This is a genomic window from Streptomyces eurythermus (genome assembly GCF_014649115.1).
GTDB lineage: Bacteria > Actinomycetota > Actinomycetes > Streptomycetales > Streptomycetaceae > Streptomyces > Streptomyces eurythermus.
The window spans coordinates 114,038-167,573 of record NZ_BMSK01000020.1; the positions used below are offsets into that span (position 1 = coordinate 114,038).

Annotated in this window: 42 protein-coding genes, 2 tRNA genes and 1 pseudogene (1 of these 45 only partly in view); 11 read left to right on the forward strand and 34 right to left on the reverse strand. The window is 72.0% G+C overall.

Annotated elements, in window-relative coordinates; genetic code table 11:
- The 3 genes from IE251_RS32225 to lepA all read right to left on the reverse strand — a co-directional run.
- On the reverse strand, positions 1 to 951 hold the 5' portion of the coding sequence (locus IE251_RS32225) for a SpoIIE family protein phosphatase (RefSeq protein ID WP_189756519.1). 867 nt of this gene lie to the left of the window's left edge; 951 of the gene's 1,818 nt are visible here — the first part of the coding sequence; the start codon lies at positions 949 to 951; its stop codon lies beyond the left edge, outside the window.
- Positions 952 to 1,147: 196 nt separating this feature from the next.
- A complete protein-coding gene (locus tag IE251_RS32230) occupies positions 1,148 to 3,022 on the reverse strand; it encodes an AMP-dependent synthetase/ligase (protein ID WP_189756487.1) in 1,875 nt (624 codons plus the stop codon).
- A 264-nt stretch (positions 3,023 to 3,286) separates the two neighbouring features.
- Positions 3,287 to 5,161, reverse strand: a complete 1,875-nt coding sequence (lepA, locus tag IE251_RS32235; protein WP_189756488.1) for a translation elongation factor 4 — start codon at positions 5,159 to 5,161, stop codon at positions 3,287 to 3,289.
- Positions 5,162 to 5,387: 226 nt separating this feature from the next.
- On the opposite strand from lepA, the gene rpsT reads away from it, so the two are divergent.
- Positions 5,388 to 5,654, forward strand: coding sequence for a 30S ribosomal protein S20 (gene rpsT / locus IE251_RS32240; RefSeq protein ID WP_030777267.1), 267 nt, complete (start codon positions 5,388 to 5,390; stop codon positions 5,652 to 5,654).
- 304 nt (positions 5,655 to 5,958) lie between these two features.
- Here the strand turns inward: rpsT and holA are convergent, their stop codons facing one another.
- The 8 genes from holA to leuS all read right to left on the reverse strand — a co-directional run bounded on the left by holA (position 5,959) and on the right by leuS (position 17,540).
- Complete coding sequence (holA, locus tag IE251_RS32245) at positions 5,959 to 6,948, reverse strand: DNA polymerase III subunit delta (protein WP_030777269.1); 990 nt, start codon at positions 6,946 to 6,948, stop codon at positions 5,959 to 5,961.
- Between the two features lie 87 nt (positions 6,949 to 7,035).
- The gene (locus tag IE251_RS32250; RefSeq protein ID WP_030777274.1) at positions 7,036 to 7,281 is read right to left on the reverse strand and encodes a hypothetical protein; all 246 of its coding nucleotides are present in this window, start codon (positions 7,279 to 7,281) and stop codon (positions 7,036 to 7,038) included.
- A gap of 283 nt (positions 7,282 to 7,564) precedes the next feature.
- Positions 7,565 to 8,446: a YceI family protein gene (locus IE251_RS32255; protein WP_189756489.1), complete on the reverse strand. Its 882-nt coding sequence runs from the start codon at positions 8,444 to 8,446 to the stop codon at positions 7,565 to 7,567.
- Positions 8,447 to 8,633: 187 nt separating this feature from the next.
- Complete coding sequence (locus IE251_RS32260; protein WP_189756490.1) at positions 8,634 to 11,396, reverse strand: ComEC/Rec2 family competence protein; 2,763 nt, start codon at positions 11,394 to 11,396, stop codon at positions 8,634 to 8,636.
- The gene (locus IE251_RS42340; protein ID WP_434095167.1) at positions 11,393 to 12,106 is read right to left on the reverse strand and encodes a ComEA family DNA-binding protein; all 714 of its coding nucleotides are present in this window, start codon (positions 12,104 to 12,106) and stop codon (positions 11,393 to 11,395) included. Before IE251_RS42340 ends, IE251_RS32260 begins: the two co-directional genes overlap by 4 nt.
- Positions 12,107 to 12,828: 722 nt before the next feature.
- The gene (locus tag IE251_RS32270; protein WP_189756492.1) at positions 12,829 to 13,674 is read right to left on the reverse strand and encodes a DegV family protein; all 846 of its coding nucleotides are present in this window, start codon (positions 13,672 to 13,674) and stop codon (positions 12,829 to 12,831) included.
- Between the two features lie 72 nt (positions 13,675 to 13,746).
- Positions 13,747 to 14,487, reverse strand: coding sequence for a hypothetical protein (locus IE251_RS32275; protein ID WP_189756493.1), 741 nt, complete (start codon positions 14,485 to 14,487; stop codon positions 13,747 to 13,749).
- A 173-nt stretch (positions 14,488 to 14,660) separates the two neighbouring features.
- Entirely contained in the window at positions 14,661 to 17,540 is a 2,880-nt protein-coding gene (gene leuS / locus IE251_RS32280; protein WP_189756494.1) for a leucine--tRNA ligase, read from the reverse strand.
- A 403-nt stretch (positions 17,541 to 17,943) separates the two neighbouring features.
- Here leuS and IE251_RS32285 point away from each other — a divergent pair, with 403 nt between their 5' ends.
- Together IE251_RS32285 and IE251_RS32290 are read left to right on the forward strand one after the other, a co-directional pair.
- The gene (locus tag IE251_RS32285; protein ID WP_189756495.1) at positions 17,944 to 19,206 is read left to right on the forward strand and encodes a ferric reductase-like transmembrane domain-containing protein; all 1,263 of its coding nucleotides are present in this window, start codon (positions 17,944 to 17,946) and stop codon (positions 19,204 to 19,206) included.
- Entirely contained in the window at positions 19,203 to 20,804 is a 1,602-nt protein-coding gene (locus IE251_RS32290) for an NADH-quinone oxidoreductase subunit NuoF family protein (protein ID WP_189756496.1), read from the forward strand. The genes IE251_RS32285 and IE251_RS32290 overlap by 4 nt, the downstream gene beginning before the upstream one ends.
- Before the next feature lie 133 nt (positions 20,805 to 20,937).
- On the opposite strand, the gene IE251_RS32295 is transcribed toward IE251_RS32290, so the two are convergent.
- A tRNA-Ala gene (locus tag IE251_RS32295) sits at positions 20,938 to 21,010 on the reverse strand.
- A gap of 115 nt (positions 21,011 to 21,125) precedes the next feature.
- On the opposite strand from IE251_RS32295, the gene IE251_RS32300 reads away from it, so the two are divergent.
- Positions 21,126 to 22,337 (forward strand): glycosyltransferase 87 family protein, encoded by a 1,212-nt coding sequence (locus IE251_RS32300; RefSeq protein WP_189756497.1) that lies wholly within the window; start codon positions 21,126 to 21,128, stop codon positions 22,335 to 22,337.
- Here the strand turns inward: IE251_RS32300 and IE251_RS32305 are convergent.
- The 9 genes from IE251_RS32305 to IE251_RS32345 form a co-directional block, all read right to left on the reverse strand.
- Entirely contained in the window at positions 22,327 to 22,560 is a 234-nt protein-coding gene (locus IE251_RS32305; RefSeq protein WP_030605004.1) for a hypothetical protein, read from the reverse strand. The genes IE251_RS32300 and IE251_RS32305 overlap by 11 nt on opposite strands.
- Before the next feature lie 3 nt (positions 22,561 to 22,563).
- On the reverse strand, positions 22,564 to 22,737 hold the full coding sequence (locus tag IE251_RS32310) for a hypothetical protein (protein WP_106980580.1): 174 nt from the start codon (positions 22,735 to 22,737) through the stop codon (positions 22,564 to 22,566).
- Positions 22,738 to 23,003: 266 nt separating this feature from the next.
- A tRNA-Ala gene (locus IE251_RS32315) sits at positions 23,004 to 23,076 on the reverse strand.
- Between the two features lie 93 nt (positions 23,077 to 23,169).
- On the reverse strand, positions 23,170 to 23,838 hold the full coding sequence (locus IE251_RS32320; protein ID WP_189756498.1) for a histidine phosphatase family protein: 669 nt from the start codon (positions 23,836 to 23,838) through the stop codon (positions 23,170 to 23,172).
- Complete coding sequence (gene rsfS, locus IE251_RS32325; protein ID WP_030777295.1) at positions 23,838 to 24,281, reverse strand: ribosome silencing factor; 444 nt, start codon at positions 24,279 to 24,281, stop codon at positions 23,838 to 23,840. Before rsfS ends, IE251_RS32320 begins: the two co-directional genes overlap by 1 nt.
- A 128-nt stretch (positions 24,282 to 24,409) precedes the next feature.
- Positions 24,410 to 26,221 carry an LCP family protein gene (locus IE251_RS32330; RefSeq protein WP_189756499.1) on the reverse strand — a complete coding sequence of 604 codons (1,812 nt, stop codon included), beginning with the start codon at positions 26,219 to 26,221 and terminating at the stop codon, positions 24,410 to 24,412.
- Between the two features lie 16 nt (positions 26,222 to 26,237).
- Entirely contained in the window at positions 26,238 to 26,924 is a 687-nt protein-coding gene (gene nadD, locus IE251_RS32335; protein ID WP_189756500.1) for a nicotinate-nucleotide adenylyltransferase, read from the reverse strand.
- Between the two features lie 56 nt (positions 26,925 to 26,980).
- The gene (locus tag IE251_RS32340; protein WP_094221154.1) at positions 26,981 to 27,145 is read right to left on the reverse strand and encodes a hypothetical protein; all 165 of its coding nucleotides are present in this window, start codon (positions 27,143 to 27,145) and stop codon (positions 26,981 to 26,983) included.
- Positions 27,146 to 27,311: 166 nt separating this feature from the next.
- A complete protein-coding gene (locus IE251_RS32345; RefSeq protein WP_189756501.1) occupies positions 27,312 to 27,476 on the reverse strand; it encodes a hypothetical protein in 165 nt (54 codons plus the stop codon).
- Positions 27,477 to 27,579: 103 nt separating this feature from the next.
- Here IE251_RS32345 and IE251_RS32350 point away from each other — a divergent pair, with 103 nt between their 5' ends.
- Positions 27,580 to 28,662, forward strand: a complete 1,083-nt coding sequence (locus IE251_RS32350) for a M48 family metallopeptidase (protein WP_189756502.1) — start codon at positions 27,580 to 27,582, stop codon at positions 28,660 to 28,662.
- Positions 28,663 to 29,010: 348 nt separating this feature from the next.
- On the opposite strand, the gene IE251_RS32355 is transcribed toward IE251_RS32350, so the two are convergent.
- The 5 genes from IE251_RS32355 to proB form a co-directional block, all read right to left on the reverse strand.
- The gene (locus tag IE251_RS32355) at positions 29,011 to 30,081 is read right to left on the reverse strand and encodes an SCO2583 family membrane protein (protein WP_189756503.1); all 1,071 of its coding nucleotides are present in this window, start codon (positions 30,079 to 30,081) and stop codon (positions 29,011 to 29,013) included.
- A gap of 97 nt (positions 30,082 to 30,178) precedes the next feature.
- Positions 30,179 to 30,745: an SCO2584 family spore wall biosynthesis protein gene (locus IE251_RS32360; RefSeq protein ID WP_444545177.1), complete on the reverse strand. Its 567-nt coding sequence runs from the start codon at positions 30,743 to 30,745 to the stop codon at positions 30,179 to 30,181.
- A gap of 120 nt (positions 30,746 to 30,865) precedes the next feature.
- Positions 30,866 to 32,152 (reverse strand): glutamate-5-semialdehyde dehydrogenase, encoded by a 1,287-nt coding sequence (locus IE251_RS32365; protein WP_189756505.1) that lies wholly within the window; start codon positions 32,150 to 32,152, stop codon positions 30,866 to 30,868.
- A gap of 105 nt (positions 32,153 to 32,257) precedes the next feature.
- Entirely contained in the window at positions 32,258 to 32,683 is a 426-nt protein-coding gene (locus IE251_RS32370) for a DUF8830 family protein (protein WP_030777314.1), read from the reverse strand.
- Between the two features lie 187 nt (positions 32,684 to 32,870).
- Entirely contained in the window at positions 32,871 to 33,977 is a 1,107-nt protein-coding gene (proB, locus tag IE251_RS32375) for a glutamate 5-kinase (protein WP_189756520.1), read from the reverse strand.
- A gap of 266 nt (positions 33,978 to 34,243) precedes the next feature.
- Between proB and IE251_RS32380 the strand changes: the two genes are divergently transcribed.
- From IE251_RS32380 to IE251_RS32400, 5 genes are all read left to right on the forward strand, one after another.
- Positions 34,244 to 34,972 (forward strand): hypothetical protein, encoded by a 729-nt coding sequence (locus IE251_RS32380; RefSeq protein WP_189756506.1) that lies wholly within the window; start codon positions 34,244 to 34,246, stop codon positions 34,970 to 34,972.
- 634 nt (positions 34,973 to 35,606) lie between these two features.
- A complete protein-coding gene (locus tag IE251_RS32385) occupies positions 35,607 to 38,969 on the forward strand; it encodes an ALF repeat-containing protein (protein ID WP_189756507.1) in 3,363 nt (1,120 codons plus the stop codon).
- A gap of 63 nt (positions 38,970 to 39,032) precedes the next feature.
- Entirely contained in the window at positions 39,033 to 39,422 is a 390-nt protein-coding gene (locus IE251_RS32390) for a hypothetical protein (RefSeq protein ID WP_189756508.1), read from the forward strand.
- A gap of 32 nt (positions 39,423 to 39,454) precedes the next feature.
- Positions 39,455 to 39,994 (forward strand): hypothetical protein, encoded by a 540-nt coding sequence (locus IE251_RS32395; protein ID WP_189756509.1) that lies wholly within the window; start codon positions 39,455 to 39,457, stop codon positions 39,992 to 39,994.
- A gap of 78 nt (positions 39,995 to 40,072) precedes the next feature.
- Positions 40,073 to 42,277 carry a trypsin-like serine protease gene (locus IE251_RS32400; RefSeq protein WP_189756510.1) on the forward strand — a complete coding sequence of 735 codons (2,205 nt, stop codon included), beginning with the start codon at positions 40,073 to 40,075 and terminating at the stop codon, positions 42,275 to 42,277.
- Between the two features lie 79 nt (positions 42,278 to 42,356).
- Here the strand turns inward: IE251_RS32400 and IE251_RS32405 are convergent, their stop codons facing one another.
- The 3 genes from IE251_RS32405 to IE251_RS32415 are packed head-to-tail and all read right to left on the reverse strand — an operon-like array spanning position 42,357 to position 48,639.
- Positions 42,357 to 43,502 (reverse strand): glycosyltransferase family 4 protein, encoded by a 1,146-nt coding sequence (locus IE251_RS32405; RefSeq protein WP_189756511.1) that lies wholly within the window; start codon positions 43,500 to 43,502, stop codon positions 42,357 to 42,359.
- Positions 43,499 to 46,372 (reverse strand): bifunctional glycosyltransferase/CDP-glycerol:glycerophosphate glycerophosphotransferase, encoded by a 2,874-nt coding sequence (locus IE251_RS32410; protein ID WP_189756512.1) that lies wholly within the window; start codon positions 46,370 to 46,372, stop codon positions 43,499 to 43,501. The genes IE251_RS32405 and IE251_RS32410 overlap by 4 nt, the downstream gene beginning before the upstream one ends.
- 8 nt (positions 46,373 to 46,380) lie before the next feature.
- Complete coding sequence (locus tag IE251_RS32415) at positions 46,381 to 48,639, reverse strand: bifunctional glycosyltransferase/CDP-glycerol:glycerophosphate glycerophosphotransferase (protein WP_189756513.1); 2,259 nt, start codon at positions 48,637 to 48,639, stop codon at positions 46,381 to 46,383.
- 258 nt (positions 48,640 to 48,897) lie between these two features.
- Between IE251_RS32415 and galE the strand changes: the two genes are divergently transcribed.
- Entirely contained in the window at positions 48,898 to 49,869 is a 972-nt protein-coding gene (gene galE / locus IE251_RS32420; RefSeq protein WP_189756514.1) for a UDP-glucose 4-epimerase GalE, read from the forward strand.
- A 146-nt stretch (positions 49,870 to 50,015) separates the two neighbouring features.
- On the opposite strand, the gene obgE is transcribed toward galE, so the two are convergent.
- The 5 genes and pseudogenes from obgE to IE251_RS32445 all read right to left on the reverse strand — a co-directional run.
- Positions 50,016 to 51,461: a GTPase ObgE gene (obgE, locus tag IE251_RS32425; RefSeq protein ID WP_189756515.1), complete on the reverse strand. Its 1,446-nt coding sequence runs from the start codon at positions 51,459 to 51,461 to the stop codon at positions 50,016 to 50,018.
- Between the two features lie 139 nt (positions 51,462 to 51,600).
- On the reverse strand, positions 51,601 to 51,855 hold the full coding sequence (gene rpmA / locus IE251_RS32430) for a 50S ribosomal protein L27 (protein WP_030605064.1): 255 nt from the start codon (positions 51,853 to 51,855) through the stop codon (positions 51,601 to 51,603).
- Between the two features lie 14 nt (positions 51,856 to 51,869).
- Positions 51,870 to 52,190: a 50S ribosomal protein L21 gene (gene rplU, locus IE251_RS32435; RefSeq protein WP_028422127.1), complete on the reverse strand. Its 321-nt coding sequence runs from the start codon at positions 52,188 to 52,190 to the stop codon at positions 51,870 to 51,872.
- A 193-nt stretch (positions 52,191 to 52,383) separates the two neighbouring features.
- Positions 52,384 to 53,445, reverse strand: coding sequence for an iron-containing alcohol dehydrogenase family protein (locus IE251_RS32440; RefSeq protein ID WP_189756516.1), 1,062 nt, complete (start codon positions 53,443 to 53,445; stop codon positions 52,384 to 52,386).
- A pseudogene (locus tag IE251_RS32445) lies at positions 53,433 to 53,536 on the reverse strand (phosphocholine cytidylyltransferase family protein); the annotation flags it as partial. The pseudogene IE251_RS32445 and the gene IE251_RS32440, both read right to left, overlap by 13 nt.

Here is a 53,536-nt window from a genome sequence, read left to right on the forward strand (position 1 = left end):
CTCGTCGGGGAAGCCGGCCGGCCCGCACCGGCCGATGACCAGCGTGCCGAGCGGCCGGCCGCCCGCGACCAGCCGGTAGGCCAGCGCCGTGCCGTCGGTGCCGTGCGGGCCGAGCGCGTGGCCGGGCCAGGGGTGGGGCTCGGGACCGGAGCGCGTCGCGTCCGGCGGGCGCGGCGGCTCCTTCTCCAGCGCGGCGCGCAGCTCCTCGATGCGGGCCTCGCTGGTGTGCCAGACCCGGGCGGGGCCGTCGCGGGCGCCGCCGCGGACGGTCGCCTCGTCCTCCAGCCAGATCGCGCACCAGTCGGCGAGCCGGGGCACGATCAGCTGGCCGGTGAGCGCGGCGACCAGGTTCTCGTCGAGCTGTCCGGCGAGCAGGTCGGATGCCTCGGCGAGGAAGGACAGGGCGCCCCGGCCCAGCCAGTCCCGGTCGCCGTCGGCGCGCCGCGGCCGCGGGGCGAGGTCCTCGGCGGCCTCCAGGGCGGGCCCGGGGGCGGGGTCGTCCGGGGCGTCGCTGCCGCCCGGGGGCAGCCGGGCCCAGACGGTCTTGGCGCCGGCGCGGTAGGTGACGCCCCAGGATTCGGCGAGCGTGGCGACGAGCCGCAGCCCGCGCCCGTACTCGGGGGTGTCGTACGGCGCCTCGCCGCCGGTTTCCCGTGGGGCGCGGGAGGGGTGCCGGTCGCACACCTCGATCACGAACGCGCCGCTCTCCTCCAGCCGCCACTCGACGTGCACGTCCGTGCCGGCGTGTACGACGGCGTTGGTGACCAGCTCGCTGACGACCGCCATCGCGTCGTCGGCGAGCCGCGCCGGGACGCCGGGCGCCTCGGCCAGCGCGGTCCGCACCAGCGCGCGGGCCGACCCCGGGGCGAGGGGGCTGCCGGGCAGCGTGGCCCGCCCCCGTGCCGCCTCTGGCTGGGACTCGCTGTCCCGCTGTGCGGGTATGGCCGCCATGTCCATGCGGCCAGGGTGACAGACCGGACCCGCCTATAAGCGCCGAGTCACGGAACTGACCGGAAGACGGAACCTTTCGAGCGCCGGTGAGCGTTAAATTCGGGCGTCGGTGAGCGTGAGGGGCGTGGGGCCGCGCCGGCACGCGGGTGCGCCGCGTGGCGCGAAACCGTGGGCGGCCCGCGGACGCCCCCGCCGTCTACGCCTCCCTGGTGCCGGCGTACATCTCGTCGATCAGGCCCTTGTACGCCCGCTCCACCACCGGCCGCTTCAGCTTCAGGCTCGGCGTGATCTCGCCGTGCTCCACATCGAGGTCGCGCGGCAGCAGCCGGAACTTCTTGACGGTCTGCCAGCGCTGGAGCCCGGCGTTGAGCTGCCGCACGTACCCGTCGATCAGCTCCACCGTCTGGGGCGCGGCGACGACCTCGGCGTACGACCTGCCCTCCAGGCCGTTCTCCTTCGCCCACTGCAGGATCGCGGGCTCGTCCAGGGCGATCAGGGCGGTGCAGTAGTTCCGGTCGGCGCCGTGCACGAGGATGTTGGACACGTACGGGCACACCGCCTTGAACTGGCCCTCGATCTCGGCCGGCGCGACGTACTTGCCGCCGGAGGTCTTGATGAGGTCCTTCTTGCGGTCGGTGATGCGCAGATAGCCGTCGGGCGACAGCTCGCCGATGTCGCCGGTGTGGAACCAGCCGTCGGACTCCAGCACCTCGGCGGTCTTCTCGGGCTGCTGGTGGTAGCCCTGCATGATGCCGGGGCCGCGCAGCAGGACCTCGCCGTCGTCGGCGATGCGGACCTCGGTGCCGGGCAGCGGCTTGCCGACCGTGCCGGTGCGGTAGGCCTCGCCGGGGTTGACGAAGGAGGCGGCGGAGGTCTCGGTCAGGCCGTAGCCCTCCAGGATGTGGATGCCGGCGCCGGCGAAGAAGTAGCCGATCTCCGGCGCGAGCGCGGAGGCGCCGGAGACACAGGCGCGCAGCCGGCCGCCGAAGGCCTCGCGGAGCTTGGCGTAGACGAGGGTGTCGGCCACCTTGTGCTTCGCGGCCAGCCCGAACGGTGCCGAGGCGACACCGGTGCGGCGGAAGTTGTCCTGCGTGACCTTGGCGTACTCGCGGGCGACCTCGGCGGCCCACTGGAAGACCTTGTACTTGGCCGCGCCGCCCTCGCGGGCCCTGGCCGCCACGCCGTTGTACACCTTCTCGAAGATGCGGGGCACGGCGGCCATGTACGTCGGCCGCACCACCGGAAGGTTCTCGATGATCTTGTCGGCGCGGCCGTCGACCGCGGTGACGTGCCCGACCTCGATCTGGCCGGAGGTGAGCACCTTGCCGAAGACGTGCGCGAGCGGCAGCCACAGGTACTGGATGTCGTCGATGGTGACCAGGCCGGTCGCGGCGATCGCCTTGGCCATGTACGCCCAGTTGTCGTGCGGCAGGCGCACGCCCTTGGGGCGGCCGGTGGTGCCGGAGGTGTAGATGAGGGTGGCGAGCTGCTCTCTGGTGATCGCGCCGACCCGCTCCTTGATCAGCTGCGGATGCTGCTCCAGGTAGGCGGCGCCGCGTTCCTCCAGCTCGGCGAGGCTGATCACCCAGTCGCCGGTCTCCACGCCGGCCGGGTCGATCACCACGACCTTGGCGAGCGCGGGCAGCTCGGGGCGCTTCGCCACGGCCTTGGCCAGCTGTGCCGCGTCCTCGGCGACCAGCACGCGGCTCTCGGAGTCGGAGAGGATGAACGCGGACTCGTCGGCGTTGGTCTGCGGGTAGATGGTCGTGGTGGCACCGCCGGCGCACATGATGCCGAGGTCGGTGAGGATCCACTCGACACGGGTGGAGGAGGCGAGCGCCACCCGCTGCTCGGGCTCGATGCCCAGCTCGATGAGCCCGGCCGCGATCGCGTACACCCGTTCGGCCGCCTCCGCCCAGCTGAGCGACTCCCAGTCGTCGGGGCCCTCGCCCGCGGCCGGCGGAACGGGGTAACGGTAGGCCTCGGCGTCCGGTGTGGCCGCCACGCGCTCCAGGAAGAGGGCCGCCACGGACGGCGGACGGTTCTCGATCAGGGTCTGTGTGTCGCTCACGACATCCTCCGGGGGCCCGCGACGGTGCGGCTGGCTCGGTGCGGCTTGGGTTGACTCACGGTGGGGGTAGCGGACTGTTGTTTAACTCGCGAGTAACTAACGAGCAGGGATCAGGGTAAGGGGCGGCCGCCCGCCGCGTAAGGGGCATCGGCCCGACACTTTCCGACACGCGGTCACGTCCGCTACGCACGGGGGCCCGCCGCGCTTTCGCACGACGGGCCCCCGCATGCCCGCTTTGCGGGCGTAACCGGCCGTAACCGGTGATTACTTCTTGCCCTTGGCCGACCCCGCAGCGTCATCGCTGGACAGCACGGCGATGAATGCCTCCTGCGGAACCTCCACGGAACCCACCATCTTCATCCGCTTCTTACCTTCCTTCTGCTTCTCCAGCAGCTTCCGCTTACGGGAGATGTCACCGCCGTAACACTTGGCGAGGACGTCCTTGCGGATGGCGCGGATGGTCTCGCGGGCGATGACCCGGGAGCCGATGGCGGCCTGCACCGGCACCTCGAAGGCCTGCCGGGGGATCAGCTCCTTGAGTTTGGCGACGAGCCGCACGCCGTACGCGTACGCCTGGTCCTTGTGGGTGATCGCCGAGAAGGCGTCCACCTTGTCGCCGTGCAGCAGGATGTCGACCTTGACCAGGGAGCTGGTCTGCTCGCCGGTGGGCTCGTAGTCCAGCGAGGCGTAGCCGCGGGTCTTGGACTTCAGCTGGTCGAAGAAGTCGAAGACGATCTCCGCGAGCGGCAGCGTGTAGCGGATCTCGACGCGGTCCTCGGAGAGGTAGTCCATGCCCAGCAGCGTGCCGCGCCGGGTCTGGCACAGCTCCATGATCGAGCCGATGAACTCGGTCGGCGCGAGGATCGTGGCCCGCACGACCGGCTCGAAGACCTCGTTGATCTTGCCCTCGGGGAACTCGCTCGGGTTGGTGACCGTGTGCTCGCTGCCGTCCTCCATGACCACGCGGTAGACCACGTTGGGGGCGGTGGCGATCAGGTCGAGACCGAACTCGCGCTCCAGCCGCTCCCGGATCACGTCCAGGTGCAGCAGGCCGAGGAAGCCGACGCGGAAACCGAAGCCGAGGGCGGCGGAGGTCTCCGGCTCGTAGACCAGCGCGGCATCGTTGAGCTGGAGCTTGTCCAGGGCCTCGCGCAGCTCCGGGTAGTCGGAGCCGTCCAGCGGGTACAGACCGGAGAAGACCATCGGCTTCGGGTCCTTGTAACCGCCGAGCGCCTCGGTGGCGCCCTTGTGCTGGCTGGTGACCGTGTCACCGACCTTGGACTGCCGGACGTCCTTCACGCCGGTGATGAGGTACCCCACCTCGCCGACGCCGAGACCGTCGGCCGGCAGCATCTCCGGCGAGTTGACACCGATCTCCAGCAGCTCGTGCGTGGCGCCGGTCGACATCATCTTGATGCGCTCGCGCTTGTTGAGCTGGCCGTCGATGACACGGACGTACGTCACGACACCGCGGTAGGAGTCGTAGACCGAGTCGAAGATCATCGCGCGGGCGGGCGCGTCGGCGACACCGACCGGCGCCGGGATCTCCTTGACGACCTTGTTCAGCAGCGCGTCCACACCGAGACCGGTCTTCGCCGAGACCTTGAGCACGTCGTCCGGTTCGCAGCCGACCAGGTTCGCCAGCTCCTCGGCGAACTTCTCCGGCTGCGCGGCCGGCAGGTCGATCTTGTTCAGCACCGGGATGATCGTGAGGTCGTTCTCCATCGCCAGGTACAGGTTGGCGAGGGTCTGCGCCTCGATGCCCTGGGCGGCGTCGACCAGGAGGATGGTCCCCTCGCAGGCGGCGAGCGACCGCGAGACCTCGTAGGTGAAGTCGACGTGCCCCGGGGTGTCGATCATGTTGAGGATGTGGGTCGTGCCCTGGTCGGGGCCCTCGGTCGGGGCCCAGGGCAGACGCACCGCCTGGGACTTGATCGTGATGCCGCGCTCGCGCTCGATGTCCATCCGGTCGAGGTACTGAGCACGCATCTGCCGCTGCTCGACCACACCGGTCAGCTGGAGCATCCGGTCGGCGAGCGTGGACTTGCCGTGGTCGATGTGCGCGATGATGCAGAAATTGCGGATCAGAGCCGGGTCGGTACGGCTCGGCTCGGGCACATGGTTAGGGGTCGCGGGCACGCAGGGTCCTGTCTCTTGAGGCGCCTTATGCCTCGGGTCGGATCGTTACGTAGTCTCCATGGTCCCACGGAGAGGGACCATGGAGCCGTTTTGGGCTGCCCGGAGGGCCACTGGTACTGTAGATGGCTGTGCCTCATGCCCTCTCAGCGCGAGGCGCGACAGAAAATTTTGGATCACCGGTTCGGGACCCGAGCGGCCCCGCGCCTGAACCTGAAAAGGCTCCTTCGTGGCGAACATCAAGTCCCAGATCAAGCGGAACAAGACCAACGAGAAGGCCCGGCTGCGCAACAAGGCCGTCAAGTCCTCTCTGAAGACCGCGATCCGCAAGGCTCGCGAGGCCGCTGCCGCGGGTGACGTGGAGAAGGCCACCGAGCTGCAGCGCGCTGCCGCGCGTGCGCTCGACAAGGCCGTCTCGAAGGGCGTCATCCACAAGAACCAGGCCGCCAACAAGAAGTCGGCGCTTGCTTCCAAGGTCTCGTCCCTCAAGGGCTGAACCTCCTTTCTGATCTGATCGCCGGAAGGACCCAGAGCGGGCCCTCTCTCATCCGCTCCCGACCGGCACCCCAGGACCCACGCGCGGCCTGCGTTCGCCACGCGGGCGTGGATCCACAAGCTTGATCCGGCGGCCCCGGCGCCTTCGCCTTTCCCCAAGGCGGGCACCGGGGTCTTTGGCATGCTCGGGGTGCTGGGGGTGCTCGGGTGCTTGCCGTCGGCGTGCCTGAGGAGCTTTTGGCATGCCTGGGGAACCTTTGGCGTGCGCGGGAGGGGCGGGGCGCCAGGAGGCGGAGCCGGTTCGGTCAGGCCCGGCCTCTGGAGCGGGCGGCTCGGGCGATCACCACGACCGCCTTCTCCAGGGCGTACTCGGGGTCGTCGCCGCCGCCCTTCACACCCGCGTCCGCCTCCGCGACCGCCCTGAGGGCCACCGCGACCCCGTCCGGCGTCCAGCCCCGCATCTGCTGGCGCACCCGGTCGATCTTCCACGGCGGCATGCCCAGCTCACGCGCCAGATCGGCCGGGCGGCCGCCCCGGGCCGAGGACAGCTTGCCGATGGCCCGAACGCCCTGCGCCAGCGCGCTGGTGATCATCACCGGCGCCACCCCTGTCGCCAGCGACCATCTCAGGGCCTCCAGCGCCTCCGCCGTACGCCCCTCCACGGCCCGGTCGGCGACCGTGAAGCTGGAGGCCTCGGCGCGCCCCGTGTAGTACCGTCCGACGATCGCCTCGTCGATCGTCCCCTCCACGTCGGCGACCAGCTGCGAGACCGCCGAGGCCAGCTCCCGCAGGTCGCTCCCGATGGCGTCGCAGAGCGCCTGGCAGGCTTCGGGGGTGGCCGACCGCCCGAGGGAGCGGAACTCGCCCCGCACGAAGGCCAGCCGGTCCGCCGGCTTGGTCATCTTCGGGCACGCCACCTCCCGTGCGCCCGCCTTGCGCGCCGCGTCCAGCAGCCCCTTTCCCTTGGCGCCGCCGGCGTGCAGCAGCACCAGTGTGATCTCCTCGGCGGGCGAACCGAGATACGCCTTCACGTCCTTGACCGTGTCGGCGGACAGGTCCTGCGCGTTGCGTACGACCACGACCTTGCGCTCCGCGAAGAGCGACGGGCTGGTCAGCTCGGCGAGTGTGCCGGGCTGCAGCTGGTCCGGGGTCAGGTCACGTACGTCCGTGTCGGCGTCGGCGGCCCTGGCGGCGGCCACCACCTCCCGCACGGCACGGTCGAGCAGGAGGTCCTCCTGGCCCACGGCAACGGTCACCGGGGCGAGAGGGTCGTCATTCGCAGTCTTCCTGGCCATCGCTTACAGCATCCCACGCGGCACTGACAGCCAACCGGCCCCGCCACCCCGACCGGTCCCGGAGCGGACCCTGAGGGCGGCTCGGGGTCACGGTTCCTCGCGCCAGCCGTCCCACTCCCCCGCGAACGCGTCCAGCTCGGCGGGGTCGAGCCGCTCGCCCTCGTCCCGCAGGACCACCAGCCACTGGGCGTCCTCGGCGTCGTCCTCACCGGCCAGCGCGTCCCGGACGAGCCGGGGCTCCTCGTCGATCCCGAACCGCTCCCCGAGCGCCTCGGCCGCTTCCTCGGCGGCGTCGCGGTCGGGCAGCACCAGCACGTGTCTCACATCGCTCACGGGCCCATTCTCCGGCACCCGACGGGGGGCCTCCGGCCCGGGCCCGGCAGCCCTCTGCCCCAGGTCGGCCCAGGTCAGCCGGTACGCGCGGCCCGAGCCGCCAGTACGCCCGGTCTCCGCCGCCAGCACGCCCGGTCGATGCCGTCGGCAGGCCCGATCGCCGCCACCCGGTACGCACGGTCTCCGCCGCCGGGACGCGATCGCCGGCCTTCCCCTCGATGTGCTCCCGATCCCGTCCGGCCCCTGCGGGCAGGCTCTCCCCCGGCGGGACGGTTCCGCGCGGTCAGCTCTTCGGCACGATCTGCACGTCCAGGTCGACGCGGATGCTCGGTCCGACCGCCGCGATGCCCCGGGCCAGCATCGACTGCCAGCTGATCGTGAAGTCGTCCCGGTGCAGCTCGGTGGTGGCCCGGCAGGCCGCCCGCGTCTCGCCCTCCATGCCGTTGCCGACACCGAGGTAGTCGGTGTCGAGCGTGACCGTGCGGGTCACGCCGTGCAACGACAGCGCCCCGGTGACCGTCCAGCGGGTGCCGCCCTTGTGCACGAACCGGTCGCTGTAGAACTCCAGCGTCGGGAACCGCTGTACGTCCAGGAAATCCGCCGACCGCAAGTGGTCGTCACGCATCCGGATCCCGGTGTCGATGGAGGCCGCGTCGATCACCACGTGCATCGCCGACTGCTCCATCCGCTCGGCGATCCGCACCACCCCGGCGAAGGAGTTGAACCGCCCGTGGATCCGGGCCAGTCCGATGTGCCGTGCGGTGAAGCCGATCGAGGAGTGCGCGGGCTCTATGTCCCAGTCGCCCGGCGCCGGCGGTTCCGGCGGCTGGGCCACCTGAAGCGTCACATCGCCCAGCGAGGCAAGGGAATTCTCCCCGACCAGCGCGGTGGCCCGGTACGGCGCGTAGCCCTCGGCCGCCACCGCGAGCCGGTACTCCCCGGCCGGCACCATGGCCAGGAACAGGCCGTAGGGGTCCGTGCCCCCGGTCACCACCCGGCGGCCCATGGCGTCCGTGACCGTCAACTCCGCGCCTGCCACGGGCTCGTTGACGGGGTCGACCACCCGGCAGCTGAGCACTCCCGCGTGCGGCGGTGTACGGACCCCCGCCAGAGGATTCGACCGTTGCACGCGGTCTCTCCGGTTACCCAACAAGCGACCGAACATCCACGACACCCCTGTACCCCTCGACATGATCGACTGCCGAAGGTTCATTCGATCACCGATGCGGCTTTCGAGGCAACACAGACCCACATCACAGCAATCCACTGCATGCGCCGGGACTGATCCGAATTAGTCGTTCAGGTCAAGATTTCACACAGCCGCCACACAACTCGTCCCATGCGGCACCGGGTCAGCGCGCACTCGTCACCCGCAGCTCCCCTTCCCTCCCTCCGGTCCCGGTCAGCGCGAGCGCCCCGTCCCGGTCGGTGCGCAGGACCGCCGCCCCGCCGCCGCGCAGGGCGGCCACGGTCGACGGCGCCGGGTGGCCGTAGGGGTTGTCGGCACCGGCGGAGACCAGTGCCACCCGGGGCGCGGCGCGGCGCAACAGCCCGGGATCCTGGTAGGCCGAGCCGTGGTGGGCCACCTTCAGGGCGTCCACCCCGGCCAGGCCGGCCGCCGCCGGGGACCGCAGCAGGGCCTGCTGGGCCGGGGGTTCCAGGTCCCCGAGCAGCAGCAGGCGCAGTCCGCCCGTGCGTACGAGCAGCGTGACACTGGCGTCGTTCGGCCCTTCCGGCCGGAAGGCCGGGCCGGGTACGGAGGCCGGGCCGGGTACGGAGGCGTGGGTTCGCGTTCCGAAAGGCGTGCTGGCTCCGAAGGGCGTCCTGGCTTCCTGGGGCGGGGGCCACAGGACCCGCCAGGTCAGCGGTCCGACGCGCCGTTCCTCTCCCGCGGCGGCCGTCACGACCGGGATGTGCCGCGCGGCCGCCTCCCTGCGGACGAACCGCGCCTGGTCCGCCGGTTCCGCGAGTCCGGTGGTCTCGATCGCGGCCACCGAGCGGCCCCGCAGGACACCGGGCAGGCCCGCTACATGGTCGGCGTGGAAGTGGGTCAGGACGACCAGGGGGACCCGGGTGATGCCGAGCCGCCGCAGACAGTCGTCGACCAGCGCGGGATCGGGTCCGGCGTCCACGACGACCCCCGTTCCTCCGCCCGCAGCCAGCACCGTCGCGTCGCCCTGCCCGACGTCGCACACCGCGAATCTCCAGCCGGGCGGCGGCCAGCCCGTGATCACCCGGGTCAGCGGCGCCGGCCGGGTCACGGCCAGCACGAGCAGCATTCCGAGCAGTCCGCACCACACGGGGTGCCGCGGCAGTCTCCGGCCGACCGCCACGACGGCCACGGTGACCGCCGCGAGCGCCAGTGCCCCCGGCCAGCTCCCCGGCCAGTCCACACCCGCGCCGGGCAGCGCCGCCCCCGCCCGGGCGACCCCGGCGATCCACCCGGCAGGCCAACTCGCGCACCAGGCCAGCGCCTTGGCCACCGGCATCAGCAAGGGCGCCGTCGCGAGTGCCGTGAACCCCAGCACCGTGGCCGGTGCGACCGCCGCCTCGGCCAGCAGATTGCACGGCACCGCCACCAGGCTCACCCGGGCCGACAGCACCGCCACGACCGGCGCGCACACGGCCTGGGCCGCGGCGGCCGCCGCCAGCGCCTCGGCGAGCCTCGGGGGCACCCGGCGCCGCCGCAACGCCTCGCTCCAGCCCGGCGCCAGCACCAGCAGCGCGCCGGTGGCCAGCACCGACAGCAGGAAGCCGTAACTGCGGGCCAGCCACGGGTCGTACAGCACCAGCAGCAGGACGGCCGTGGCGAGCGCCGGGATCAGCGATCTGCGGCGCCCGGTGGCCAGGGCGAGCAGTGCGACGGCGCCGCAGACCGCGGCCCGCAGGACGCTGGGGTCGGGCCGGCAGACGACCACGAAGGCCAGCGTCAGCACCCCCGCGAGCACGGCCGTCATCCTCAGCGAGAGGCCCAGGCGTGGGGCCAGGCCCCTGCGTTCGGCCCGTTGGGCCAGGCCCGGCGGCCCGATGAGCAACGCGAGCAGGACGGTGAGGTTGCTGCCGGAGACGGCGAGGACGTGTGCCAGGTCCGTCTCGTCGAAGGCGTGGTCCAGCTCGGGCGTGATCCGCGAGGTGTCCCCGACGACCAGCCCGGGAAGCAGCGCCCGCGCGTCCCCCGGCAGGTCCTCGGTCGCCTCCCGCAGGCCCGCCCTGAGCCGGCCCGCGAGCCGTTGCGGTCCGCTCGGCCCCGCCACGATCCGGGGTACCGGCCGGTCGCGCACCCGTAGCACGGCCGCCGTCCGGTCGCCGCCCGTGAGCGCGGGTGCCAGCCGGCCGCCGACCCGGAGCCGCGTGGACGGCAGCAGCGCGAGCCAGGCGGCTCGCCCACCCGGCCGGAGCCGGCCGGCTCCGGCCGGCGGCCCGGGACTCCGGCTTCTCCCGGCGCTTCCCTCCGGTGCCGGGACATCCGCGTCGACGACCAGCAGCACGGGCGTCCGCACCCGCATCCGCCGTCCGTCGGCCGCCTCCACGCTGCGCACCTCGGCCCGCACCAGCACCGCCACCGGTGCCATGTGATCGCCGCTCACCCGTGGGCTGCTCAGCCAGGGATCGCCGCTCAGTTCGACCTCGGCGGTGACGGTCGCGAACCGCCGGGCCAGTTCGGGTACCGGCCCGCGCCGCACGTCGGCCCCGTGCAGTCCGGCGGAGACGGCCGCCGCGGCGGCACAGAGCAGCACGGCGGCGACGGCGGCCCGCGCCCAGCGAAACCGGCCCCGCACCCACCCGGCCCGTCCGTCCTGCCCGGTGGGTCCAGGCTGCCCGGTCTGCGCGGGCCGCCATGTCTGCCCTGTCTGCCCTGCCCGCCTCGTCCTCCCCGCCGGCCCCGCCCGGCCCGTTCGCCGCACCGTCAGCAGCAGGACACCGCCGAGCAGGCAGCAGGTGACGATCCCGGCGGTCCAGGCCACCGGAGCGTCCAGGGTCAGGGCGGCCGTGCCCCAGGCCGTGAGCGCGGGCGGGACCAGGCGCAGGTCCAGCGGGCCGTCCCGGCTGGTCCGCGCGGCCCCGCTCCCCTCGTGCCCGGCCTCCGGGCCGGCCGTGTCGAGCGCGCGGTTCATGGCCGTACCAGGTCGCGCAGATCGGTGAACCGGCTGTCGCCGATGCCGTTGACCTCGCGCAGTTCGTCCACCGAGCGGAAACCGCCGTGCTGGGTACGGTAGTCGATGATGTGCCGGGCCAGTACCGGGCCGACTCCGGGCAGGGTGTCGAGCTGGTCCGCGGTGGCGGTGTTCAGGGAGACCGGCGCGGCCGGGCCCGGGCCGGCGGCACCGGTGAGCTGCCCGGCCGCCGAGCCGGCCGGAGCGGCGGCTCCCGCGGGGACACCGACGAGGACCTGCTCGCCGTCGACCAGGAAACGGGCCCGGTTGAGCCCCTCCGTGCTCACCCCCGGCCGGACCCCGCCCGCGGCTCGCAACGCGTCGGCCACCCGGGCACCAGAAGGCAGCCGCAGGATTCCCGGTTTGCGGACCTTCCCGCCGACGTCCACGACGATCTCCGCGCCGGGTGTCGCCGAGGCGGACCCGGCCGTGGTCGCCGTCTCCTCCTTCTTGGGGAACGACGCCTGGGCGCGGACCACTTGCGGGGCACTCACGGACTGGGTCCGGCCCGACCAGAAGTGCTGCCCGGCGATGACGGCCGCGGCCACGAGCACCACGGCCAGCGCCACGACCGCTCGCCGCTCCACCCCGTACCGCGCCTGGAGCCACACCGGCATCCGCTCCCGCAGGGCAAGCCCGGCGCGTTCCCGCCGGCCCAAAGCCGCGGACACCTCCGCCCCTCCCGGTCCCTCCGGTTCCGGCGACCGCGCACCACCGGCCTGTTCGTCATCGGCCGAGGCGGCGGACGGCGAGGGCCGTGGGGACAGTGGGGCCAGGTCGGCCGGTGAGCGCGGGCGATCCGTGCCCCGATCCGGCACAGCCGTGGTGCCTGCCCTCGCCGGCGCCGTCGGCCGTACAGCCTCCCGCACCACCGACCGCACCGACCCCGGCGCCGTCCCCGTCCGCCCCGCCGATGCCGACGCACCCGCGGAGCCGACCGGATCAGGCGGCGCGTTCCCGGACTCCCGCCACCGCACCGCCCGTTCACCGAAGAGGAGTTCCGCCCGGCGGCGTAGTTCTTCCGCCGGCGCGGGCGCCCGACGGCGGCCGCGCCGCTGTTCGCCGGGTCGGGACTCGGCGGATCGAGGCACGGCGGCCCGGTGTTCGGCGGAGCGTGGCCCGGTGACACGAGGGCGCGGTGGCCGGTGCCCGACGGCCCGGCGGTGCCGGACGCGGCCGTCCGAAGCCGGGCCACGGCCGGGGCCGCTGGTCGGGACCGCGATGCGGGAACGAGATCGAAGTGCCATGCGACGAGGATGGAGCACTTCGCCGCATCACGATGATCTTGGTGAATTCCCGTGCATTACCGCCTGGTTGTGGATAACTCCGCCACCCACACGAGTGAAGACGAGTGAAACCGACGGGCCGACGGGCCGACGGCCCCGCCCCGGCCTCAGCGGGGCGAGACGACCGCCCCCAGCAGACCAGGCCCGGTGTGCGCCCCGATCACCGCTCCGACCTCGCTGACATGCAGGTCGGCCAGGCCCGGGACGCGTGCCCGCAGCCGGTCGGCGAGCGCGGCGGCACCGTCGGCGGCGGCGAGATGGTGAACGGCGATGTCGACCTCCGCGTTGCCCGCCCGCTCCACGGTGAGCTCCTCCAGACGCGCGATCGCCTTGGACGCCGTACGCACCTTCTCGAGCAGCTCGATACGGCCGTCCTCCAGCTGGAGCAGGGGTTTGACGGCGAGCGCGGAACCCAGCAGCTTCTGCGCGGCACCGATGCGGCCGCCCCGGCGCAGATAGTCGAGGGTGTCGACGTAGAACACGGCGGATGTGCCGGCGGCCCGCTTCTCGGCGGCCGTGACGGCCTCGTCCACCGTGCCGCCCGCCTCAGCGGCCTCGGCCGCGGTGAGCGCGCAGAAGCCGAGCGCCATCGCGACCACTCCGGTGTCCACCACGCGCACGGGCACCGGCGCCTCACGCGCCGCGAGGACCGCCGCGTCGTAGGTGCCGGACAGCTCGGCGGACAGGTGCAGGGAGACGATGCCGCTCGCGCCGGACTCGGCGAGTCTGCGGTAGGTCTCGGCGAACACCTGGGGGCTGGGGCGGGAGGTGGTCACGGAGCGCCGCTTCTGCAGCGCCTGGGCGAGGGAGCGGGTGGAGATCTCGGTGCCCTCTTCGAGCGCCCGGTCGCCGAGGACCACGGTCAGCGGGACCGTGGTGATGCCGTGACGCTCCATCGCCCGGGGCGGCAGGTAGGCCGTTGAATCGGTGACGATCGCGACATGGCGGGACATGAGCTGGAGGTTACCTGGCGTAGTGCCCGCTCGGCAGCCCGGCCCCTGTCGTGTGACCGGGGAGCGGTCCGCTCATGTGGTGCTCTCGGGGCGGGGCTTCTTCTGCCACGGGACGGTGGGGCGCCACGAGGTCCCGGTGATCGCGTCGGGAGCGGGCCGAGCGGTGGCGTGGGCACCGGCCGCCTCCGAGCGCGCCCGTCCTGTGGCCGGGCCGTCGGCGGGGGTGGCGGGGTCGTCGGGCCAGTGCGAGGACGCCTGGCCGGGTTCGGTTCTCGTCCAGTGGCGCAGGGCGTCGGCCTCGATGTCGATCTGGGCGCTGAGGTGGTCCAGATCGTCGTCGGAGAAGCGGCGGGCGCGGTCGCGGACGGCCCAGCGCAGGGAGTCGGCGGACTGGGTGATGCGCTCGGTGCGCTCGCGCAGTCCGGGCAGGCGCGCGGCGAGTGTGGCCCGGTCGGGCTCGGTCTCCAGGCGCTTGAGGTCGGCGTCCAGGTCGTGCCCGTGCACGCTGAGCCGTTCGAAGAGGCCGAGGGACTCCTTCAGCGACTCGTCCTCGGCCACGCCCGCGTGCAGCGCGTCCTGTGTGGCGCGCATGGAGGTGCGCAGTGCGAGCCGCAGCCGGGCGATCTCGCCGGCCGGCCCGGGCTGGGCGACGGACTTGGCGCGCAGGGTGTGGTCCTCGACCGTGCGACGGGCCTGCGCGATGGTCCGGTCCACCCCGCGCTTGGTGGCACGGACGGCCTTGACCGTGGCGTAGGCGCCCATGCCCACGAAGATCAGGAAGAGCAGGGCGAACACGGTGAGCACTACGTCCATGGCGCTCCTCCTCCGGTCGGTGCGGTACGGCCCGCTGCGCTTCTAACGGTAAACGCAGCGGGCAGGCCCGGAGTTCCGTCCGAACCCCGAACCTGCCCGTAGGGGACTACCCCGAGTCGACGAAAACGTCCCTTTTCGCGACCCGGTACACGCCGGTGTTCACGCGGGAACGATTACGCGGGAACGATGTTGACCAGCTTGGGCGCCCGCACGATCACCTTGCGGATGCCCGCGCCGCCCAGCGCCGCGATCACCTTCTCGTCGGCCAGCGCGACCTTCTCCAGCTCCTCCTCGGAGATGGCGGGCGGCACCTCCAGCCGGGCCTTGACCTTGCCCTTGATCTGCACGACGCAGGTCACGGTCTCGTCGACGACGTAGGCCGGGTCGGCGACCGGGAAGTCCCGGTGGACGACGGAGTCGGTGTGGCCCAGCTTGCGCCACAGCTCCTCGGCGATGTGCGGGGCCAGCGGGGCGACCATCAGCACCAGCGGCTCGGCCACGGACCGCGGCACCGCGCCACCGGTCTTGGTCAGGTGGTTGTTCAGCTCGGTGACCTTGGCGATGGCGGTGTTGAAGCGCAGGCCCTCCAGGTCCTGGCGCACGCCGTCGATGGCCTTGTGCAGGGCGCGCAGGGTCTCCTCGTCGGGCTCCGCGTCGGTGACGGTGACCTCGCCGGTGGTCTCGTCGACGATGTTGCGCCACAGCCGCTGCAGCAGCCGGAACTGGCCGACCACCGCGCGCGTGTCCCACGGGCGGGAGACGTCCAGCGGGCCCATGGCCATCTCGTACAGGCGCAGCGTGTCCGCGCCGTACTCGGCGGCGATCTCGTCCGGGGTCACCGCGTTCTTCAGGGACTTGCCCATCTTGCCCAGCAGGCGGGTGACCTTCTCGCCCTGGTAGTAGTACGCGCCGTCGCGCTCCTCCACCTCGGCGGCCGGCACCGCGATGCCCCGGCTGTCGCGGTAGACGTAGGCCTGGATCATGCCCTGGTTGAACAGCTTGTGGAACGGCTCCGCGGAGGAGACGTGCCCCAGGTCGTACAGGACCTTGGACCAGAAGCGCGCGTACAGCAGGTGCAGCACGGCGTGCTCGGCGCCGCCGACGTACAGGTCCACACCGCCGTGCGGCAGGCCCTCGCGCGGGCCCATCCAGTACCGCTCGATCTCCGGGTCCACCAGCTCGCGGTCGTTGTGCGGGTCCAGGTAGCGGAACTCGTACCAGCAGGAACCGGCCCAGTTGGGCATGGTGTTGGTCTCGCGGCGGTACTTCTTGGGGCCGTCGCCCAGGTCCAGGGTGACGTTGACCCATTCCTCGTTGCGCGACAGCGGGGTCTCGGGCTGGGTGTCGGAGTCGTCCGGGTCGAAGGTGCGCGGGCTGTAGTCCTCGACCTCGGGCAGCTCCAGCGGCAGCATCGACTCGGGCAGCGCGTGGGCGACGCCGTCCTCGTCGTAGACGATCGGGAAGGGCTCGCCCCAGTAGCGCTGGCGGCTGAACAGCCAGTCGCGCAGCCGGAAGTTGACGGTGCCCTCGCCGATGCCCTTGCCGGCCAGCCACTCGGTGATGCGCGCCTTGGCGTCGGCCACGCCCAGGCCGTTCAGCTTCAGGTCGTCGCTGTCGGAGTTGACGATCTTCGCGTCGTAGGAGACGAAGGCGTCGTCCCAGGTGGACGGGTCGGTGCCGCGGCCGTCGGTCGGCTCGACCACACAGCGGATGGGCAGCTCGAAGGCGCGCGCGAAGGCGAAGTCGCGGCTGTCGTGGCCCGGGACGGCCATGATCGCGCCGGTGCCGTAGCCCATCAGGACGTAGTCGGCGATGAAGACCGGGACCCGCTCGCCGCTGACCGGGTTGGTCGCGAAGGCGCCGGTGAAGACGCCGGTCTTGTCCTTGGCCTCGGCCTGCCGCTCCACGTCGGACTTCGAGGCGGCCTGCGCGCGGTAGGCGGCGACGGCCTCGGCCGGGGTGGCGTGGCCGCCGGTCCACACCTCGTGCGTACCCTCGGGCCACGCCTCGGGGGTGAACTTCTCGACCAGCGGGTGCTCGGGCGCCAGCACCATGTAGGTCGCGCCGAACAGGGTGTCCGGGCGGGTGGTGAAGACCGTGATGTGCTCGCCGTCGATCGGGAAGTCGATGCGGGCGCCCTCGCTGCGGCCGATCCAGTTGCGCTGCTGGAGCTTGATGGCCTCGGGCCAGTCCAGCTCCTCCAGGTCCTCCAGGAGCCGGTCGGCGTAGGCGGTGATGCGCATGTTCCACTGGCGCAGCTTGGCCTTGAAGACCGGGTAGTTGCCGCGCTCGGACCGGCCGTCGGCGGTGACCTCCTCGTTGGCCAGTACGGTGCCCAGGCCGGGGCACCAGTTGACGGGCGCGTCGGAGGCGTAGGCCAGGCGGTACTCGCCCAGGATGTCGGCGCGTTCGCGGACGCTCAGTTCGCTCCACGCGCGCGTGGTGCCCGGAACGGCGCGTTCACCGGACTCGAACTGGGCGATCAGCTCGGAGATCGGGCGGGCCTTGCGCGCCTGTTCGTCGTACCAGGAGTTGAAGATCTGCAGGAAGATCCACTGGGTCCACTTGTAGTACTCCGGGTCGATCGTGGCGAACGACCGGCGCTTGTCGTGGCCCAGGCCCAGCCGGCGCAGCTGGGCCTTCATGTTCTCGATGTTGGCCTCGGTGGACACGCGGGGGTGCGTGCCGGTCTGCACGGCGTACTGCTCGGCGGGCAGGCCGAAGGCGTCGAAGCCGAGGGTGTGCAGGACGTTGTGGCCGGTCATGCGCTGGAACCGGGCGTAGACGTCGGTGGCGATGTAGCCCAGCGGGTGGCCGACGTGCAGGCCCGCGCCCGAGGGGTACGGGAACATGTCCATGATGAACTTCTTGGGCTTGGCGGCCAGCTCGGGGTCGCCCGCCAGGTCGCCCGAGGGGTTCGGCGCCGCGTAGGTGCCGTCGGCGTCCCAGAAGTCCTGCCAGCGTGCCTCGATCTCGGCTGCCATGGCGGCCGTGTAGCGGTGCGGCGCGGCCTCCGCCGACGCGGCGGTGGCAGCGGGGTTCGTCTCGCTCATGATCCTCAAAGCTCCATCGATCGTCTCTGCCTGCGGAAATGAAAAAACCCCTCGCACAGGAGGGGACGCCGCGCCGATGCCGACCTCACGGCTGAACCTGGGTCGGTACTGATCAGCGCGGCCCGCTAAGCAGAAGGCGTACGGCACGCATGGCGCTAGGGTACCGCAGCCCTTGAGCAAGCCGCGACGCGCTTCCGTATCCCTGAGGGACATGTCCACGAAGCCCGCCGGTACGGAACAAAGGTCAGCGATTACTTCGCGTACCTCCTCCTATGGGACGCCACTCCGATCAGATTGTCCGTCGATAACAAGCGCAATAACCCAAACCCCGTACTGATCGGTATGGCGCCACTTAGAGTGCGGCAGCGGGACCGCTTTCCCGAAACTGCTCGGAGTCGCCCCCATGAACCCTCGTCGTCGTACCAGCTCGCCCCCCATACCGGGCCGCTCGGCCTATGGGGTGGCGTCCGCCGTCGCCTTGCTGCTCATCCCCGTGTCCGTGCTGGTCGGAGGCGTCCGGTTCCGCGAGTTCCTGAACTTCGGCGCGGGAGTGCTGTCCCTCGTCTCGCTGAGCTGCTCGGTGATCTGGGGCCTGTTCGCCCAGGACCGGATCTTTCTGAACACCCGGCAGCGGATCATCGGCCAGGCCGTGCACCGCACGACCGCGGTCGCCTCGATCGCGTTCCTGCTGCTGCACATCACCACGAAGATCGCGCTCGGTCACACGCGGGTGATCGCCGCGGTCGTCCCGTTCTCGCTCGGCGTCACCGGGATCGCCGGCCTGATCGGGCTGGGCTCGCTCGCCGGCCTGCTGATGATCTTCGTGGGGGTCACGGGCGCCCTGCGCGGCACCTTCGCCACGCCGGCCCCGGTCGCGGCGCGCTGGCGGGCCATGCACATGCTGGCCTACCCCGCCTGGTGCGCGGCGCTGATCCACGGTCTCTACGCGGGTCGCGCGGCCAAACCCGTCTTCGTGATCCTCTACAGCCTGTCGCTGCTCGGTGTGATGGGCGCCCTCGCGCTGCGCGCCGCGCCCCGCCCGGTCAAGCGCGGGGTCGCCGACCGGCTGGTGGCCCTGTTCGACCGGCCCGCACGGCCCGGACCCGACGAGCCGGCGGCGAGCCGCTCCCGGGCGGCCGGCCGGGACCTGACCGGCCCGCGAAGCGGCCGGGAAGCGCGGCCGGCGACCGCCTCCCCGCTCCACCGGCCCCCGGCCGCCGAGCCCGCCGCCGGTATCGCCGCGGCCTACCGCGCGGTGTCGGTCCCGAACCACCCGCCGCAGCCCTTCACGGCCGCCCAGGCCGCCGCCGGGGACCCGCCGCCGGCTCTCCGGCCCACGGAGGCCTTCCCGCGCGTGGACGGCCCCTCCGGCGCCTCCGCCGGCTGGCCGGTCCCCTCCCCGCCGCCGGTCGGCGAGGCCCCGCCGTCCGCGTACGACCCGCTCCAGGACACCGGGTACACCCTCCCGGCCCACGGCGGGCCGGGCGCGACCGGCTACGGCGGACGTGACGTGTACGACACCGCTGAGACGAACGGCTCCTACGGCACGTACCTCCCGGGTGACACGTTCGACAGCGGTCCCGCCACCGAACCGCTGCCCGGCTCGCCCTACGGGGCACCGGGTTCGGGCGAACCATGGAACACGCCTTCCGGAGGCTTCAAGTGAACGAGGCACTGCCCGACGTCCCCGAGGTCCGGGTGGTCGGTCTCCCCCAGCTCACGTCGGGCTTCGACCTTGTGGAGCGACTCGACCTGCCGATGCACCTGAAGGTGCACGGGCCGCTCGACCCGCTGGGCGGCGAGCAACTCGCCCAGCTCGCCGAACGCATCCACCTGAAGGGGCGCGGCGGAGCCGGTTTCCCCTTCCACAAGAAGCTGCGCTCGGTTGCCGAGTCGGCGATCAGGCGCGGGGTACGGCCGGTCGTCGTGGTCAACGGCAGCGAGGACGAGCCGGCCTGCCGCAAGGACACCGTGCTGATCAACCGGGCGCCACACCTCATCCTGGACGGCGCCCTGCTGTGCGCCGAGGCGCTCGGCGCGCGCACCCTCGTCGTCGGCGTCACCCGGGAGTCCACCCAGCGCTCCATGGAGGCCGCGCTCGCCGAACGCGGCCTGGGCAACAGCCGCAGATCGGCACTGCGCGCGTGGGTGCAGCGCAATCCGGTGCGCATGGTCACCGGTGCCGCCGCCTCGCTGATCCGCTCGATCGACGGCGGCCCGGCGATCCCGCCCGGCCGCAAGGTCAGCGCCTCGCGCAGCGGTGTCGGCGGGGCGCCCACGCTGCTGTCGAACGCGGAGACGTTCGCGCAGCTCGCCATAGCCGCCCGCATCGGCCCGGAGCGTTACGCCAACACGGGTCTGTACGACGAACCGGGCACCGTGATGCTCACCGTGTCCGGTGCGGTCGCCCGCCCGATGGTGATCGAGGTGCCCACGGGCGTGCCGCTGCGCTACGTGTTGCAGCTCGCGGGCGCCCCGCCGGTGCCGCAGGGGGTGCTGACCGGCGGCTACCACGGCAAGTGGATCGACGCGGCGACCGTGGACGAGGCGATCGTCTCCCGCAACTCGCTGGACGCGGTGGGCGGTTCGCTGGGCGCGGGCGCGATCCTGCCGATCGGCCAGGGGACGTGCCCGCTGGGCGAGTCGCTGCGGGTGGCGCAGTGGCTGGCCGAGGAGAGCGCCGGCCAGTGCGGGCCCTGCTATCTGGGGCTGCCCGCCGCCGCGCGCGGGCTGGAGGACGTCATGGGCGGGGGCGGACCGGCGGCCCTGGAGGCGCTGAAGCAGGTCGCGAGGAACGTGAAGCGGCGCGGCGCGTGTTCGCACCCGGACGGCTCGGCGATGTTCCTGGAGTCGACCATCAAGGCGTTCACCGACGACCTGGCGGCGCATGTCCTCGGCAATGGCTGCGGACGGCCCGTGGAGGGCGTTCTGCCGCTCTTCGAGGGGGGCAGGGCCGCTGCGGGCGGCACGGACGCCGCGGAGAGCGGCGAGAGCCGCCAGAGGATCCACGTGGACTGGACGCTGTGCCGGGGCCACGGGCTGTGCGCGGACATCCTGCCGGAGGTGTTCGAGCTCGGCGCGGACGGCTTCCCGACCGTCGCCCAGGCGCAGGTACCGCGGTACGCGGAGGCGAAGGCGCTGCGCGCGGTGCGCCGCTGCCCGGCGCTCGCCCTGCGCATCGAGGAGGACACGCGCGGGCAGGCGCCGTCGCGCAATCTGCCGGTGCTCTCCCAGGGGCGCGGCCGGCGCGCGCTGGGCCGCTGACCACACGTAGGGGGCGGGTCACCGGATCGGGTGACCCGCCCCTTGCCCCGGCCGCCCCTTGCGTTCCGCCGCGCCTTACGCCCCAATACGCCGAATGCGGACCATCCTTGGGATGGTCCGCATTCGACTTCTGTGGAGCTAAGGAGAATTGAACTCCTGACCTCCTGCATGCCATGCAGGCGCTCTACCAACTGAGCTATAGCCCCTTGTTTTGTTGTTTCGCCCGGTTCCCCCGGCGACGACGTAAACATTACAGGCCCGTGGCCGCAGCGCCAAATCGGTTTCAGCTTGACTCCGGTATGACCGCTAATGTCGGTTTTCATGCCCCGGATCACGCCGTTCACCGCACTCCGTCGGGTCCCGCTCGCCCTGGGCGTGTGCCTGCTGTCCTTCGCGGCGTTCTGGGCCGCGCAGCGGGCCGCGCACGTGTCGATGGTCGACCTGATGGTCTACCGGGCCGAGGGAGCCGCCGTGCGGACCGGCGACGACCTGTACGCGCTGCGCGCGACCACCGCCCGCCTGCCCGCCACCTACCCGCCGTTCGCCGCCCTGCTGTTCACCCCGCTGTCCCTGCCGGACACCGCGCTGCTGCGCACGCTGGCGACGGCCGGCAATCTCGCGCTGCTGGTGGTCTTCGTACGGCTGTCGCTGAAACTCGTCGGCCACGCGCGCGTGCGGGCCGTCTGGTGGGTCGCGGCGGTGGCCGTGTGGTGCGAACCGGTGTGGACGACCGTGCGCTACGGCCAGATCAATCTGCTGCTGGCCGTGCTGGTGCTGTGGGACCTGACCCGCCGGCCCGCCGGCGGCCACGACCGCTGGAGCGGGCTGGGCCTCGGACTGGCCGCCGCGGTGAAACTGACGCCCGCGCTGTTCCCCGTGTTCCTGCTCGCCACGGGCCTGGCGGACCGGCTGCGGGGCGGGCGGGGCGAGCCGTGGCTGCGGCACGCGCGCGGGGCGGCCGTCGCGTTCGCCGGGGCGACTGTGCTGGCGGCGGCCGTCCTGCCGTACGACTCCTGGCGGTTCTGGACGCGCACGGTGCTGCGCGCGAGCCGGGTCGGGCTGCCCGAGGACACCGGCAATCAGGCCCTGCGCGGCGTGCTGGCCCGCCTTCTGCACACGCCGGACCCGGCGGCCGTCTGGGCGGCCGGTGCCGCCGTACTGGCCGTCCTCGGTCTGACGGTGGCGGTGCGGGCGGAGTTCCGGGGGCGGCGGGCCTGGGCGGTGTGCGCCTGCGCGGTCACCGCCCTGCTGGTCAGCCCGGTGTCGTGGACCCACCACTGGGTGTGGTGCGTGCCGTTGGTGCTGCTGTTGTGGACGCGCGGGCACCGGGCGGCGGCCCTGGGCACCCTGCTGGTCTTCTGGTCGTACCTCCCGTGGTGGGTGCCGCACGGGCCCGGACGGCCGGAACTCCACCTGGGTGGCGCGCACTTGCTGCTGTCGGCCGGCTACGGCGTCACCGGTGCGGTCTTCCTCGCGCTGGCCCGGACATCGTCGCCGAGGCCCGGGAGCGCCGAGGCCGGCGTCAAGCCGTGACGAACTGGTAGAACCTCTTGAGCGTGCAGTGCTCCTCCAGGAGCCGGCCGTAGATCGGCTCGCCTTCCAGTTCCCGGTAGGTCTCGATGGGGTCGCCTTTTATGATCAGCGCCCGCGCGCACTCCTCGCACCAGTACTGGTAGGCGGGATTGATCGGCTCCATGTCGCGGACGATGGGCGTACCGCTCCCGCACCAGTCGCACTTCCGCCGGTGTGCCCCCATCGATCAGCTCCAGGTGTGGCCGCAGGCCGTGCACACGTATGAGATTCCGCCATTGTCGCCGAGCACCTGCGCGACGTGCGCGGAACCGCAGGAAGGGCAGCTCAGCCGGGTGATCGAATCCCGTATCAACGCCGCGTCGAGGAGGTGGCCGACCTCCTCGAGGATGCTCGCAGGCATCGCTACTCCCTCCCGTCGGGCCGCGTCCCCTTCCGGCCGTTTGATTCTGCCACGACCGGACCGACACGGTCAGCGACGCCTCAGTACCGGTCCGGACACGGCGTCCGCCGCGAACGCCTCCGCGTAGCTGTACGGCCCGAGGGGCCCGGACGACTCAAACTCCGGTGCGGGAAGGCCGTCCATGGCTGAAACACGAGAAATCCCGCCCCCTGGAGGGGACGGGATCCTCATCACCGATCTTGACCACTCGTCAGAGTGTCGATCAGTGGAGCTAAGGAGAATTGAACTCCTGACCTCCTGCATGCCATGCAGGCGCTCTACCAACTGAGCTATAGCCCCTTGCGTTCTTCCCGCTCGGCGGGGCGAACAAGAAGAACTTTAGCCTGTGACCTGCCGGAAAGTGAAATCCGGGGTCCGCAGGGCCCGGGACGGTCAGTCGTCGTCGCCGAGGACGGGCTCCGGGAGGGTGCCCGCGTTGTGCTCCAGCAGGCGCCAGCCGCGGGCGCCCTCGCCGAGCACGGACCAGCAGCAGTTGGAGAGGCCGCCGAGGCTCTCCCAGTGCCGGGACTCCAGGCCGAGGAGCCGGCCGATGGTGGTGCGGATGGTGCCGCCGTGGCTGACGACGACGAGGGTGCCGTCCTCGGGCAGCTTCTCGGCGTGCCGCAGCACGACGGGGGCGGCGCGGTCGGCGACCTCGGTCTCCAGTTCGCCGCCGCCGCGGCGGACCGCTTCCCCGCGCTTCCAGGCGGCGTACTCCTCGCCGTGGCGGGCGATGATCTCCTCGTGCGTCAGCCCCTGCCAGACGCCCGCGTAGGTCTCACGCAGGCCCTCCTCGCGGGTGACGTCGAGGCCGGTGAGGGCGGCCAGCTCGGCGGCCGTGTGCGCGGCCCGCCGCAGGTCCGACGAGACGATCGCGTCGGGCCGCAGGGAGGCGAGCAGCCGGGCGGCCCGGCGGGCCTGGCCCAGGCCCGTCTCGGTCAGCTCGACGTCCGTGGTGCCCTGGAAGCGCCGCTCGACGTTCCAGGAGGTCTGGCCGTGCCGCCACAGGATGATGCGGCGGCCCCGGCCCGTGCGGTCGGTCACCTCACCCGTGGCGCTCATCACCACTCCCCGCCCGGCTCCTGGTCGGCCTCGGCGGCCTGGAGCCTGGCGTGCTCCTCGGCCTTGCCGCGGGTGGCCTTGGCGTCGGCGGGCAGCTCGATCTCCGGGCAGTCCTTCCACAGCCGCTCCAGGGCGTAGAAGACCCGCTCCTCGCTGTGCTGGACGTGCACGACGATGTCGACGTAGTCGAGGAGGACCCAGCGGGCCTCCCGGTCGCCCTCGCGACGGACCGGCTTGGCGCCGAGTTCCTTCTGCAGGCGCTCCTCGATCTCGTCGACGATGGCCTTGACCTGGCGGTCGTTCGGCGCGGACGCGAGCAGGAAGGCGTCCGTGATCGACAGTACGTCGCTCACGTCGTAGGCGATGACGTCGTGGGCGAGCTTGTCGGCCGCCGCCTGGGCGGCGGTGTTGATGAGCTCAAGGGAACGGTCTGTGGCGGTCACTACATGGCTTTCCGTCGGCGGTCTTTTGTCATCAAGGGTCTCACGGACCGCCCGGCACACCCCACGGGATTACGGGCGGCACCCGGGGGCTCGCGGGCCGCGCTCCGCCGGGGAGCGCGGCCCCCGGGTCAGGACGAGGACGGCTTGTAGTCGCGGCCGAGGACCACCGAGACGTCGGCGCCGGAGGAGACGGTGCCCTTGGTGACGGAGCCGGCGGGCAGGCCGAGGGTCTTGGCGACCTCGGCGGCCTTGGCCTGGTCGGCGGCGTCCGCGTAGGTCACCTTGGAGGTGGCCTCGGTGCCGGAGGCGCTGCCGCCCTCCAGGAAGGTGAAGCCGCCGTTGAGGAGTACGACGCGGGCCTTCTCCGTGTCGTCCTTCACACCGGTGGCGTTCTGGACGGAGACCCGGACCGCGGAGCCGGCGCCGGGGCTCTTCGCGGTGCCGCCGAGGATGTCCTTCACCACGCTGTCACTCGTCTCGGCGCTGAGTGTGCCGTCGGGCCGCACGGGCAGCAGGGCGGTCTTGTAGTCGCCGCTCTTGGCCAGGTCTGCGAGCCTGGCGAGGAAGGTGCCGAGGTCCTTGTCGGTGAGCGGCGGATCGAGGATCTGCGCGAGCGTCTGGACGGTGACGGTGGCGGCGGCCGGGTCGGAGGACATCTTGCGCAGCACGCCCTGCATGACCTGGCCGAACCGCTGGAGCTGGGCGTTGTCGGACTCTCCGGAGGCACGGTAGGTCGCGTAGGCGACGGCCATCTTGCCGCTGAGGGTCTGGTCCCGGCCCTTGTGGACGAGCGGCGCGGCGCCCTTCTTCTTGGCGTCCGGGTCCGGCACGTCGGTGTCGGTGTCGATCTCGATGTTGCCGACGAGGTCGACGAGGTTCTGCAGGTAGGGGGTGTCGAGCCGCCAGCTGCCCTGGATGCTGGTGCCGAGGACGGTGTCGAGCTGGTCGCGGGTGCCGGAGGTGTCGTCGTCGTCCACGGACTTGGCGAGGGTCGTGGTGGAGCCGTCGTCGCCGGTCAGGGCCAGGGAGTTGGGCAGCAGGACCGTGGTGCCCTGCTTGGTGGTGGTGTTGTCGACCAGCAGCGCCGTGGAGGTGCCGCCCTTGACGGTGTTGTGCAGGTGGACGACGAGCACATCGCGTTTCTGGGCGGTGACCGGGGCGGCGGTGCCGGCCGGGCCGCCGGAGGACAGGCCGGGCAGCTTCCCGGCGTACCAGAGGTAGCCGACCCCGCCGGCCGCGACGACGGCGAGGACGACGAGCAGGGCGATGAGCCGGCTGCGGGCGCGGCGGCGGGCCTCCTCGCGGCGCTCGGTGCGGTTCTCGGTGAACTTCAGCCAGTCGATGACGTCCTCGGAGTCACCGTCCGGCTCCTCGACGAAGGCGAACTGTTCGGTGCGGTAGTCCGGCGCCTCGGCCCCGGGCCCGGTGTCCTCGGCGGTCGTGCCGCCTCGCCCCGCCGGACCGTCCTGCGCGGCCGGGGTGTCCTCGGCGGGGCCGGCCTGCTGCGGGATGTAGGCGGTCTGCTCGGCGACCCTGGGCTGCCGGCCGCCGCTCGCGGCCTGCCCGTAGGGGTCGTAGCCGCCGGTGTCCTGCGGTGCGGTACCGGTGCCGGTGCCGTACGGGTCGTAGGGGTCGTACGGGGCCTGGGACCCGTAGGGGTCCTGAGGGACGTAGGAGTCGTGGGTGGGGTACGGGTCCTGCGTGGCGTACGGGTCGTAGGCGGGCTGCTGGTGGCCGGTGGCGTACGGGTCGTAGCCGTAGCCCTGCTGCTGGGCGTAGGGGTCGTAGGCCGCCGGCTGGGGCTGCGGGACCTGCTGGGCCTGGGGAGCCTGCTCGGCCGGTACCTGCCGGTACACGGGCCGGCCGTACTCGTCGTAGCCGACGACTTCGTACGGAACGGCGCCGTAGCCCGCGTCACCCGCGTCGTATCGGTCGTTCACCGGTGCCCCTCTCGGCTCACTCGCCGCGGTACAGCTCGCGCTTGTCGATGTAGCGCACGACTCCGTCCGGGACCATGTACCAGATGGGGTCGCCCTTGGCGACTCGCGCGCGGCAGTCCGTGGAGGAGATGGCGAGGGCCGGCACCTCGACCAGCGAGACACCGCCTTCCGGCAGGCCCGGGTCGGTCAGGTGGTGGCCGGGGCGGGTGACGCCGATGAAGTGCGCGTAGGAGAACAGTTCCTCGGAGTTGTGCCAGGTCAGCAGCTGGGCGAGGGCGTCGGCGCCGGTGATGAAGAAGAGGTCGGTGTCCGGGTTGAGGGCACGCAGGTCGCGCAGGGTGTCGACGGTGTAGGTGGGGCCGCCGCGGTCGATGTCGATGCGGCTGACGGAGAACTGCGGGTTCTCGGCGGTCGCGATGACCGTCATCAGATAGCGGTCCTCGGCCGGGGAGACCCTGCGGTGCGACTTCTGCCACGGCTCGCCGGTGGGGACGAAGACCACCTCGTCCAGCTGGAACTGCGCGGCGACCTCGCTGGCCGCCACCAGGTGCCCGTGGTGGATCGGGTCGAAAGTCCCGCCCATGACGCCCAGGCGCCGCTTGCCCGTGTGGGCGGGGGCGTGGCCCGGTCCGTGCTGCGGGCGCTTCACCGTGTCGTCGGCCGTCTCGCGCGCCGGACCGGTAGGCATGTCCTGCTCTCCCATGCGTGCAGACCCTACCGGCCCGGCCTCGAACGTCCGGCCGGGGACGGGGTCCCCGCTCAGCGGTCGCGGTTGAAGCGCGTGGTGATCCACAGCAGCAGGAGCAGGATGACCAGGGCGCTGCCGCCGGTGATGGCCGGGTTCAGGCTGTTGTGGTTTCCGCCGTGCTCCTCGCCCTCGGCGGCGAGGGTGACCAACTGGGCTGCGGCGCTGTGGAAGCTCATCTTCGGCAGGACCTATCGCGTGTGGGCGGAATAAAGATGTCGGCTCATCGTAAGCGGGCGGCCGTGCGGCGATCACGTCGACTCCGCCGTTGGGGACGCGGGGGCGCCGGCGGCCGGCCCCGGCGAAGGGCGTTCGCCGCGGACGGGAGGGAACTTCCGGCGCGCGTCAGTCGTCCTTGCGCTTGTAGCCGCGCAACAGGAACCAGGCGGTCAGCGCACAGCCGAGGACCATCACGACCAGCACGACACGGAGCAGGTTGCCCGTCCCGTGCTGCTGGACGGCGCTCGTGGCGGCCTCGGTCAGCCGGGCGGCTGCGGGGTGGTGCTCCATGGCGGGGACTCCTTCGGGTGTACTGCCCGTCCACGGTATCTCCGCCTAGGCTGGGCCCCGCCTCGGGGGCGCGGTGGGCACTGACACGCACATGGGGGAAGACATGTCCGACGACGGCCGGCAGCAGGCGGGGCACGAGCGGCTGCCCGGCAGACAGCGCAGGCGTTTCCCGGGGATCTCCTCGCGGGCGTACGAGCACCCGGCGGACCGTTCGGCGCTGGTCGCGCTGCGCAAGCTGAGCGGGTTCGACACCGTGTTCAAGGCGCTCAGCGGGCTGCTGCCGGAGCGGAGCCTGAGGCTGCTGTTCCTGTCCGACTCGGTACGGGTCTCCGAGCGGCAGTTCTCCCACCTGCACGACATGCTGCTGGACGCCTGTTACATCCTGGACCTGGAGAAGGTCCCGCTGATGTACGTCACGCAGGATCCGCGGCCGAGCGCGATGTGCGTCGGCCTGGACGAGCCGATCATCGTGCTCAGCACGGGGCTGGTGGAGCTCCTCGACGAGGAGGAGATGCGGGCGGTCATCGGGCACGAGGTGGGGCACGCGCTGTCCGGGCACTCGGTGTACCGCACGGTCCTGCTGTTCCTGACCAGCCTCGCGGTGAAGGTCGCGTGGATCCCGCTCGGCAGTCTCGCGGTCACGGCGATCGTCACGGCGCTGCGGGAGTGGTTCCGCAAGTCGGAGCTGTCCGCCGACCGGGCGGGCCTGCTGGTGGGCCAGGACGTACGGGCCTCGATGCGGGGCCTGATGAAGACGGCGGGCGGCAACCACCTGCACGAGATGAACGTGGACGCGTTCCTGGAGCAGGCCGAGGAGTACGAGTCCGGCGGTGACCTGCGCGACTCCGTGCTGAAGATCCTGAACGTGCTGCCCCGGTCCCACCCGTTCACCACCGTGCGGGCCGCCGAGCTGAAGAAGTGGGCCGAGTCGCGGGACTACCAGCGGATCATGGACGGCCACTACCCGCGGCGCGGCGAGGACAAGGACGCCTCCGTCAGCGACTCCTTCCGCGAGTCGGCGGCCGGCTACGCGAACGATGTGAAGAGCTCCAAGGACCCGCTGATGAAGCTGGTCACGGACCTCGCGGGTGGCGCGGGCGACCTGGGCGGCCGGGTCCGGCGCGGCTTCGACGGCTTCCGCAGCCCTCCGCCGGCCGCGGGGGACACACCGGGCACGGACGCGTAGCCCGGCCTCCCGCCTCCGCCTCGGCGGCCTTCTCGGAGCGCGGCCGACAGTCCTCGCGAGTCACGGCCGGCGCCCCTCGCGGGGGTCGCGGCCGGCGCCCCTCGCGGGGCCACGGCCCGGCAGCCCTCCCCGGAGCGCGTCCGGTACCTCTCCGCCTGCATGTGGCCGACGCCCTCCGGCAACACGGCCCGCGGCCCTCCCAGAGCGCGGCCGACACCTCCCCGGCGGCCCGTGGCCTACGCCCTCCCAGCAACCCTCCCCGCAGCGCGTCCGGCACCCTTCGCCGGGTCGCGGCCGGCGGCCTCCCGGAGCACGTCCGGCACCCCTCGCAGTGCCGGCCGGCAGGCCTCATGCGCTCGGTTGCGCCCCCGTGGCCAGCGTTCCGCAGACGGACGCCGGGCTGTCCGTGTCGTAGGGGTTGGTGCCCGCGGGGCGGCCCGTCCCGGCCGTCTGGCCGGCGAGGAGGGGCCGCAGGTAGGCCGAGGCGTCCTCGGCGCAGGCGAGGGGGCCCGCCTGGACGTAGGCCGCGAGCAGCTGGACCTGGCGGGTGCGCAGGTCGTCGCGGTCCAGGTGGAACGTCAGCTCGCGGCGGACCGTGAAGAGGGACGCGGGGGCCCGCGAGGCGGCGCCGGTGGGGCGCAGGGCGTAGACGAAGGTGTGGTCGGCGGAGACCTCCAGCGTCGCCGCGTCGGCCTCGGTGACGTGCAGGGAGCCGAAGGCGCGGATCCGGTCGTCGGCCAGCCGGGCCCGCGCGGGGTCGATGCGGACCATCCAGCCCGTGGACGCGTGCCGCCCGTCCGCGGCGGGGTGGGTGACGCTCCGGTCGAACTGGTCGAGCTGCCCGGAGTCGACCAGGGCGCGGACGGGGCGCACCTCGCGGCCGGCCAGCACCTCGGGGTGGAGGGAGGAGCGGACGATGTAGTCCTTGACGGCGGTGAGGGCGGTCATCACCTGGCTGTCGGAGAAGTGGGCGGTGCTGCGCGAGGCCGGCAGCGGGATGCCCTCGGCGCCGATGTCGAAGGGGGCGGCGGGGCTGTGCGTGAACAGCCGCTCGGGGTCGGCGGCGCCGGGCACCCTGCCCTGCGGGGCGAGCGGGACGACGGTGGTCCGCAGGGCCTCCACGGACCGGCGGACCGGCGTGGAGCCGTAGGGGTGGCGGACGCCCATGTAGAGGGCGGTGCCGAAGGCGACGGCGATCAGCAGGGCGAGGACCAGGACCTGCCGGGTGAGCCCGCGGCGCAGGGGCGGGCGGCGGCGCACGGCGGGCGCGTGGTCGGCCATCCGCTCCGCGGCGGAGGACTCCTGGAGCCGGGCAGCACGGACGAACGACTCGTCGAAGACGACGGATCGGTATTCGTCCTCCGCACCGCCGGGGCCGCCCTCGGGTGTCCCCTCCGGTGGGTCGCCAGGCCCGCCCATACCTTCAGAGTAGGTCCGGCGGGCCCCGGGTAAACGCCCGGCTGACGACAACTTCTGACAGGTTCTCAACAGGCGCGGACGGGGGCTCGAAGGGCGCTCAGGGGGAGTGCGGGACGGCCGAGACGGCCGGCCGGGGATGGTCGTCCGAGGCGGCGGGGGCGGAGGCGGCGTCCTTGCCGACGCCGGTCGAGGCCGGCGCGGGCACCCGGTCGCGGGTGCCCGAGGAGCCTCCCCGGTAGACGGCGGCGAAGGCCAGGGCGACCATGCCGATGCCCATCACCACGGCCAGGACCCAGGCGACGGGACGGTGCCAGCGGACCTGCTTGCCGTACGGGCCGTGGAAGCCGTCGCCGAGGACGTAGGCGTCGTCCGGCTCGTCATCGTCGTGATCTTGGCCGAATCGGGCGCCGTCGGGGCCGTAGCCGTCGTCGTGGCGCTCGCCCCGGGCGTGGGCACGGCGGGCCTCCGCCTCGGTGGCCTCGGCTCTGGCCTGGGCGGCGGCCAGGAGGCGTTCGACGGCGGACGGTTCATGGACCGTGGCCGCCTGTACGAAGGCCTCGTCGAAGACCACGGAGGCGAACTCTTCGTCCGACACCCCGTGGTCGTGGTCGTCGTCGGGCTCCCAGCCGTCAGGGAACGGCGTACCCCCCACGTCCTCCGGCACGGATCCAGAGTAGACCTGGGGGGTCAATTTGGGCAGACGGTATGGAAATTCGTCTGTCTGGTGGGACGCCTTTCGGCCTGCTTCCCCGGAGCCGGGTGCGCTCGGCCGGACGGGTGAACCTCAGCGGCGTACGTGCCCGTCGCCGGTGACGATGTACTTCGTGCTGGTCAGCTCCGGCAGCCCCATCGGGCCGCGGGCGTGCAGCTTCTGGGTGGAGATGCCGATCTCGGCGCCGAAGCCGAACTGGCCGCCGTCGGTGAAGCGGGTGGAGGCGTTCACGGCGACGGTGGTGGAGTCGACCAACTGGGTGAAGCGGCGGGCGGCCTGCTGGGAGGTGGTGACGATGGCCTCGGTGTGGCCGGAGGTCCACAGCCGGATGTGCTCGACGGCCTTGTCCAGCGAGTCGACCACCGCGGCGGCGATGTCGTGGGAGAGGTACTCGGTCTCCCAGTCCTCGGGGGTGGCCTCGACCGCGGTGACCTTGGAGTCCTTGGCGTAGGCCATGACCCGCTCGTCGGCGTGGACGGTGACCCCGGCCTCGGCGAGGGCGTCCAGGGCGCGGGGCAGGAACGCGGGGGCGATGTCCTGGTGGACGAGGAGGGTCTCGGCGGCGTTGCAGACGCTGACCCGCTGGGCCTTGGAGTTGATCAGGATCTCGACGGCCGTGTCGATGTCGGCCTGGGCGTCGACGTAGACGTGGCAGTTGCCGGTGCCGGTCTCGATCACGGGGACCGTGGACTCGTTGACCACGGTCCGGATCAGGGACGCGCCGCCGCGCGGGATGAGGACGTCGACCAGGCCGCGGGCGCGCATCAGCTCGCGGACGGAGTCGCGGCTCTCGCCGGGCACGAGCTGCACGGCGTCGGCGGGGAGCCCGGCGCCGCCGACGGCGTCGCGGATCACCCGGACGAGGGCGGTGTTGGACGCGTAGGCGGAGGCGGAGCCGCGCAGCAGGACGGCGTTGCCGGACTTCAGGCACAGGGCCGCCGCGTCGACGGTCACGTTCGGGCGGGCCTCGTAGATGATGCCGACGACGCCGAGCGGTACGCGGACCTGGCGCAGGTCGATGCCGTTGGGAAGGGTGGAGCCGCGGACGACCTCGCCGACCGGGTCGGGCAGCTTGGCCACGTCGCGGACGTCGGAGGCGATGGCGCGGACCCGCTCGGGGGTGAGGGTGAGCCGGTCGACGATGGCCTCGCTGGTGCCGCTCTCCCGGGCCTTGGCCACGTCCTTGGCGTTGGCCTCGACGATCTCGGCGGTCCGGACCTCCAGGGCGTCGGCGATGGCGAGCAGCGCGTCGTCCTTCACGGCGCGCGGGAGCGGCGCGAGGTCGGCGGCGGCGGCCTTGGCCCGGTAGGCGGCCTGGGTGACCGGGGACATCGAGTCGTACGGCGAGAGCGTGGTCATGGGGGAAGGGTAGTGCGCGGGGCGCCGCCGTTCAGCGGTCGTCCCACACCCCGAGACACCCCAAAAGGGGTGAACCCCTCCCCCGGGGCCCCTGCCCGGCCCCGCTCAGAACGGGTGGACGCCCACCGGGGTCGCCGGTGGCGGGCCGTAGCCCTCGGCGATGCGGTGGTGGTAGGTCTCGCGGTCGATGACCTCCAGGCCGACGATCTCCCAGGCGGGCAGGCCGGCGGTCTGCCGGTGCTCGCCCCACAGGCGCAGCGCCACCGCGGCGGCGTCGTGCAGGTCGCGGGCCTCTTCCCAGTACCGGATCTCCGCGTGGTCGGTCGCGTATCTGCTGGTCAGCAGGAAGGGGTGGTCGTGGGCGAGCTGTTCCAGGGCCCGCCGCAGTTCCGGCAGCGGGACCTTCTCGCCGGAGACGCTCAGGGTGACGTGCCACAGCCTGGGCAGGTCCCTGGGTTCCTCGTAGGTGTCCCCGGCCGCGACGCTCGTCAGAGCACCGCGGGACGCCGCCCCCGGGCGCACTCGTCTCACGACGGCCTCCTTCACGCATGGCCGGCAAGGCCGTATGGCTCGCTTGGCCCCTTGACGGAACGTGTTCCCTTCAACATGTTCCCGAGACAAAGTGGAGCAGGCCGCAGAGCTTCGTGTGGGGGTTTTACGGAACGTCCCCCACCAGGGGCGTTCCGTACGCTCCGCTTTACGAGTGGTTTTGCGAGCCTCACACGTGCAGGAGCACCAGGTCGTCCCTGTGTACGACCTCGCGTTCGTACGCGGCGCCCAGCTCACGCGCCAGCTCACGCGTCGAACGCCCGATCAGCAGGGGGATCTCCTTGGCGTCGAAGTTGACGAGCCCCCGGGCCACCGCGCGGCCCCGCGCGTCCCGCAGTTCGACGGGGTCGCCGGCGCTGAACTCGCCCTCCACCGCGGCGATTCCGGCGGGCAGCAGCGACTTGCGCCCGTTCACGACCGCGTCCACCGCGCCGTCGTCCAGGGTCAGCGCGCCCTGCGGGGTGGAGGCGTGCTGGAGCCACAGCAGCCGGTCGGCGAAGCGCTTGCCGGTGGGGTGGAAGTAGGTGCCGGTGTCACCGCCGGCCAGGGCCTCGGCCGCGTGCACGGCGCTGGTGAGCACCACCGGGATGCCGGCGGCAGCGGCGATCCGCGCGGCCTCCACCTTGGTGACCATGCCGCCGGTGCCGACGCCGGCCTTGCCCGCGCTGCCGATCTCGACGTCCGCGAGGTCCCGCGGGCTCCTCACCTCGGCTATCCGGGAGGTGCCGGGCCGGCTGGGGTCGCCGTCGTAGACGCCGTCGACGTCGGAGAGGAGGACGAGCAGGTCGGCGTGGACGAGGTGGGCGACGAGCGCGGCGAGGCGGTCGTTGTCGCCGAAGCGGATCTCGTCGGTGGCGACCGTGTCGTTCTCGTTGACGATCGGGAAGGCGCCCATCGCGAGCAGCTCGTCGAGGGTGCGGGAGGCGTTGCGGTGGTGGGCGCGGCGGCTCATGTCGTCGCTGGTGAGCAGGATCTGGCCGACGCGGACGCCGTAGCGGGCGAAGGAGGCGGTGTAGCGGGCGACGAGCAGGCCCTGGCCGACGCTGGCGGCGGCCTGCTGGCGGGCGAGGTCCTTGGGGCGGCGGCGCAGGCCGAGCGGGGCGAGGCCGGCGGCGATGGCGCCGGAGGAGACCAGGACGATCTCCCGCTCGCCCCCGCTGCGGCTCTTGGCGAGGACGTCCACGAGGGCGTCCACGCGGTCGGCGTCCAGGCCGCCCTCGGCGGTGGTCAGCGACGACGAACCCACCTTGACGACGATCCTGCGGGCCTCGCCCACGGCCTGCCTTGCCCTTGCCACGGTGCCTTCCGTCCCCTCGCGCGCTGTCCGGCTGCCTGTTCCGGCAATCTACGCGAAGCCGTGTGGATGGTGCGCCCGGGTCCGGTGGATGGACAGCGGCGGACCCGCTTTCCGGCAGGGCGCGCGGTCGCGGGCTGTGACCGGTCACGCGCCCTCCGGAATCGCGGAGACGTCCCTGTTCTTCGGCGGAGAACCGCCGTGGGGCCGCGGCCGCCGGTCCGGCGCGGTCTGAGAGCATGGGGTCCATGCGTCAATCGGGTTCGACACGTGCCGCCGTGAGCGCGGTCTGTGGTGCGATGGCCGTCATGTCCCTCGCGGGATGCGGGAGTTCGGACCACGGTAAGCCGGCCGCTCACGCCCGGACGGACGACGCCCAGCCGCGGCAGGCGCCGTTGAAGCGGATCCCCGGTGTCGGGGACCGGCTGTGGAACCGCGTGCCGGCGGACTCCCGTCAGGTGGTCGTCGTGTACGGCGCGGGCAGGAACTCCCCCGATTCCACCATCGCCCTCTTCGGCAAGCACGGTTCGGTGTGGAAGCAGGAGCGCTCCTGGACCGGGCACAACGGCCGGCGCGGCTGGACGACGAACCACCACGAGGGCGACCAGCGCAGCCCGGTGGGCGTGTTCACGCTGACCGACGCGGGCGGGGTGAACGCCGCGCCGGACGCCAGGCTGCCCTACACCAGGTCCGCGGCCTTCCAGGCGCCCCACTACTGGAAGAAGTCGTCCTGGCACGACTTCGACTACGTCATCGCCATCGACTACAACCGGGTGAAGGGCACCGCGCCCAACGATCCGACCCGGCCGCTGGGCCAGTCCAAGGGCGGCGGCATCTGGCTGCACGTGGACCACGGCGGCGGGACCTCGGCGTGCGTCAGCCAGTCCGTGCCGGACATGCGGTACCTGCTGCGCACGCTCGACCCGAAGGCGCACCCCGTCGTGGTGATGGGCGACCGGGACGACCTGAAGGCGTGAGCCGGTCCGGGTCCTGACGACGGGGCCCAGCGCCTCAGCCGGGCAGTGGCCCACGAGGCCGCGCGTCGTCCCGGCGGTCCCCTCTTCACCGTTCCGTGCCGGGCGCGGCACGCCCCGAACCCTCTTTCCGTGCCGGGTCCTCACGGCACGTTTCGAACGCGCCGACGCACCCCGGCGCCGCCCGCATATTTTTCGCCACCTGGGCCGAAATACCGGGGATGACTCGCTTCCATGCTCGTTTCGCCTGGTCATAAGGGGCTTCGGCGCCGACCCGCCCGTCCCTTTCACCTTCGACAGGGCACCCCCGCGGCGACAGACAACCTCAGCCAGTTACTCATTCGATGGAATCGCCACACATCCAATCGAGCATCCCCAAATCAACGGCGCCCCATACCTGAGGTTGCGCCAACTTCAAGCCATAACACAAGAATTCACCATCGGATTACGAAAAATTCTGGTGGTCAACACAAAGTTGAACTGGTTAGCATCCAGCGGCGCGCAGTCGTGCCCCTGTTCGAATTTCCGAACTCCCGCACCACTGAGCAGACATGGCCACGGCTTACCCCATCGTCTGTCCGGCGATCTCTCACGCCACCAGTGAGCGGCCGCCAGGCACCGACAGTGAAGGACCGCTTTGGACACCACCTACTGGAGTCGACGAAGGGTGCTCGGCGCCCTCGCGGCTACCACAGCAGTCGCCGCCACCTCCAACCTCGTTCTCGGCCCCGCCACGGCCTGGGCCGACACCACACCGGCCGACGGTGACGACGGTGACCCGTTCGCCCTGCCCGACACCGACCGCGCCAAGGCCGTGAAGGCCTGGCTGCTGGGCGGTCCCGCCGCCCGCGCCGCCGCGGAACAGGCGCTGAGCGGCACCGACACCGACATCCAGAACTTCCTGACCGTGGAACTTCCCAAGGCCACGGCGGCGGACAACCGGTTCGCCATCGTCACCTCCCTGGCGGGCGGCGGCACGGGTCTGAGGAGGGAGGCCTCCGCGGCGTTGAACAATGGTGACGCCGCCATCGCCACCTTCCTCGACGGGGGCTTCCACAGCGCGATCCTGGAAGACCTGCGCGTCGCCACCGCCACCGTGATGGCGACGGGCGGCAAGGCCGTCAACCGCGAGGGCAGCACGGCCCTGAGCGCGGGCACCCAGGAGGCCTTGGAGCAGTACCTCCTGGACGGCCAGCACACGGCGCGCCTGGAGGACATGCGCTTCGAGGTCTCCACGCTCCTCGTCAGCGCGGGCCCGCAGGTGAAGGAATACGCCTCCCGGGCGCTGTCCGGCACCGCCGCGGACATCGAGTGGTTCCTGGAGACCGGCCAGCACATCGCCCGTGCCCGCGACCAGGAGACCGCGACCATCGAGGAACTGGTCGCGGTGGTCGAGCGTGAGGGAAAGCGGGCCGGCGCGAAGACGAAGCAGGCCGAGGAGGCCTCCGCGCGCGCCACGGAGGCCGCCGCGAAGGCCAAGGAGGCCGCGGAGAAGGCCGCCGCCGAGGCCCAGGCGGCCCAGCAGGACGTCGTGGCATCGGGCAAGGCGGCCCGCAAGGCGGGGCAGGCCGCCCAGGGCGCGGCCGACGCGGCCCGGGTCGCCATCCGTGCCTCCCACGCCGCCGTCGACGCCTCCCGTCGCGCCGCCTACGCCGCCACGGCCGCGAGTCAGGCGGCGGCCACCGCGGGCAGCGCCGCCGCCGTCGCCTACAACGCCGCCATCGCCGCGTCCAAGGACGCCACCAAGACGACCGCCGCCAAGAACGCCGCCGTGGCCGCGCGAAACGCCGCCGCGAAGGCCCGCAACGCCGCGAAGGCCGCCGAGTCCGCCAGGGCCTCCGCCGCCCAGTCCAAGGTGGCCGGAGCGTCGGCCGCCTCCGCGGCCCGCAACGCCGCTGCCGCCGCCTCCGCCTCCGCCGCGGCGGCTGCCGCCGCGGGCGCGTCCGAGGCGCAGGCCGCGGAAGCCAAGCGGCAGGCGCGGATCGCCACCACCAACGCCCAGATCGCCACCAACGCCGCCGGATCCGCCCAGGCCCTGGCCGACACCGCGGCCGCCGCGGCGGCCGCCGCGCGCGACGCGGCCAACAGCGCGGCCGATCACGCGGACAAGTCAGCCGAGGCCGCCGAGTGGGCCGTCAAGTACGCGGGACAGGCCGTCGACTACGCCAACAAGTCCACCGCCTTCGCCAATGAGGCCACCAAGGCCGCCAACACCGCGATCGATGCCGTCAACAAGGCCGTCGAGGTGGAGAAGCAGGCGCGGGAGGCCGAGTGGCAACGCCTCGGCGAGGACACCGGTCAGGCGGTGGAGGAGGTCCGCCTGCTCGCGCAGATCGAGCAGACCGAACGCACCGCGTACGCCGACAAGCGGACGCAGACCGCGCAGGCCGGTCAGGCCACCCTGGACCTCATCGCGAAGGCCGAATCGGCGCTGCGCGGCGGTGACCTGAGCCTGTCCGCCACGCTCGGGCGCAAGGCGGCCGTCACCGTGATGAACTCCACCGGTTCCTGGTCGCGGGAGGCGGCGCGGTTCGCCCTGGCCGGCGCGGACGCCGACATCCACCGCTGGATCGACACCGACCGGCAGCTCGCGCAGCGGCAGGACGACCTGGAGACGTCCCTCTTCCTCGCTCAGGTCTCCTCCCCCAACGTCGCCGACGCCGCGGTCAAGGCGCTGGAGGACGACAACCCGGACGCGGGCGCGGCCTTCCTCACGTCCGGTGTCATAGCGGCCGCGGCCGCGGACAACCGGTTCCGGATCGCCCGGATCCTGGCGGGCAACCCCGGCAGCGCCGTGAAGAAGGCGGCCAACGAAGCGCTCGACGCCGGCACGCCCGAGGCCCTGTACCAGTTCGTCAGCACCGGGCACGAGAGGGCCCTCCAGGAGGACGACGCGGTCGCCACCGCCACCCTCCTCGACACGGGAGGCCCGTACACCAAGGCGCACGCCCAGGTCGCACTGGAGGGCCCGGCGTGGATGCGCCGCAACTTCGTCGCCTCGGTGCAGTACAAGACCGCACAGCTGGACTACGACTCCGCGGCCCACATCGCGGCCGTCCAGGGCGCGATCGCCGCCGCCGCGAAGATCGCGAACAAGGCGCTGGAGAACGCGCACCGCGCCCAGTCGGCCGCGGCGAAGGCCCGCAACGCCGCCGCGGAGGCGACGGAGTGGGCGAACAAGGCCACGGCGTCCGCCCAGAAGGCCAACGAGTACGCGGCGCAGGCGGACGCGAACGCGGACGCCGCCGAGGAGTCGGCGCGCAAGGCCCAGGCGTCGGCCGACCAGGCCAAGCAGGCGGCGTCCAAGGCCCGCTTGGCCGCGCGCTCGGCGAACTACTCCGCCAACCGTGCCGTGGACGCCGCGCAGAGCGCCCGGGCCTCCGCCAACGCCGCCCAGGCCTCCGCCAACGCCGCGCGGAACTCCGCGATCCAGGCGGCGAAGGACGCGAAGACCGCGGCGGCGGCGGCGAGCGACGCGCACCGGCTCTGGATGCAGAAGCGGAAGGCCGAGATCGCGGAGAAGGCCCGGAAGGCGGCCGAGGCGGCACGTCAGGTCCAGGAAAGCGGGCGGAACCCGGCGGACACGGCCGACAACGACTCCGTCAAGGGCGGTCTTCCGTGGTGGCAGGAGGGCGCCCGCTGGCTGGCGGACGTCACGAACGAGGCGAGCATCGCCGCCGGTTTCATCAGTGCCGGTTTCGGTATCTCCGGTCTTTTCTTCCCGCCTGCCGCCGAGGCGCTGGAGGCGGTGGCAATGAGCTTCGGCACAGCGTCGATCGCGTACGGCGGTCTCAGTGCCCTGTTCACCGGAATCGGTTACGGATTCACCAGCGACGAGTTCAAGAAATCCATGGCGAGCCTCGCCCTGGGCGTCGTCACCTTCGGTCAGTCGTATTGGATCGGTCACCTTGGCAGCGCGGGCAAGGTAGTCACGAAGATCACGTCTTTCGGACACGACCTGGTCTCGCCGGTCACCGGCGTTCTGGACCTGTTCGGGTAAAAGACAGCGGGGCCGGCGGCTCCCACGCCGCCGGCCCCGCTCACCGCAGAAAGGACCCTTGCCGTGCTCGCCCGGCTCCCACTGCCCTGGCTGTTCCTTTTCGCGGCCTTCGCCACCGCGGTCCTGGGCGCCGGCATCCAGTGGGCGTTCAGAAGCCCGAAGGCCGTGGTGGTCTACCTCGCCATTTCGGCGGGCTGCTGTCTGGGCATGGTCGCCGCGGGCGCCCGTCAGTACCAGCACTGGACGATCTCGCAGATGCTGGTTCTGTACTCCTTCAGCTGGCTGGGGCTCGCCATCGGGTTCTTCCCGTCACGGAAACTGCTGCGCCGGTACGCGGAGGATCATCGCCGGGGCGGCAGCCCGGAGAGCATCACATTCCCGGCGCGCTACCAGGCACCCGTCTACATCTCGGTGTCCCTCATGGTGCTGCTGGCATTCATTCTCTCGGCCTGACCACCACTTTCCCTCAATGAGTAAGGATTGCGATGAAGGCACGTGCCCTCACGGCAAAGCCACTGCGCACGAGAATCCTGGGAACCGCCGCGGTGGCGGTCGCCGCCGCCCTGGCCTGGGTCGCGATACCGGGCGGAGGAACGCCCGCCGGCCAGGGCACCGCCTCCGAAGCGGTCGCGCCCGTCGCCGGCGAGGCCCCCGGGTACGCCGTGGAGAACTTCGCCTACCCGTACGCCGACAAGATCCTCGCCGAGAAGCACATCACCCTCAAGCGCGGCGACGGTCACATCACGCTCGCCGACTGCGCGAGCGGCAGCGGCTTCCTCCAGATCTGGGTACGCGCCAACGCGCAGCCGGTCTGCTTCAAGGTCACCGGCACCACCGGTTGGCTCTCCCTGGAGATCCCCTCCGTCTACGTGGTCGCGGGCAACGACTACGAGGCCCAGGTCGACATGACCGCCGGCTCGGAGGAGAAGAGCTTCGACATCCCGAAGAACACCTGGACCCCGGTCGGCGAGAGCACGGACCCGGGCCGCGAGTACGTGCTCATGGAGATCAGGACCTCCAAGTAACCGCCGCGACGGCGCCGTCGGCCCGTCGCCCCACCGAGTCCGCCTGGTCCCCGTGACCCACGTCCAAGGAATCACTTCATGCGACTCACCAGACACGTGCGCCTCACCGCGCTCGCCGCTGCCCTGCTCGCGGGCCCCGTGGCGGTGTGCGCCGCCCCTGTGTCCGCCGTCACCGGCACACCCGTCGGGGACGCCGGTTTCGGTTTCACCGCCCAGATCGTCGTCGGCGACCACGACCGCGGCTGCTCCGGTGTCCTGGTCGACCCCGAGTGGCTGCTCACCGCGGCCAGTTGCTTCGTCGCCGACCCCGCCGCGGGCCTGACGGTGCCCGCGGGCAAGCCCCGGTCCGGAGCCACCGCCACCATCGGCCGGCTGGACCTCGGCGGTTCGGACGGAGCGGTGCGCGGCATCGTCCAGCTGGTCCCGCGCACCGACCGCGACGTGGTGCTGGCCCGTCTGAACCGGCCGGTCCCCAATGTCGCTCCCGTCGCCCTGTCGGCCACCGCCCCCGCGGCCGGCGAGGAGCTGAAGTTCGCCGGATTCGGCCGCAACAAGGCCGAGTGGGCGCCGCTGAAGCTGCACACCGGCGCGCTCACGGTGGACTCGGCCGCCACCACGACGGCCACCGTCACCGGCAAGGACGGCGCGGCGGCCTGCATGGGCGACACCGGCGGCCCGGTGGTCCGGGCCGTCGGCGGCACGCCGCAGCTGGTGGCCCTCAACAGCCAGTCGTACCAGGGCGGCTGCTACGGCATGGACCCCGCCGAGACCCGCACCGGTGGCATCGCCGCCCGGGTCGACGGCCTGGGCTCCTGGGTGAACTCCACCGTCGGCGCGCCGGGCGTCGCCGACTTCAACTGTGACGGTGTCGAGGACACCGCCATCACCGACCCCAAGGCCACCGTCGGCGGTGACGACGGCGCCGGAGTGGTCCGCGTCGTCTACGGCGGCGGCAAGGGCACCGCCGAGATCAACCAGGACCTGGACTGGGTCGACGACGCCGCCGAACCCGGCGACTGGTTCGGGGAGAGCCTGGCCACCGTCGACTACGACGAGGACGGCTGCACCGACCTGGTGGTCGGCTCCCCCTCCGAGGACCTGGACAAGGCCACCGACGCCGGCACGGCGGACCTGCTGTACGGCGCGCCGGGCGGCCTCGGCACCGGCGCCACCAAGAGCACCCACTTCCAGCAGGGCACCGGAACCGGGTCCCTGAAGGGGAGCGGTCCCGAGACGGGCGACCGCCTGGGCCAGGCCCTCGCGGCCGGGACCACCGCCGCGGGCGAGCCGTACCTCGTGATCGGCGCCCCCGGTGAGTCCATCGGCACGGTCGCCAAGGCGGGCATGGCCTTCTACGTGCACGGTGACACCAACACCGGGATCAGCCAGGACTCCACCGGCGTCCCGGGCGCCGTGGAGGCCAACGACGGCTTCGGCGCCGTGATCGCGGCCGACGCCAACCACCTGGCCATCGGTGCTCCCACCGAGACGATCGGCGCCGACGCGGACGCCGGCAACTTCGCGGTCTTCTCCCACAAGCTGAACTCGGCGCAGCAGCCCACCCCGCTGTTCGGTCTGGACCAGGACCTGGACACCGTCGGCGGCAGCGCGGAACCGGGTGACCTCTTCGCCAAGTCCCTGGCGATGGTCGACTACCGCCCGTCCGGCGCGGCGGCGGCCACCGACTCCATCCTCGCGGTCGGCGCACCCGGCGAGGACCTGGACATCGACGGCGTCAGCAAGGCCGACACCGGCCAGGTGTTCACCTTCCGCATCACCGCGGCGGGCACGTACAGCCAGCTCAACACGTACTACTCCGGCACCGCTTCGGACGAGATGACCGGCACCTCCGAGGCCGGCGACCACTTCGGGCAGACCGTGGCCGCCGTCAACACCGCGCCGCGCGCGGTGGGCAGCACGGCGACGATGAAGCTCGCCGTCGGCATCCCGGACGAGGCGGTCGGCAGCACCGCCGGCGCCGGCGCCATCACCACCTTCTCGCTGCTGGGCGCGCGCGGTGACAACAACCGCTGGATCGAGGCCGGCACCTCCGGCATCCCGGGCCCGCCGGGTGCCAACCAGCACCTGGGCGTGAGCCTGCACTACACCGGTACCAAGCTGTACGTCGGCATGCCGTACGGTCCGTCCGGCTACGGCACGGTCCACGGCGTGCCGCTGTCCAACGTGACCGGCGGCGGTACCAACGCCGCCATCACCACGTACCAGCCCGGCAAGGGCGGTCTCCCGGCCGCCGGCGCCCGCTTCGGTTACGTCGTCCGCTAGCGGCCGGGCCGCACGCGCCCGCCTACGGCGGAAGGGCCGGCCCGTGGCGGGCCGGCCCTTCCGGGGATGTCCGATGCCGTCAGCGCTCCAGGAACCTGAACAGTTCCTCCCACCGGTCACGGATGACCTTCGGCGAGTACCGCTGGACGTTCTTCCGGGCCAGTTCGCCCATCCGGTCGCGGAGTTCGGAGTCCTCCATCAACCGACCGAGCTTCTGGGCGAGTTCGGGGACGTTCCCGGGACGGGCCAGGAGGCCGTCCTCCTCGTCGCGGACGATCTCGCGCACGCCCGGCGCGCAGTCGAAGGCCGCGCACGGCACCGCGCAGGCCATGGCCTCCAGCAGGGCCAGCGGGAAGCCCTCGCCCCGGGAGGACTGGACGAACACCGACGCCCCGCGCAGCGCGCCGGCGACGTCGTCCGTCTGGCCGGCCCACTCCACCCGGTCGTCCAGGCCGAGCCGGGTGCACTGGCTGCGCAGCGCCTCCTCGTCGGGGCCGGAGCCGTAGATCCTCAGGAGCCAGTCGGGGTGCTTGGGCGCCGCTTCCGCCCAGACGTCCAGGAGCATGTCGATGCCCTTCTGGTGTCCCAGACGGCCGATGCTCGCGACGACCTTCTCGGTGCGCTCGGAGGGGATCTCCGGCATCATCGGCAGCGGGTTGGGCATGTACCCGACGTTGTTCATGCCCCGGCCGATCCACAGGTCGGCGTCCTCGCGGGTCAGCAGCAGCAGGCGGTCGACGTTCTTGTAGTACCGCTCGACGCGCCCGAAGCGGGAGGAGCCGCGCGAGTACTCGTACGACTCGTGGCTCATGCCGATGACCGGGTGCCCCGCGGTGTCCGCGAGGGCGACCCACTCCATGGCCCACACCTGGGTCACGATGATCATCGCTCCGGGCCGGGCGGCCCGGAAGATCGCCGACAGCCGGTCGGCGGCCGCCCGCATGCTCTCCTCGCGCGCGGCCTCGCGGCGCCGGGCCTGGAGGTTGGCCCGGTCCAGCAGGGTGCGGGCCTGCCAGCGGCCGGGCGGGCGCTCGTCGTAGAGCGTCACGGTGGTGAAGGGCGGGTTGTCGCCCAGGTCCATGGGCACCTCGGGCGGCGCGATGCCGACGATGGTGACCCGGTGGCCCTCCGCGGCGAACAGTTCGGCCATCAGCGCCTGCCAGCGGGCCACTCCGCCGAGTTCGTTGACCTCGTTGGCCACGAAAATGATGTCACGCTGTGTCATCGGGCGTCTCCCCGGGTTCCGAAGAAGCGATCGACGATCTGGGCGGCGGCGTCGCCGCGGTCGTACTCGCCGTACTGGGCCACGAATTCCTTCAGGCGCGCCTCCTGTGCGGAGGCGAGGCCGTCCAGGTCCTCCAGGACGCCGAAGAGGTCCTCCGCCGTGTGGACGACGGGGCCGGGGGCCTCTTCCGACAGGTCGAAGTACGTCCCGCGGCTGTTGTCGACGTACTCCTCCCAGTCGTAGGTGAAGAACACCATGGGGCGCTGGAGCAGCGCGTAGTCGAACATCACCGAGGAGTAGTCGGTGATGAGCGCGTCCGCGAGCAGCAGGACCGGGGTGATGTCCGGCTCGCCGCTGACATTGACGACCCGGCCCGCCACGGAGGGCGGCAGCGTGACGTTGTTCAGGTAGTGCGTGCGCACCAGCAGGGTGAAGCGGTCACCGAAGCGGTCGGCGAACTCGTCCACGTCGAACGGGAACTCGAACTTCTTGACCTTGCCGTTCTGCTCCCGGAACGTCGGGGCGTACAGCACCACCGGGCGGTCCAGGCGGATGCCGAGGCGCTCGGCGAGTTCCCGGGCCGCCGGGTCGAGGGTGCCGGCGTCCCGGGCCCGGACGAGCGCGTCGTTGCGCGGGTATCCGGTGCGCAGGAGCCTGTCCTCGGTGATCCGGTAGGCCGGGGCGAGGGTCCGCTCGTCGTGCCGGCCGCGCACCACGAAGTAGTCGAAGCGGTCGATCGCCTCCTGGTAGGCGCGCTGCTCGTGCTCCGGCTTGATGCGGTACTTCGGCTCGTCGAAGCCCATCCGCTTCAGGGCGGAGCCGTGCCAGGTCTGGATGTACGTGGTCTCCGGGCGCTTGCTCAGCTTCAGCGGGAAGCCCTGGTTGTCGATCCAGAACTCGGCCTGCGCCAGCGCCCTGAGGTAGGGCCAGGACCAGCGGCGCACGAGTTCGACGTCGTCCGGGAAGCCCGTGGGACGCTCGCCGGCGTAGGACCAGATGGCGTGGAAGGGCACGTCGCGGCGGCGCATCTCCTCGTAGATGGCCCGCGGGCTGTCGCTGTACTGCTTGCCGAGGTGGCTCTCGAAGACGACCGTGCCCTTGCGGATCGGCAGCAGCCGGATCATGCGGTGGTAGGTCTCGATCTTGCGCGGGCCGGAGTGCAGGTCCTTGCGCACCTTGACGGCCTTGCGCACCATCTTCTTGGCCATCGCGGCGGGCGGGCTCTGCAGGTTGCGCCGCACCAGCGTCGTGGTGCGCTGGGCGAGCGTGCCGTGCTGGGCGAGCCGGAAGGCCAGGTGGCCCTTGGCCGAGGCGTGCGGCACGAGGCGGTCGGCCGTCATCCGGCCGAGCCGGGGACGGACCCGGACCACGCCGGCGTCCTCCAGCGCGGTCTGGCCGACGGTGAGCCGGCTGGTGGCCTGGACACCGTCGACGCTCAGGTAGAGGCGTACGTCCCACACCTCGTCGACGATGCCGAGGGGACGGAACTTCGCCGCCAGGGGCACGGTGGCCTGCCATGCCACCGTCTCGCCCTCGTGCTGGACGCTCTGCACCGGGAAGCGGAACTTCTGCAGGCTCCTGCGGCGGGCGCGGAACTCCAGCTCGGCCTTCAGCTCCGCGCCCGGCGGGATCACCCCGAGCGGGTTGACGACGGCGCCGGAGACCTTGATGCCCGCGGGGTTCTCCGCGTAGGACGTCACCTGGTTGCGCAGCCACATGCGCTGGACCGGCCGGGAGTGGTAGCCGAGGTCGGTCACGTCGAGGATCTTGCGGGCCAGCGGGTCGTCGAGGTGCTCCTCGCACCAGTAGACCCGGCCGTCGCGCTCGGCCAGCGGGCTGGACACCTTGCGCGGGTTGATGAGGGTGTCGATCGCCGGGGTGAGGTTCTTCCAGTCCTCCTGCAGCAGCAGGTAGGCGCACAGCCGGTGGACCGGGGACAGCTCCTCGTATGCCTCCGGGGAGAAGCCCTGGATGTAGCCGCGGGCCAGCTCGGCGAACTTGTGGCGGTATTCGTCGTCCAGGAAGGGCAGGTCGCGCAGGTACAGCACGAGGTCGTGCTTGAGGAACTTGCGGTCCTTGTGGAGCTTCAGCTCGCTCTGGCCCCGCTCCGCGAGGACCCGGTCGATCCGGCGGTGGATCTCCACGCGGTCGGCGAAGTTGTTGATCTCGTGGCGCCGGTTGCTGATCGACTTGGCGGCGGCCTTCTCCACGACGTTCCAGTGGTAGACCGTGTTCGGGATCAGGGTGATCCGGGAGGCGGCCAGGTAGGCCTGCGCGGAGAAGAGCAGGTCCTCGTAGTGGATGCCCTTGGGGAAGGTCAGGCCGCTTTCCAGCAGGAACTCACGCCGGTAGCACTTGTTCGTCGACAGGGTGTCGAAGACCATCAGGTCCGGTATCTCGGCGACCGAGTCGAAGGTGCGGGTCTCCCGGTAGAGCCACGGGTACCACTTGACCTTCTTGCCGTTGCGGCTGTCCGTGTGGACGCGCAGGCAGAGCCCGGAGACCAGGTCGGCCCCCGTGCTCTCGGCGGCGTCGAGCATGTTGCGGCAGGCGTTCAGCTCGAGGGTGTCGTCGCTGTCCAGGAACATCACGTAGCGGCCGCGGGCGACGGCGATGCCCTGGTTGCGCGGCTCGCCGCAGCCGCCGCTGTTCTCCGGCAGCTGGATCGCGCGCACCCGGTCCGAGCGGGCGGCCAGCTGCTGTGCGACCTCGAAGGAGCCGTCGGTGGAGCAGTCATCGGCGATGATGACCTCGACATTGCGCAGCGTCTGGTCCAGGACCGACTGCACGGCGGTCGGAAGACGTGCCGCGTCGTTGAAGACGATGACGACGACGCTGATGTCGGGCGTTGTGTCGGGTTGCTGGGACACTGCAGCGGCTACCTCTGGCTCGTGTGGGTGGATATCAGGGCCGACGCGTCGCGGGACGGCTCCGGCGGCGGGGCGGGGGTCCGCTCGTCCAGTGGGACGACCGGCGGCAGATCCCCGAGTTCCTCTCCGAGGAAAATGTGGCGCACCACACGCTCCGCAGCACGACCGTCGTCGAAGTCGCAGAAGCGGCGACGGAACCGATCGCGTGCCCGGGCGGCCCGCTCCCCGCGCCAGGCGCCGGAACAGAGTACTTCGGCCAGCTCCTCCTCGCTGGCGGCCACCGCCCCCGGCCCCTCGGTGCGCACGTCGAAGTACGTGCCGCGCACGACGGAGTAGGTCTCCCAGTCGTCGGCGTGGACGACGATCGGCCGGTCCAGGTTGGCGTAGTCGAACATCGCCGAGGAGTAGTCCGTGACCAGGCAGTCGGCGGCGAGGTAGAGACGCTCGACCGCTCGGTGGCCGGACACATCGATGATCCGGTCCTCGGCCTGCCACGCGGCCGGCCGCTCGGCCGGGCGGTCGCCGGGGTGGGCCCGCACCAGCAGCACCGCGTCCGGCCCGAGCCGCCCGGCCAGCTTCGCCAGGTCCAGCCGCGGCTCGAAGCCGCGCTGGTACTCACGGCGCGTCGGCATGTACAGGAAGGCCGTCACGCCCTCGGCCAGTCCGAGCTCGCGACGGGCCTCGCGCACGTCCTCGGCGGTGGAGTTGAGCAGGACGTCGTTGCGCGGGTAGCCGGTGGCCAGGGAGGTGTACGAGCAGGGGTACGCCCGCTGCCACACGGCGCTGGAGAAGTGGTTGGCGACGAGGCTGTAGTTCCAGCGGTCGCTGCGCCGCAGCAGCGCGGCGAAGTCGATGCCCGCCGAGGCCGGGTACTGCCGCCGGTCCAGTCCCATGGTCTTCAGCGGGGTGCCGTGGTGGGTCTGCACATGGATCTGGCCCGGCCGGCGCACCACGGCGTCCGGGAAGTTCACGTTGTTGACCAGATAGGTGGCGCGGGCGAGGGCCGCCCAGTACTCCCGCGACCCCGTCCGGACGACCTCGACGCCCTCGGGCACCTTGGCCACGGCGTCCGGGCGGACGGCCCACACGCGGCGGATGTGGGGGGCGCGGCGGGCGAGCTCGGCGTCGATGGCGGCCGGGTTGCAGGACACGCCGCTGCCCCCGTAGGCGGAGAACAGCGCCAGGTTCCCGTCGAGCGGCAGTCTCAGCTGATGCCGGTAGTCCAGGCTCAGCGCGGTGCGTCTGGTGCGGCCGAGGGTGGTGCGCGCGTAGCCGGTCGCCTTGGCGCGCAGCTTCACGACGGCCTTGGCGCCCACCAGGCCGGCGTAGGCGTCGCGTTCCAGCAGCGCGTACTTCTTGCCGCGGGAACCGGCCGGCTTGCGGAAGCCTGCGGGCATCCGGGCCCGGTAGTCGGCGGCGGCGCGGTGGAAGAACTCGGCCCGCGCGTCCCGCGGCAGCCGGCCGGGGCGCTCCAGGATCGCCAGGTAGTGGTCGACCATCTTGCGGAACAGCGGCGCGCGCCACTGCTCGGCGTCCGCGCGGGTGTCGAGGAACTCGAAGACGCGGCGGTACTGCTCGAAGATGTCGAAGTGCTTGCGGCTGACCGTGGCCAGGATGTTGCCGCCCTCGCGCCGCTGCCGGTACAGCAGGCAGACGCGGTCCAGTACGGCGATGCGCTCGGCGGTGATCAGGGAGCGGAACGTCCACAGGGCGTCTTCGTAGTAGCCCGGCGGGAAGGTGAGGCCCTCGCGGGCGATGAAGTCCCGGCGGTAGGCCTTGTTGCAGACGATCTGGAGCAGGTTCAGCAGCTGCGGTCGCTCGGCGAGGGAGAACACCCCCGGGCCGGCCTCCGCGAGCAGGGCCGCTCTCTGGTTCGGGCGTATCTCGCCGTCCCAGTAGGTGCGCACGTAGTCGTAGATCAGTACGTCGGGGTCGCCGGCGGCCGTCAGCCGCTCCGCTATCGCGCCGAGCGCGCCCGGCGCCAGGGTGTCGTCACTGTCCAGGAACAGAACGTAATCGCCCCGCGCCGATTCCAGAGCGGCGTTGCGCGCCCGTCCGAGGCCCACGTTCTCCATGAGGTGGATCACACGGATGCGATCGTCCCGGGCGGCGTATTCGTCCAGGAGGGCGCCGGAGCCGTCCGGGGAGCGGTCGTCGACGGCGACGATCTCGAAGTCCTGGTAGTCCTGCCCGAGGACCGACTCAAGGCACTCTGCGAGGTAGCCCTGCACGTTGTAGACGGGGACGACGAGAGAGAGCCTTGGCATCCTTAGCAACCTGTCTCCGTGGCGGACTTTGACGACGCGATCGGCCGGCACATGCGGCCATCGCCGACCCGAGTGCACACCGTCCATCAGCGTAGAGGATTAACAGGTTGTTTCCGTCGGGGCCACTTGTCATCTTACCGACAGTCACCGCATCGGCATTGCCCTATTGCTCCGCATGAAACCGGATTCGCCCGATTCGATTTTTCCGGGGCCGGGAGCCAGGCTGAACAGACTGACCGCCGCTGTGAAGAGGTGACGATGAGCTGGCTGGTAACTGGCGGCGCCGGATATATCGGCGCGCACGTGGTACGCACCCTGATCCAGGGTGGTGAGGAGACCATCGTCTACGACGACCTCTCCACCGGCAGCGCCGACCGGGTGCCCGAGGGCACCCCGCTGGTGGTCGGCAGCGTACTGGACGCCGCCAAGCTGGAGCGGACGATCCGTGACCACCGGGTGACCGGCGTGGTGCACATCGCGGCGAAGAAGCAGGTGGGCGAGTCCGTCGAGCGGCCGCTGCACTACTACCGGGAGAACGTCACCGGACTGCAGACCCTGCTGGAGGTCATGACCGCCACCGGGGTCGACCGCATCGTCTTCTCCTCCTCCGCCGCGGTGTACGGCATGCCGGACGTGGACCTCGTCACCGAGGACACCCCCTGCGCGCCCATGAGCCCGTACGGCGAGAGCAAGCTGATCGGCGAGTGGCTGATCACCGCCGCCGCCCGGGCGCACGGACTGCGCGCCGCCTCCCTGCGCTACTTCAACGTGGCCGGGGCGGCCGAGCCCGCGCTCTCCGACACCGGTGTCTTCAACCTCATCCCCATGGTCTTCGAGCGGCTGGAGGCCGGTGCGGCGCCGCGGATCTTCGGCGACGACTACGCCACGCCCGACGGCACCTGCGTACGCGACTACATCCACGTCCAGGACATCGCCGGCGCGCACCTGGCCGCCGCCCGCCGCCTGACCGACGCCGAGGCGGGCACGTCCCTCGTCCTCAACATCGGCCGCGGCGAGGGCAGCTCGGTGCGCGAGATGGTGGACCGCATCCTGAAGGTCACCGGCCGGCAGGACGTGCGGCCCGAGGTCACCGAGCGCCGCCCCGGCGACCCGGCCCGTGTGGTGGCGTCCGCCGACCGCATCCGGCGGGAACTCGGCTGGACCGCCGAACACGACCTGGACGACATGATCGAGTCGGCCTGGCAGGGCTGGCGGCACCGCCACCCGTGAACGCGGACGGGCGGCGCCGCACGGCGCCGCCCCGGGGCGTCACGGCCCCCGCCGGTCCACGACCGGCACCACTGGCTATCGCTCGGGAACGGTTCGAACCGCCTTGAGAACGGCTCGAACCGCTTGAGAACGGCCCGGACCGCTTTTTAGAACGGCTCGAAGTCGTCGAACTCCTGCAGCGCCTCGTCGTGCTCGGCCTGCTTGTCCCGGCGGCGCTGGGCCGCGGGGCGGGGCGCGTCGAAGCGGTGGTCCTCGCCACGGCGGCCGAGCATCTCCGCGCCGGACATGACGGTCGGCTCCCAGTCGAAGACGACCGCGTTCTCCTCGGGGCCGATGGCGACGCCGTCGCCCGCGCGGGCGCCCGCCTTCATCAGCTGCTCCTCCACACCGAGACGGTTCAGCCGGTCGGCGAGGTAGCCGACGGCCTCGTCGTTGTTGAAGTCGGTCTGGCGGACCCAGCGCTCGGGCTTCTCACCGCGCACCCGGAACAGCGGCTCGCCGCCGGTGTCCTCGCGTACGACGGTGAAGCCGGCGTCGTCCACGGCCTTGGGCCGGATGACGATCCGGGTCGCCTCCTCCTTCGGCTTCGCCGCGCGCGCCTTGGCGACCAGCTCGCCGAGGGCGAAGGTCAGCTCGCGCAGACCGGTGTGGGCCACGGCCGACACCTCGAAGACGCGGTAGCCGCGGGCCTCCAGGTCGGGGCGGACCATCTCGGCGAGGTCCTTGCCGTCCGGCACGTCGATCTTGTTCAGGACGACGATGCGGGGCCGGTTGTCCAGGCCGCCGTACTCCCGCAGCTCGGCCTCGATGACGTCGAGGTCGGAGACCGGGTCGCGGTCGGACTCCAGCGTGGCGGTGTCCAGCACGTGCACCAGCACGCTGCACCGCTCCACGTGCCGCAGGAACTCCAGGCCCAGGCCGCGGCCCTGGCTGGCGCCGGGGATGAGGCCGGGCACGTCGGCGATGGTGTAGACGGTGGAGCCCGCCGTCACCACGCCGAGGTTCGGGACCAGCGTCGTGAACGGGTAGTCGGCGATCTTCGGCTTGGCCGCGCTGAGCACGGAGATCAGCGAGGACTTGCCGGCGCTCGGGTAGCCGACGAGGGCCACGTCCGCGACGGTCTTCAGCTCCAGGACGATGTCGTGGAGGTCGCCGGGCTCGCCGAGCAGCGCGAAGCCGGGCGCCTTGCGGCGGGCGGAGGCCAGCGCCGCGTTGCCGAGGCCGCCCCGGCCGCCCTGCGCGGCGATGTACGAGGTGCCGTGGCCGACCAGGTCGGCGAGCACATTGCCCGCCTTGTCCAGCACGACCGTGCCGTCCGGCACCGGCAGGATCAGGTCCTGGCCGTCCTTGCCGGAGCGGTTGCCGCCCTCGCCGGGCTTGCCGTTGGTGGCCTTGCGGTGCGGGGAGTGGTGATAGTCCAGCAGCGTCGTGACCGACTGGTCGACGGTCAGGATGACGTCACCGCCACGGCCGCCGTTGCCGCCGTCGGGGCCGCCTAGCGGCTTGAACTTCTCACGGTGGACGGAGGCACAGCCGTGGCCTCCGTTACCCGCGGCGACGTGCAGTTCGACGCGGTCCACGAAGGTGGTCATGGTGGGGTGCCTCCAAAAGACGAACGGGGTTTTACCTGTGTTAACACGCGAAAGGCGGACCCGCCTTCCCGCCCGGGAAGTGAGGTCCGCCTCGCGAAAGCGTTCAGCGCTGAATCAGGCGATCAGACGATCTGGTGATTCAGGCGACCGGAACGATGTTCACGACCTTGCGGCCGCGGTGGGTACCGAACTCCACCGCACCGGCCTGCAGGGCGAACAGCGTGTCGTCGCCGCCACGGCCGACACCGGCGCCGGGGTGGAAGTGGGTGCCGCGCTGGCGGACCAGGATCTCACCCGCGCTCACGACCTGACCGCCGAAGCGCTTCACGCCGAGCCGCTGGGCATTGGAGTCGCGACCGTTCCGGGTGGACGATGCGCCCTTCTTGTGTGCCATTTCTCCTCAGTCCCTTACTTCGCAGCCGTGGGGATCGACGTGACCTTGATCGCCGTGTACTGCTGGCGGTGACCCTGCCGACGACGGTAACCGGTCTTGTTCTTGTAGCGCAGGATGTCGATCTTCTGGCCCTTGTGGTGGTCCACGACCTCGGCCTGGACCTTGATGCCGGCCAGCACCCACGGGTCGCTGGTCACGGAGTCGCCGTCGACAACGAGCAGGGTCGAGAGCTCGACCGTGTCGCCAACCTTGGCGGTGGAAATCTTGTCAACCTCAACGATGTCGCCGACAGCAACCTTGTGCTGGCGACCACCGCTGCGCACGATGGCGTACACGCGGATCTCACTTTCGCTCGTCTCAGAACCGGCACCCCCGCAGGCCAGCCGCCCAGAAACACCACAGACGACCTCTCCCGGCCAACCGCGTTGCCCGGGAGGAAGAGGTTTACGGGGATGTGGCGTGTTCAGTGGACACGCCGACGGTCCAGGGTACGGGGCCATGGCCAGGGGGGTCAAACCGGGCCACGGCTCAGGACGTGACCGCGGCGACGTACTCCGCGTACGCCTCCTCGATGCCCTCCGGCGACAGCCCCAGGTGTTCCAGGACGGTGTACCGGCCCGGCCGGGTCTCCGGGGCCAGGCGGACGGCCCGGACGAACTCGTCGTCGCCGTAGCCGAGGTCCCGCGCCAGCACGGGCAGCCCGTGGCGGCGCAGCACGCCGGCCAGCTGCCGGGCCCCCTCGTGGTCGCCCCGCAGGTGCGTGGCGAAGGCGGCCGCGAGACCCACCTGCTCGCCGTGGCTCGCCGCCCGCTCCGGGTACAGCAGGTCGAGCGCGTGACCGATCTCATGGCAGGCGCCCGAGGAGGGCCGGGTGTGACCGGCGATCGACATGGCGATGCCCGAGAGCACGAGGGCCTCGGAGAGCACGGTGAGGAAGCCGTCGTCACCGCATCCGCCCGGGTGGCGCAGCACGCTCTCGCCGGCCTGGCGGGCCATCGCCGCGGCCAGGCCGTCCAGCCGCTCCCCCTTGACGCGGTGGGCCAGCTCCCAGTCCGCGACCGCGGAGATGTTGGACAGGGCGTCGCCGATGCCCGACCGCACGAAGCGGACCGGCGCCTCCCGCACCACCGCGAGGTCCACGAGGAGGGCGATGGGCGTGGGCACGCCGTACGAACCCCGGCCGGCGTCGTTGTCCAGTATGGACACGGGCGAGCAGATGCCGTCGTGCGAGAGGTTGGTGGCGACGGCGACCAGCGGCAGCCCGATGCGCGCCGCCGCGTACTTCGCGCAGTCGATGACCTTGCCGCCGCCGAGGCCCACCACCGCGTCGTACCGGCCGGGCTTCATCTCGTCGGCCAGCCGGATGGCGTCGTCCAGGGTGCCGCCGCCGACCTCGTACCAGGTGGCGCCCGGCAGCATGGGGGCGATGCGCTCGCGCAGCCGGGCGCCGGAACCGCCGCTGACGGCGACGGCGAACCGGCCCGAGGGAGAGATCCGCTGGTCGGCGAGGACGCTCGCCAGGCCGTCCAGGGCACCCGGGCGGATGTCCACGACGACCGGCGAGGGAATCAGCCGGCTCAGTACCGGCACGCGATCTCCCGTCCCCGGGCGAGGTCGTCGTGGTTGTCGATCTCGACCCAGTCGACCTCGCCGATCGGCGCCACGTCGATGCGGAAGCCCC

Bases quoted from the DNA above. Each gene is read 5' to 3' on its own strand.
- holA (WP_030777269.1), bottom strand. From the start codon at position 6,948: ATGGCCAGGAAGACTGCGAATGACGACCCTCTCGCCCCGGTGACCGTT.
- IE251_RS32255 (WP_189756489.1), bottom strand. From the start codon at position 8,446: ATGTTCGGTCGCTTGTTGGGTAACCGGAGAGACCGCGTGCAACGGTCG.
- IE251_RS32260 (WP_189756490.1), bottom strand. From the start codon at position 11,396: ATGAACCGCGCGCTCGACACGGCCGGCCCGGAGGCCGGGCACGAGGGG.
- IE251_RS32270 (WP_189756492.1), bottom strand. From the start codon at position 13,674: ATGTCCCGCCATGTCGCGATCGTCACCGATTCAACGGCCTACCTGCCG.
- IE251_RS32275 (WP_189756493.1), bottom strand. From the start codon at position 14,487: ATGGACGTAGTGCTCACCGTGTTCGCCCTGCTCTTCCTGATCTTCGTG.
- leuS (WP_189756494.1), bottom strand. From the start codon at position 17,540: ATGAGCGAGACGAACCCCGCTGCCACCGCCGCGTCGGCGGAGGCCGCG.
- IE251_RS32285 (WP_189756495.1), top strand. From the start codon at position 17,944: ATGAACCCTCGTCGTCGTACCAGCTCGCCCCCCATACCGGGCCGCTCG.
- IE251_RS32300 (WP_189756497.1), top strand. From the start codon at position 21,126: ATGCCCCGGATCACGCCGTTCACCGCACTCCGTCGGGTCCCGCTCGCC.
- IE251_RS32305 (WP_030605004.1), bottom strand. From the start codon at position 22,560: ATGGGGGCACACCGGCGGAAGTGCGACTGGTGCGGGAGCGGTACGCCC.
- IE251_RS32310 (WP_106980580.1), bottom strand. From the start codon at position 22,737: ATGCCTGCGAGCATCCTCGAGGAGGTCGGCCACCTCCTCGACGCGGCG.
- IE251_RS32320 (WP_189756498.1), bottom strand. From the start codon at position 23,838: ATGAGCGCCACGGGTGAGGTGACCGACCGCACGGGCCGGGGCCGCCGC.
- nadD (WP_189756500.1), bottom strand. From the start codon at position 26,924: ATGGGAGAGCAGGACATGCCTACCGGTCCGGCGCGCGAGACGGCCGAC.
- IE251_RS32340 (WP_094221154.1), bottom strand. From the start codon at position 27,145: ATGAGCTTCCACAGCGCCGCAGCCCAGTTGGTCACCCTCGCCGCCGAG.
- IE251_RS32345 (WP_189756501.1), bottom strand. From the start codon at position 27,476: ATGGAGCACCACCCCGCAGCCGCCCGGCTGACCGAGGCCGCCACGAGC.
- IE251_RS32350 (WP_189756502.1), top strand. From the start codon at position 27,580: ATGTCCGACGACGGCCGGCAGCAGGCGGGGCACGAGCGGCTGCCCGGC.
- IE251_RS32355 (WP_189756503.1), bottom strand. From the start codon at position 30,081: ATGGGCGGGCCTGGCGACCCACCGGAGGGGACACCCGAGGGCGGCCCC.
- IE251_RS32365 (WP_189756505.1), bottom strand. From the start codon at position 32,152: ATGACCACGCTCTCGCCGTACGACTCGATGTCCCCGGTCACCCAGGCC.
- IE251_RS32380 (WP_189756506.1), top strand. From the start codon at position 34,244: ATGCGTCAATCGGGTTCGACACGTGCCGCCGTGAGCGCGGTCTGTGGT.
- IE251_RS32395 (WP_189756509.1), top strand. From the start codon at position 39,455: ATGAAGGCACGTGCCCTCACGGCAAAGCCACTGCGCACGAGAATCCTG.
- IE251_RS32400 (WP_189756510.1), top strand. From the start codon at position 40,073: ATGCGACTCACCAGACACGTGCGCCTCACCGCGCTCGCCGCTGCCCTG.
- IE251_RS32405 (WP_189756511.1), bottom strand. From the start codon at position 43,502: ATGACACAGCGTGACATCATTTTCGTGGCCAACGAGGTCAACGAACTC.
- IE251_RS32415 (WP_189756513.1), bottom strand. From the start codon at position 48,639: ATGCCAAGGCTCTCTCTCGTCGTCCCCGTCTACAACGTGCAGGGCTAC.
- galE (WP_189756514.1), top strand. From the start codon at position 48,898: ATGAGCTGGCTGGTAACTGGCGGCGCCGGATATATCGGCGCGCACGTG.
- obgE (WP_189756515.1), bottom strand. From the start codon at position 51,461: ATGACCACCTTCGTGGACCGCGTCGAACTGCACGTCGCCGCGGGTAAC.
- rpmA (WP_030605064.1), bottom strand. From the start codon at position 51,855: ATGGCACACAAGAAGGGCGCATCGTCCACCCGGAACGGTCGCGACTCC.